Below are 55,111 nucleotides of genomic sequence, written 5' to 3' on the forward strand. Positions count from 1 at the left end.
TGGCATCGCGCTCATTCTTTCTTTCCTCGTTCGCGTCGCGGCCATCGCAGCCTTGATCCGTGACCTCTCACCGCTCGCTGTCGCCACCTGCCTCATCGCAGCAGCCAGTCTCAGCCGCGCGCTGATGGTCTGGCACTGGCAGGCACTGCCATCGGCCAGAACAAGCGGTGTTGCTGCATCGGTAGGCCAGCCCGGAGACGATGAGCGAAACATCGCACTCGGCAGCGGCGCGCTCCTCGCCCTCGCCTTTACCCTGCCTGTCTTCTCAACAGCGCCGCTGCTGGTCGCACTCGCGGCGCCTTTCGTCACGGCCTATCTGTTTGGCCGTTTGTGCACGCGCAAAATTGATGGCCATACCGGCGATACCATCGGCGCAACGCAGCAAATCACAGAGATCGTGATCCTTGCGGCCCTTGCTCTCATTGCGTGAAATGCAGATATAAAAGCCATGGAAACGCCCTGCATCAACATCTGCTCGCTTGACCCCCTCAATGGCTATTGCACGGGGTGTTATCGAACCATCGACGAAATTACCGGCTGGTCGAACTACTCGCAGTCCCAGCGCCAGACCATCATGGACAAGCTTCCGCATCGATCTGCACGGCACGCTTCGGGACATATTGAGGAGACTTTGAGCGTATGAACAGGCTGACCCTGATTTTACTCGTTCTCGGCATCGGTCTTGTGCTGCTCATCGTCAATAATGACAGCGGTTATACCTTCGGCATTCGCAACGAGCAGTTCGGGCAAGCGCTTTATCTCGTGCCCTTCGCGGCTTTGCTGTCTATGGGCATAGTGGCAGGCAATCGGGGCGGTCTGCCCACGGTGCTGCGCCAGCTTGCCATCTGGCTGGTCATCATCCTCGGTCTCGTTTCGATATATCTCTATCGCTACGATTTCCAGCGGTTCGGAGATCGTGTGCTGGCTGGCCTTATGCCGGGCACAGCCATCGTCGCCACCACGCGGGAGGGCGAACAGGAAGTCATTCTCAGCAAATCGATGAGCGGACATTTCGAAACGGATGCGTCGGTGAATGGCGCAGCCGTGCATATGCTGGTCGATACGGGCGCAAGCTCGGTGGTTCTTTCAAGGGCAGACGCCGAGGCTGTCGGCATCAACCCGGCAAACCTCGCCTATACCGTCACCGTCATGACCGCCAATGGTCGCACATCGGCGGCTCCGGTTCGCCTGTCTGAAATCGCCATTGGCCCAATCGTGCGGCGCAACGTGCCCGCCCTTGTCGCGCAGGATGGTCAGCTGGACCAGAGCCTGCTGGGCATGACCTTCCTGTCCACTCTCGGTTCGCTGCAAATGCAAACCGATGAGCTGAGACTGAGGGACAGGTAAACCCGATCAGATTTCGCTGAACTGACCAGCGCGCGGACCGGCAAGAATGACTTCCCACGCCGCTTTGTTGTTGAACTTCTGGCGTGCCAGATAGGTGTAACCAGTGCGATCCCAGGATTTGATCGAGCTGGTCATGTTGTCCAGCACATAGTCACCATCCGAGAGGCGCACCATCAGCACGGCGTGATTGCCGCCGCTGCGGTCCAGCACGACGGATATGGACATCTTGTTGGCAGGGAAACCCGCATCCATCAGAGCCTTGGTCTTTGCCATGGCATAATCTTCGCAGTCACCACGGCCATCCTTTGGCAGCGACCAGAAATTGCTGCGTCCGTAAACGACACTATCTTCCGCAGGACGGATTGCCGCGTTGACCTGACGATTGACCTTGTTGAGAAGCTCGAGGGCATCAGCGTCCCCCATTTTCACACCAGCCTTGGTCGCACATAACCAGCTGTAACGCTGACAGGCAGACGTAAAACCTTCCGGTGCCGTGATGGAGCGCGTGGCCTGTAGCTGGCCGGCGGAGACATTTGAGCATAGCGTTGCCGCGCCCAGAAGAGCGGATATTAAAACAAAAATCTTCATGATTATGCCAGTTCCTTCAAGATAGCCTGGTGATCCAAGGGCCCGGCTATTTGCAGCCGCCCGATTCACGCAAAAACAAATTAGGCATTAACACTGAAGGTGAACCGACCTCTCGCCGTACTCGAACCAAAAACACCTTTAAAAACGCGCCTAGGCCCACCTCATTGCATGATTAGCCCGAAATATCAAAAAAAAATTAACGTAGCCCCTTAGGGCGTGTGCCAAATCGGGAAAAATATTAAACGCAACAAATATCTAGGGGCAGGTTTCACCAGTCACGCCAATCTAAAAAATAGTAAATAATTGGAAAAAACGTCTCAAAACGAAATAGTACTTTTGAGCAATGCCGAGGCGAATCTAGCTATAAGTAATTACTGTCAAGACATTAACACGAAATAATCACAGTATATCAGCATATTGTGGATAACATTTCCTTAATATAGCCTCCACAACGCGGTCATAAACTGCCATCCAATGGAGGATTCCCATGAGCAGTAAGATAACAACTGTGTTTTCGTGTATTGCAATCTTGCTGTCGAGCACGACACTGGCGACGGCACAAACGCGTGTAGAGCGGTGCGAACGGCTGAATCCAAGAACTCTTGAATACATGCTGTTATGCAAGCCTACGGCTTCGATCCCGGTGGTCGCCGATAATCAGGGCGACAACGACAGAAACGACAACCCAGGCACCACAGACCCAGGCTCACCAGGTAACCCTGGCAATCCTGGCAATCCTGGCGGCGGCGGTCATCACGGCGGTGGCGGTCACCACGGCGGCGGAGGCCACGGTGGTGGCGGGCATGGCGGTGGCGGTCATGGCGGCGGCCACGGTGGTGGTGACCACGGCGGCGGTGATGGCGGCTGGGGCGGCGGCGGTGGAGGCCACGGAGGTGGTCACGGCGGCGGCCACGGTGGTGGCGATCACGGCGGCGGTGATGGCGGTTGGGGTGGCGGTGGCGGAGGCCACGGTGGCGGTCATGGCGGCGGCCACGGTGGTGGCGATCACGGCGGCGGTGATGGCGGCTGGGGTGGCGGTGGCGGAGGCCACGGTGGCGGTCATGGCGGCGGCCAAGGTGGCGGAGGCCATGGCGACGGCGGTGGCAACGGCAACGGTGGTGGCAACGGTGGCGGCAACGGCAACGGTGGCGGCAACGGCAACGGTGGCGGTAACGGCAACGGTGGTGGCAACGGCAACGGTGGTGGCAACGGCAACGGTGGCGGTAACGGCAACGGTGGCGGTAACGGCAACGGTGGCGGTAACGGCAACGGTGGTGGCAACGGCAACGGTGGTGGCAACGGCAACGGTGGTGGCAACGGCAACGGTGGTGGCAACGGCAACGGTGGTGGCAACGGCAACGGTGGTGGCAACGGCAACGGTGGTGGCAACGGCAACGGTGGTGGCAACGGCAACGGTGGCGGCCATGGTGGCCACGGCGGCTTCGACCCAACCTAACCACTCTACAAACAAAAAACTGGCAGCGCTCGCGCTGCCAGTTTTTTTATGTCCTCCGAATGCAGTGGTTCCGGCTGTCAGTTTCTCAGCTTGTAGCCGGTCTTGAACATCCAGCTCACCACGCCAAGGCAAACGGCCAGAAAGACTGTGACCATGACGAGGCTGATAATCGGGTTCACATCCGCGATTTCGTAAAAGCTCCAGCGAAAACCACTGATCAAATACAGCACCGGATTAAAGTGGCTGACCGTTTGCCAAAACGGCGGCAGCATGTTGATGGAGTAAAAACTGCCACCGAGAAATGTCAGTGGCGGAATGACGAGCATTGGAATGAGATTGAGCTGCTCGAAATTCGTCGCCCATATGCCGATGATGAAGCCGAACAGGCTGAAGCTGATTGCCGTCAGCACAAAAAACAGCAGCATCATGAACGGGTGGGCAATGGATATATCCACGAAGAACGATGCGGTAATGAGAATGATCGTCCCGATCATCAACCCCTTGGTGGCCGCCGCCCCCACATACCCCGCAACAATCTCCGTCATCGCCACGGGTGCGGACAGAATTTCATAAACCGTGCCGGTGAATTTCGGGAAGTAGATACCGAAAGAACCGTTGCTGATGCACTGTGTCAGCAGGGTCAACATAATGAGACCTGGTGTGATGAAGGCACCGTAAGAAACGCCTTCAACCTCCTGAATCCGCGAACCAATTGCCGTTCCGAAAACGATGAAATACAGAGATGTGGAAATGACTGGCGACACCACGCTCTGCAACAGAGTGCGGCGCGTGCGCGCCATTTCGAACAGGTAGATGGATTTGACTGCCTCGAAGTTCATTTTTGACCTCCCACCAGCGCCACGAAAATGTCCTCGAGGGAACTCTGCCGCGTCGAAATATCCTTGAAGTGAATGCCCGCCCCAGACAGCGCCGACAGCAGATCGGCAATCCGGCCCTGCTCGCCATTGCGATCATATTCATAGGTCACGTTGGACCCATCCGGCGAAAGAGCGAGGTGAAATTCGGCAAGACTGTCCGGCAAGGTCTGCACCGGCTCTGCAAGTTCAAGCGAAAGCTGTTTGCGGCCGAGCTTGCTCATCAGCGCGGTCTTATCCTCAACCAGCAACAATTCGCCGCCGTTGATAACGCCCACGCGGTCGGCTATTTCTTCCGCTTCTTCGATATAATGGGTGGTGAGAATGATGGTCACGCCGGTTGCGCGAAGTTCCTCCACCACCTCCCACATATCGCGGCGCAAGGTCACATCGACGCCCGCCGTGGGTTCATCCAGAAACAGGATCTTCGGTTCATGCGCCAGTGCCTTGGCAATCAGCACACGCCGCTTCATGCCGCCGGAAAGCTCCCGCAACATGTTGTCCTTCTTGCTCCACAGAGAGAGGGACTTGAGGATTTTCTCGATGAGTTGCGGGTTCTTCTTCTGCCCATGCAGGCCACGAGAGAAGGACACCGTGTTCCAAACCGTCTCGAACTGGTCGGTCGTCAGTTCCTGCGGAACAAGGCCGATGAGCGCGCGTGTTTTGCGAAACTCGCTGACGACATCATGCCCGCCGACAAATACCTTGCCCTCTCCGGGATTGACCAGCCCGCAGATGATGGAGATCAGCGTGGTTTTACCAGCACCATTCGGTCCCAGCAGCGCAAGGATTTCGCCCTCATAGATATCGAGTGTGATGCCTTTCAGCGCCTGAAAACCGTTTGCGTAGGATTTCGTCAGGTTCTGGATGGAAACTATAGATTTTGCAGGGGAATTCATGAGTTATCTTTCAACAGACGCCTGTGTGAAAGCATATAGGTTCATGGGCGTTGAAAAGCCATCCCTACCGCAATATCATCAACTTGTTATAAATGCGATTTCATCATGCGAACTCAATCGCAGTGACGATAACCGGACTTGCGGGTGCGAAGATCGAAATGGAAGTGGTTCCAGTGGTTTGGATCGCTTCCCGGCCCAAGAACCGTCGAGAAATATTTGCAGCTATCGTTCCGCACGGCCTTCAAAAGCGCATTTTCGCGGAAAGCAAAAAAGCTCTTTTTCCGGACATCGATTTCCTTGCCGTTTTTCAGGGTAATCGTGCCGATATCGATGGCGTTGCCACGCGCATGCTCAGACCACGGATTGCTCGAACGCGAATTCATCTTGCGGCAGGAATAACCGCCCATCGGCGTGATCCGCCCAACACCCGAAAGATAACGAAAGCGGGAGGATGGCACGAGTTCGAACTTCACCCACTTGGCAAACGCGACCGTAACCTGGCAATTCAGCTTCACCGCAGGCCGCACATCGACACCGCTGGCAAGGCCACTGAGTTCGATGGGGTAATCGATGCCGCATGTCGGGCCATCCGCTATGCGCGCAACATCGCGAAACGAAACGCCAAGCCGGCGCAGTTCCGAGCGGCAGGCGATTTCCGATTGCGGCATCATGCCCGGAGGCGCAGACGAGCGGTTTTCCTGCATCGGATTTTGCGGCATCAGCATCGCCACATCCTGCACAGGCTGACGTTGCCGCTGGCCTTCGCCCGGTGGCGGAATGAGGCGGGACTGGTTGAGTGGTCGGCTTTGGCGCGGTGGTGCAGCCATCGTCGGATCGGACCCGCCAGCACCGGCAATATCCATGTCCTCCTCTTCGGCCAGCCCACGCACGGGCGCAACGCCAAGCTCGTTATCCATGTTCACGCCGCCCTGCCCCTCGGCCATGGCCGTATCGGACATCGCCGCATCGGACATCGGCTGTTGGCCACCCAGACGCTGCTGTTGAGCGTCCAGCGTGGAGAATTGCTGGCCGGGTGCCGCTTGCAACAAAGGATCGCGAGAAGGCGCATGGTCCGGCATCGGCTGAGACAAAGCGGAATAATCGCTGGCCGGTTGGCTTTGCATATCGCCTGCTGGTGGCACGCTGTAATTTTGCTGGTTGGAAGAGCGGATGGAACTGACCCGCGTGGCACCATCCACTTCGGCGGGAGGCACAAGCCCCTCCGCCGAGCACGATACGATCACCGTGGACATTAACAGCAACGTCACAAAACGACGCGGAAGGGAAACATACGCCATACCAGAAACCTGTACCTTCAGCGGCCGCAACGCGCGGCAATCAAACTAAATCTTAAACAAATTTGGTAAACGAACCCTTTTTGCGGACGCAGAGAAACTGACAGGCAAATGATTGGGGATGTCATGTTGGATCAAGTGCACGCTGTCGACACATCGCCTCGACTAGCAGCCAGTCTAAAAACTCCGCCGTCCTGTTCGTGCAAATATATGCACAAGAATATTGATTTGACTCAGGAAATCGTGCATATAATTGCACATATTTTAGGGAGTTGCGATGGAAACACATACTGCAAAAATTATAAGGCGGTTGAAAGATGAGGGTTGGACCTTCGACAGACATGGCGCCGCGCACGATATCTATCGCCATCCTGAGAAGGGCGTCGTGCAAGTGCCAAGGCACCGCAATGTAAGCCCCGGAGTTGCTGGGTCCATCGCGAAGAAAGCGGGATGGGGCGCTTAGCCCTTCCCAAATTCCCGATCAAACATCCAAAGAACAAAAACAACAAAAACAACAATAAAACAACATCCACACATCACGGGAAGCAAACCATGACACTTAGATACCCAGCCCTGATAGACGGAGAAAAAGGCGCTTACGGCGTTGTCTTTCCTGATCTTGATGGCGTCGTTGCAATGGGGGAGACCATTGACGAGGCGCTGATCAACGCAGAAGAATCCTTACGTGACTACGCGATCGAGACGGAACGCGATGGTGCGACTTTGATCGAGCCCAGCGCCCTTGAGAATGTTACGGTACCTTCGGGTGCAACGCTGGTCAGCGTTCCGCTCATACGCGTTGCCGGCAAACCCGTCCGCGCCAATATGATGCTCGACGCCGATGTGCTTGATTTCATCGACACCGAGGCTGCCCGCCGTAAAATGACACGCACCACATACGTCAACTGGATGACGCGTCGCGTGGCGCAAATGGGCGGCTGAACAAAGTTTCAAAACAGAAACGGGCGCCGCAGTGCAGCGCCCGTTCGAATAGCCTGAGAAGGTGGGTTAAGCAGCGCGGGACATGGATTGTCCTGTGCCTTCCAGCTGGAAGCGGGACAGCAGCGAGCGGAGTTGGCGGCTTTCTTCTGCCAGTGTCTGGCTGGCTGCCGTCGTTTCTTCCACCATGGCCGCGTTCTGCTGCGTCATCTGGTCCATGTGGTTGACGGAGGTGTTGATCTCCTGAAGACCGGTTGCCTGCTCGCGTGCGGTGGTGGCAATGGTGTTGACGTGACCATCGACGCGGTTGACCAGAGCAACGATCTCATCCAGCGCATCACCGGTGGAGCGAACCAGAGACACACCACCGCTAACCTGATCGGCAGAGCTGTTGATGAGTGTCTTGATTTCCTTCGCCGCATTGGCGGAACGTTGCGCAAGCTCACGCACTTCCTGCGCCACAACCGCAAAACCGCGACCGGCTTCGCCTGCACGCGCGGCTTCAACACCGGCGTTCAGCGCAAGCAGATTGGTCTGGAACGCGATCTCGTCGATGACGACGATGATCTGGCCGATCTTCTTGGACGAGTCCTCGATGCGGTTCATGGCGTCCACAGCGTTGCGAACGATATCACCGGAGCGGCCAGCGCTCGTCTTCGTTTCGATCACCATCTGGCGCGCTTCATTGGCGCGTTCAGAAGCCGTGCGCACCGTTGCGGTAATCTCGTCCAGCGCCGCGGCTGTTTCTTCCAGTGCCGCAGCCTGCTGTTCGGTGCGGCGGGAAAGATTGCCCGTGGCCTGGCTGATGTCCGAAGCACTGTCATTCACGACATGGCTGGTGCGGGCAATGGCCGAGATGACGTTGTGCAACTCCCCAACGGCGTCGTTGAAGTCGTTGCGCAGCTTTTCATATTCAACGCCGATATTGCCAACCTGAACGGTCAGATCGCCACGCGCCAGATTTTCCAGCGCATGGGCCAGTTCAGCCATGGCATGGGCCTGCTGATCAGAGGCAGACCGCAGAGCTTCCTCGTTTCCACGGCGTGTTTCTTCGATAGAACGCTGCTGTTCGGCTTCTCGTACCTGCATCTGGGCGCGCTCGTTGACCGAGTTGCGCAGAATGAGAAGAGCTTTTGCCATGCCGCCGATTTCATTGCGGTTGTCCGTAAATGGAACCTCGGCATTGCCATTGCCATCGGCAATGCTGCTCATGCTGGCTTTGAGGCGTCCAATCGGGCGCGTGACACCACCAACGACGAAGGCCGCAACAGCAAGCACGACGATGGCGCTGACGCCACAGACGCCTGCAATCCACAGCGCTTCGCGCCAGAATGTGGCTTTCAGGTCGTCAACGTATACGCCCGTGCCGACAATCCAGCCCCAAGGTTCAAATCCGGCAACGTGAGAAAACTTTTCGACAGGATCGGGTGAGCCTGGTTTCGGCCAATAATAATCGACAAACCCCTTGCCGCCCGCTTTGACTGTGTTGACGAACTCAACGAACAGGTGCTTGCCGTTCGGATCTTTGTTGGCACTGAGATCGGTTCCGTTCAGCTCGGGCTTAATGGGGTGCATGACCATTTTTGGACCCATATCGTTGATCCAGAAATAGCCGCTGCCATTTTCATAACGCATGGCACCAATCGCCGCCTTGGCCTGCTGCTGCGCTACCTCCCTCGTCAAAGTACCGTTTTGCTCCATGCGATAATATTGACCAAGAATACCGACGCCGGTTTGCGTCATCGATTCAAGTCCTGCTTTGCGCTCCCGCTCCATCCCCTGGTAACTGCCAAACAGACTGGACGTAAGAGCGGCCGCCATTATCACAAGAAACAACGCGACAAGCGCATAAAGGCGCATGGAAATCGTAAGATGTTTCATTCTGGTGACCACTTCAATTGTTACAACACAAGAGAATGGTAATTGAGAAATATTTATTATAAATAAACTACAATTAGGAACATCTAAAATTTAATACTACATTGAATATTTACTTCATGAACAATCAAATACAAAATTAAATCAGTGTAAATCACGAGATAAGCGATATTATTCGATAGTATAAATTATAATTCGCACAACAAAAAGAAAATTTCATGGGGAATTATTGAATGCCGGATAATGCAGTATCGCGATAAAGAAGCGTTAAGCATCGCCGCGTATCATTATGGGCCACATCTCATAATAAAGAGGCTCATCATGGCAACGCCAAGCTTCCGCTTTACCCATTACAACCTGAAGGAATTGCGCGCAGGCGCGATCATCGAGGTATCGTTGAACGCCGTGAACAACGTGCGGCTCATGACACCAGGCAATTACCAGCGTTTTACGGAAATGCTGGATTTCAAATATCTCGGCGGCGTCGCCAAGAAATCACCGATCAGGCTCGCAATTCCCGAGACGTCCCATTGGCACCTCATCGTGGATTGCGAAGGCCATCATGCGCTGGCGGAATCATCGGTAAAGATGCTGCCCGCCCATGCCGCGCCGGTCTTGCGCAAGGCGTCCTGAGTTATTGGCCGTTTCGCTCGCGGCGCAACTTGGCCCACCAGTCCAGCCGTTTGCGAATATCCCGCTCAAAGCCGCGATCCGGCGGATCATAAAATTTGGTTCGCCCCATTTTCTCCGGGAAATAATCCTGCCCTGAAAACGCGTCCGGCTCATCATGATCGTAACGATAGCCATCGCCGTAAGCTTCGCTTTTCATCAGCTTGGTCGGGGCATTGAGAATATGCTTTGGTGGCAGCAAAGAACCATTTTCCTTCGCCGCCCGCATCGCGCCTTTGAAGGCGGTGTAAACAGCGTTGGATTTGGGTGCGGTCGCCAGATAAACGCAGGCCTGTGCCAGCGCCAGTTCACCCTCCGGTGAACCGAGATAATCATAAGCATCCTTGGCGGCATTGCAGATGACCAGTGCCTGCGGATCTGCAAGGCCAATGTCTTCCACCGCCATCCGCACCAGCCGCCGCCCCAGATAAAGAGGGTCTTCGCCAGCATCGAACATGCGCGCCAGATAATACAGCGCGGCATCCGGGTCAGACCCGCGCACCGATTTATGCAGCGCCGAAATCAGGTTATAATGGCCGTCCTGCGCCTTGTCATAGACAGGCGCACGGCGCTGCACGATGTGCGTCAGTCCTTCGGTGTCGAAAGTCTCATCCTTGCGCGCTGCGCGCCAAACCTCTTCGGCCAGCGTCAGCACGGCGCGCCCATCACCATCCGCCATACGGATCAGCGAGGCCCGCGCATCATCGATCAACGGCAGTGGCTTGCCTTCAACATCCTCGGCGCGCTTTAAAAGCTCTTCGAGACTGTCTTCATCATGGGATTTGAACGTCAGCACCCGCGCACGCGACAAAAGAGCGGCGTTGAGTTCGAAGGATGGATTTTCCGTCGTGGCGCCGACGAGGATGATCGTGCCATCTTCCATGACAGGCAGAAAACTGTCCTGTTGTGCGCGGTTGAAACGGTGGATTTCGTCCACGAACAGCAAGGTCTGCCGCCCGTTCATACGGCGGGCACGTGCACTTTCGAACACTTTTTTCAGATCGGCCACACCGGAGAAAATGGCGGAGATTTGCTCGAAAGCCAGCCCCGCCTCGCCGGAAAGCAACCGTGCAACGGTCGTTTTTCCCGTGCCGGGCGGACCCCAGAATATCATCGACCCGAGAGAGCCGCTCTCGATCATGCGGCGCAGAACGCCCTCCTCGCCCGTCAGATGTGGCTGGCCCGTCACCTCTGCAAGTGTTGTCGGGCGCAGCCGGTCTGCCAGAGGTCGCCGGCTGGCGACCTCTGCTGGAATTTGCGGGGCGAAGAGATCGCCGCTCATCGCAGGAACTGCCGCAGGCGCTGGCCATCGCGAATGACTTCCACGCGCCAAAAGCCCGGATTGTCTTCCAGCGCATGTTGCACATCTGCTGTTTTGCCCATGTCGACACCATTCAGGGTGACGATGATGTCCTTTGGCTGGAAACCAACGCGGGACGCGGGCGAATTGCGTTTCACATCAACAATAACGACGCCCGTGATGCCTTGCGGCATCCGCAACTCGTCGGACAGTTTTGGCGAGAGATTGGCAACCGTGGCGCCTGCAAACGGATTGCGGCCTTCCAGCAGGCGCTCGTCACGCGGCGCTGTTTCCGGCGCGGTATCCAGCGCGATGGTGACGTTTTTCTCCTGCCCTTTGTCGATCAGCGTGATCTTGGCAGATTTGCCAATGCCCGCTGTGGTCAGGCGATACCCCAGCGCGTCGGGGTGCTCGACCTCGATGCCATTCACCGCCGTCACCACCTGCCCCGGCTCAATGCCAGCCTTCTCGGCAGGCCCATCCTTCACCACACTGACGACCAGCGCGCCACGCGCCCGCTTGAGGCCAAGCGCTTCGGCCACTTCGGATGTCACGGGGTCAAACGTTGCGCCAACATAAGGACGCTGGAAACTCGTATCGCCCTTTTCGGCAGCAGCAAGGAACACCCGCACCAGATTGGCAGGAATGGCAAAACCGATGCCGTTCGATCCGCCACCGCGGGAGAAGATGGCCGTGTTGATGCCGATCAGCTCACCCGCCATGTTCATCAGCGCACCACCGGAGTTGCCGGGGTTGATGGAGGCATCCGTCTGAATGAAGAAACCGAAATCGCCCTGCGTCACCTGATTGCGCGCCAGTGCCGACACGATACCGCTCGTCACCGTCTGGCCGACACCGAAGGGGTTGCCAATGGCGAGAACGAGATCACCCACCTCGGTCTTATCGGAATCACCCAGTTGCAGAACCGGGAACTGCTCCTTCGCGTCGATCTGCAAGACGGCCAGATCAAGCCGGTCATCTTTCAGCAGAACCTTGGAGGAAAACTCACGGCCATCCGCCAGTGCCACCTTGATATCGTCCGCGCCATCGATGACGTGATTGTTCGTCACCACCAGCCCGCCGGCCGTGGCGATAACGCCGGAGCCGAGAGAAGATTGCTTTTCCGTGCGGTTGGGCAATTGCTGCCCGAAAAACTGCTCGAAGAACGGATCGCCCGCAAAAGGCGAGGCCCGTTTTTGCACGACGCGTTCCGCGTAAACATTCACAACGGCACCCGCAGTGCGTTTGACGAGCGGCGCAAAGGACAGCTGCATGTCCGCCGTGCTGGAAGGTACGGCTTTGCTGTCCTGCGCGCGCGCCGTTACCGGCATCAAAAGCAGGGCGCTCAGAAAGCCGGTGGTCAGATACTTCGACATGCTTGGCATGTGATTCCTCATCTTCATCAGTATGATGGAGTTATAACGCTTAAGCCTATAAATCAAAGCGCGGCAAGATCATGACGAACTGTGCGCCGAATATAACAATGGAACAAGTTGCGGTTCTCCGGACTTTAAGCGCATGTCGTTACCGCAAAACCGCTGCACACTTTTGCGCGACATGCTTTAGACGGCATATAAAGTCCGGTTCTGAAAAGAGATCCACATGCATTTGAAGAAACATATCCTTGCCGCCCTGATTGTTATCGCATCCTATTCTCACGGCTCGCCTGTTGGCGCGGCCAGCTTTGATTGCACCAAGACAGACCTTGCGGCAGACGAAAAGACGATCTGTGAAAATCGCGCCCTGAATGATCAGGATGTGCGGATGGCAACCACCTTCGACATTCTCACCCAACTGATGGCCATGGGCGCCCGAGACACGCTGCGCACCGAACAAAGCGAATGGCTCAAACACCGCCAGACCTGCGCCGCCGATGCCGCCTGCCTGACCAAAGCCTATGATGAGCGCATGGTGAAGCTGGGCGAAGCGTTCCAGAACATCAACAGGCCGCTTTAAGCCGCGCTGATGATGTCCGACATCAACCCGTGCAGTTGATCCCGATAGCCGGTGCGCGCCGATGGCGCGTCCTCTCGGGAGGTCATGACCACGGAAAGCTTTTTGGACGGCACGATGTACAGCATTTGGCCGCCATACCCCCAGGCATAATAGACCTTCTCTCCCGCCATATCCTTGATGAACCAGCAATACCCGTATCCATCGCCATTAAAGACGGAATTGGTGCGCTGGACCCAGGACTGGTCGATCCACGTCTGGGACAACAGCCTATCGCCATCGGGCGTCACGCCACCACGGCGGTAGAGCTCACCGAAGGCCAGCAAGGAGCGCGCCGTCATCGCCATCTGGTTTCCACCCAGATAAATCCCCTGCGGATCACGTTCCCACGCGCCGATGGAAAAACCGTCGAGCGGTGAAAACCAGTCTCGCGCCAATGCCAGCGTGGAACGGCCCGATGCTTTCGTGAGGATTGCCGACAGCAGATGCGTGGAGCCGGTGGAATAGAGCATCCCGCCACCCGGCTCTCCCGCGAAACCGGAACCCAGCGCCATGCGTACCCAATTTCGGCTGGAAACCCAGCGCCCATAATTGGGACCGGACATGCGCTCCAGACCGGATTTCATGGACAGCAGATTGCCAATCGTCACCCGCTCCAATCGCGGATCGGGACCAGACGGAAAATCCGTGCGCAGCACAGACGCGATAGGCTGATCGGTGCCATCCAATATCTTGCGATCGATCGCCATGCCCACCAGCGCCGAAACGATGGATTTCGATGCGGATTTGATGTTGGTCGAGCCGCTCAGCGACGCGCCATGATAGGCGCGGCTGGCGACCTCCCTGCCATCGACGCTGACGATAACCGCCTTCAAACTGTCCAGTGCATCGGCTTTCTCGAGCAATGGCTGAAAACCCTCTGTCGATTGGGCGCGGACAAGGGAGGCGAATGGCAATGTAGCCATGAGAGCAAGTGCGGTGCGACGTTTCATGCCGTTTCATTTAGTGGGCCTGGCAGCGGTAAAAAGAACCGCGATACGGTCTTCACTCCATTGTGACTTTCGGCGCTCTATAGTCAAAAGATGGAAAACCCAACGACATCAGAAGTTTGAACCATTTTTCGGATTCAACATCCGAGCGCCTTGAATCAGTTTCTCACCAAGGCGGCTGATTACTCCTCGTAGATCATCTTCTTCGTCATGCCGCCGTCCAGAACCATCACCTGCCCCGTCATAAAGCCCGCTCCGGCAAGATAAACGACGGCGTCGGCAATATCCTGCGGCTTTCCCACGCGCCCTACCAAATGCTGCGCATGGTCCTTCTTTCGCAAATCCGTGTCGTTGGTAATCCAGCCGGGCGCGATGGCGTTGACGCGAATGTTCGGTCCGAGGCTGACGGCAAGCGCGTGGGTCAGCGCCACCAACCCGCCTTTGGACGCGGCATAGGCTTCGGTGTCCGGTTCCGACATAAACGCGCGGGTGGATACCATATTGACGATACCAGCCCCCTCGCCCATCAAAGGCACGGCAGAGCGCACCATCAAGAACGCACCCGTCAAATGGCTGTCCGTTACCTTGCGCCAGTCTGATAATGACAGTTTGTGGATAGGCCCATTCACCGGCCCGGCAATGCCCGCATTGTTGACAAGAAGCTCCAACCCCTTCCATCCCAATTGCTCGAAGGCCGCCGCGACCGAGCTTTCATCGCCAACATCGCAATACACATGCCGCGCTTTGGTCGTCCCTTCCTTCACATCGAATGACGCAACGGTCCAACCTTCCGTCAGCAATGCCTCAATAACACCAGTACCGATCAGACCAGCACCCCCGGTCACGATTGCGCGTTTCATTGATTTTAATCCTCGTTTTGTTGGTGCCATCGAACGTTTTGAAGAGAAGCCAGTTCCGGTTCAAACAAAAAAGCCGCCCGGCATAACCGGACGGCTTCAATATCCAATATCCGCAGAACTTATTCCGGCAGAATACGCACCGCACCCTTATCGGCGCTGGAGGCAAACGCGGCGTAGGCTTTGAGAGCCGTCGTCACGTTGCGCTTGCGCTTGTCCGCAGGCTTCCAGCCAAGCTGGTCCTGTTCGGCGCGGCGCGCAGCCAGTTCGGCGTCCGAAACCTTGAGGTTGATCGTGCGGTTGGGGATATCGATCTCAATAGGATCACCCTGACGCACGAGGCCGATGGCGCCACCTTGCGCTGCTTCTGGCGACGCATGGCCGATGGACAGGCCAGAAGTGCCACCAGAGAAGCGACCGTCGGTGATGAGTGCGCAGGCTTTGCCCAGCCCCTTCGACTTCAGATAGCTGGTTGGGTAAAGCATTTCCTGCATACCCGGACCGCCCTTCGGACCTTCGTAGCGGATGACGACGACATCGCCTTCCGTCACTTCGTTGGACAGAATGCCCTTAACGGCCGCATCCTGGCTCTCATAAACCACGGCAACGCCGTTGAATTTCAGGATCGACTCGTCAACGCCTGCCGTCTTCACGATGCAGCCATCCAGCGCGATGTTGCCGTAAAGAACTGCCAGACCGCCATCCTTGGAGAACGGCTTTTCAACGGAGCGGATAACACCGTTCTCGCTGTCGGTGTCCAGCTCATCCCAACGCGAGGACTGGCTGAACGCAACCTGCGTCGGCACGCCACCGGGCGCCGCCTTGAAGAACTGGCGCACGGTTTCGCTGTTGGTGCGGGTAATGTCCCAACGGTCGATGGCGTGGCCGAGCGTGGGTTCATGCACCGTGTAGCAATCGCGGTTGATAAGACCGCCACGGTCCAGCTCGCCCAGAATACGCATGATGCCGCCTGCGCGGTGAACGTCTTCCATATGCACGTCCTGCTTGGCAGGCGCGACTTTGGACAGGCACGGCACCTTGCGCGACATGCGATCAATGTCTTCCATGGTGAAATCGACATCACCTTCATGCGCTGCGGCCAGAATGTGCAGCACGGTGTTGGTGGAGCCGCCCATGGCGATATCCAGCGCAATGGCGTTCTCGAATGCCGCCTTGGTGGCAATCGAGCGTGGCAGAACGGTATAATCATCCTGCTCGTAATGGCGGCGTGCCAGATCAACGATCAGATGGCCAGCCTCGACAAACAGGCGCTTGCGATCCGAGTGGGTGGCGAGCGTAGAACCGTTGCCGGGCAAAGCCAGACCCAGCGCTTCCGTCAGGCAGTTCATGGAATTGGCCGTGAACATCCCGGAGCAAGAACCGCAGGTCGGACAGGCGGCACGTTCGATGGTGTCGACTTCTTCATCCGTCATCTTGTCATCGGCAGCAGCAACCATCGCGTCGACAAGATCAAGCGCCACGGTCTTGCCGTGCAGCACGGCCTTGCCCGCTTCCATCGGTCCACCGGACACGAAAACGGCAGGAATATTGAGGCGCATGGCGGCGCTCAACATGCCGGGGGTGATCTTGTCGCAGTTGGAAATGCACACCATCGCATCGGCGCAGTGGGCATTGACCATGTACTCGACACTATCGGAAATGATTTCGCGCGATGGCAGCGAATACAACATCCCGTCATGGCCCATGGCGATGCCATCATCCACGGCGATGGTGTTGAATTCCTTGGCAACGCCACCGGCGGCCTCGATTTCACGCGCCACGAGCTGACCGAGATCCTTCAGGTGGACATGGCCCGGCACGAACTGCGTGAAAGAGTTGACGACAGCGATAATCGGCTTGCCGAAATCGCCATCCTTCATTCCGGTTGCGCGCCAAAGGCCGCGGGCACCGGCCATGTTGCGGCCATGGGTTGTCGTTCTGGAGCGATAGACTGGCATGTGCTTATTCCTCGATTTGTCTCACGCGAAAGGCTTCCTCCAAAGGCACCATAGACGCCTTCCCTTCGCTGTTAAGAGCGTTCTACTCCAAACGCGCTGACGTGTCACTGTCACCTTCCGGCAAAACAGTACGGTTCGGTACGGTACGCCAATTCACATACCCCAATATTTCAGGGATTATTGTCACGAATACGCGATCGCGCACATTAACCGCTTTTTTTTGTTTAAAAGCTGAAACATATCTTATGATGCCAACGTAGTAGGTACGAACAGCGACACCGCTCCCTTGGCTCCCTCAGGAGGTTTCCATGCCCGCCTACCGCCCACCCCATATTCCTTCCACCGACATCACACCACGCGACATCTATCTGTCCAGACGAAACTTTCTCGGCACGGCTGCCGGTTTCGCCGCGCTGGGGCTTGCGGGGCAAGATGCGATGGCAGCGCCCCTGTCTGCCGCCCCCGGCGCTTACAAACTGGATGAAAAGCTGACGCCGCTCGATGCCGTCACCAGCTACAATAATTTCTATGAATTCGGCACGGGCAAGACTGATCCCAAAGAGAACGCCGGTGATTTCAAGCCAACGCCGTGGACCGTGAAGGTCGATGGGCTGGTCGGCAAACCGCAGGAATTCAACATAGAAGACCTGTTGAAATACCAGCTGGAAGAACGCACCTACCGGATGCGCTGCGTAGAGGGCTGGTCCATGGCCATTCCGTGGATTGGCTTTCCGCTGTCCGCATTGCTGGACAAGGTCGAGCCGCTGGGCAGCGCCAAATTCGTATCTTTTGAAACGGTGGTTCGGCCAGAGGAAATGCCGGGACAACGCGGCCTCTTCCAGCCGCTGGATTGGCCCTATGTCGAAGGTCTTCGTCTGGACGAAGCCCGCCATCCGCTGACCATTCTGGCCGTCGGTCTTTACGGAGAAACGCTGCCGAACCAGAACGGCGCGCCCATTCGTCTTGTCGTGCCGTGGAAATACGGTTTCAAGGGCATCAAATCCATCGTTCGCATTTCGCTGGTGGAAAAACAGCCGGAAACGACATGGAAAAATTCCAACGCCCGTGAATACGGCTTCTTTTCCAACGTCAATCCGAATGTCGACCATCCGCGCTGGAGCCAGGCACATGAACAACGTATCGGCGAAGGCGGCGTTTTCAGCACGCAGAACCGCCCGACATTGATGTTCAATGGATATGAAGAGGTTGCCAGCCTTTACACCGGCATGGATTTGAAAGCGAATTACTGAGCATGGCAATCGCGCTTTCACTCCCCTCGCTGCCGAAGCGATATCAGCCCGCCGCCATCTGGGCGGTGTATATTGTCGGTCTCTGTCCCGGCCTGTGGTATTTCTATCTCGCGGCCACAGGCGGGCTGGGATTCAATCCGGTCAAAGAATTCGAGCATCTGCTGGGCATCTGGGCGCTGCGCTTTCTCTGCATCGGCCTTTGCGTGACGCCGCTGCGCGATCTGTTCAACACCAACCTCATCGCCTACCGGCGTGCGCTTGGGCTGGTGGCCTTTTATTACGTGCTGTCGCATCTCGCCGTCTATATCATTCTGGATCGCGGGCTGATCTTCAGCTCCATCCTCGGCGATGTGCTGAAACGGCCTTACATCATGTTCGGCATGGCGGGCTTTCTCATGCTCATCCCGCTCGCCCTCACCTCCAACCGTTGGTCTATCCGCACCCTCGGCAGCCGCTGGAACACGCTGCACAAGCTCGTCTATCTGGTGCTGATCGTCGGCGTCCTGCACTTCGTGCTGGCCCGCAAATCCCTGACGCTGGAGCCGGTGTTCTATATTTCGGTGATGGTGCTGCTGCTCGGATACCGTCTTGCACGGCCAACGATCATGAGGATTAAAAGACAGCGCAAATCGTCAAAACAAAATCTGCCTGAAAAAAAAGAGAGAACTTTCTCCACGCGTCCATAAACGGATTTATCCTCTTCCATCCGATTGAAGATGGAGATGGATGACGGAACCAACGCCTATTACAACCGGCCGTACAGACCTAACGCGTCGCGATAAGCGCCGCCAGACCTATACCCACAAGATAACAGGCAATATTCCACAGCGAAAACACGCGCCCGAGCAGCAGCGCCCCAGCCGTTGTTGCTCGGAACGCATCCAGCGCCGGGAAATGTATAAGCCGGATGAACTCCACCACGATCGCCACTGAACATGCCAGGGGAACGGCAAGCCGCCTTGGCGTTGTCGCCGCCACCAGCAGATAGACCATCGATCCCCACAGCACCGACCCGCCGTATTTCACGATGATAAACGGCAGGCCGATCGTGTAACCGTAACGCCGCAAAGCCAGTCCGGCCAAAATCACCACACAAGCTGCAAACAGCAGCGCAATTCTCCGGCAAAATTTCTGTTCGATCATCATGTCGCTTTATTCCCGTTTTGCTATAGACATGCAATCGTACCGAGCAACGAGGATTACCGGCTTTGACGACCGAGACCGCCATCCCTTCCAGCCGCCTGTCCTCACTCGACGCATTTCTGTGCGATACCCAGCCTTGGGGTGAGTTGAAAGGTGCAAAACGCTTCATCGTCGAATTTCTCTATTTCGGCATCAAGCAAGCGCGTGCCTGTTTGTTCGTCGGCTTGTTTTTCCTGGCGATTTTTCTGGTGCCGCGCGCCGGCGTCTTCGGCCTGCCGCGTTATGACGTGCTGCTCGTCATCGCGCTTGCCATCCAGTTCTTCATGATCTGGAGCAAGCTGGAAACGCTGGATGAGGCAAAGGCCATTCTGCTGTTTCACGTTGTCGGCTTTGCGCTGGAAGTCTTCAAGACGTCCAGCAGCATCCAGTCATGGTCTTACCCGGATTTCGCCTATACGAAAGTGCTTGGGGTGCCGCTGTTTTCCGGCTTTATGTACGCCGCCATCGGCAGCTACATCATTCAGGCATGGCGCCTGCTGGATGTCCGGATCAAACATCATCCCAGCTACTGGATGGCCACGTTGATCGGCATCGCCGTCTACGTCAATTTTTTCACCCACCACTTCATCGGAGATTACCGCTGGTACATTGCCGCCTGCGCCGTGGGCCTCTACGCCCGCGCCACCGTCATCTACCGCCCCTATGACCGCGACCGCACAATGCCCATGCTGCTGTCCTTCATCCTCATCGGCTTTTTCATCTGGCTCGCAGAGAACATCGCGACAATATTCGGCATCTGGCGCTACCCCAACCAACTCGGCGCGTGGTCTGTGGTGCACATCGGCAAATGGAGTTCATGGTCACTTCTCGTCATCATGACCTTCACCATCGTCGCGCATCTGAAGCACATCAAACGACGGATTTCCGTGCCGGAGTAAGCTGGAACGACACTCATGAAAATAGCGGCAGCCCAAAGCATCGTCACAAACGACATCGCTGAAAATGGACGGACGATACGTGTACTTATCGAGGAAGCGGCAAAACAAGGCGCGCGTCTCGTCAATTTCTGCGAGGGTGCATTATCAGGCTATTCCAAAGCACAAATCGCCTCACCTGAAGACTGGCACCAGCTGGATTGGAAAAGCCACTCTGCGGAATTGGAAGCGATTGCGCAAACCTGCAAAAAGCACGGTATATTTGCAGTGGTGGGTTCTGCCCATCCGTTCAACTCCCCTCACCCACCGCACAACAGCCAGTATATTGTCAGTGACAGCGGAGATTTGGTGGCGAGATACGACAAGCGGTATCTCTCAAATTCCGAGCTGTCTGGCTGGTTCACGCCCGGCAAACAGCCTGTAACACTCGAGATAGACGGCTACCGTTTCGGCTGCCTTACCTGCATCGAGGTCCAATTTCCGGAACTGTTCATGGAATATGAGCGGCTGGATGTCGATGCGATCCTGTTCTCCTCATACGGTATTAGAAACTTCTTCCAGATCGCCCTTCGCGCCCATGCAGGTTTCAACTGCCTGTGGATCAGCGGCGCGACACCCGCTCAAACCGCGCCCGAAGGCCCAGCCGGAATTATCGGCCCCGATGGCAAGATCATTTCCCATTGCCCTGCCGAGCCGCGAAATGCATTGGCCTTTGCGCTAATTGACCGCGATAACCCGGCCTATGACGGGGCGCTCAACAAAGCCCGCCCATGGCGCCGGGCGGCACGGGATGGTGACATTTATAGAGATGCGCAAAACGAAGCATAATCGCACACCTAAGACCGACGTGGCTTGCGACAAAACAGCAAAAAGCCGGGTGATCGCTCACCCGGCTTTTTTATGATCCGACGCTCGAGAGCGCCTGAATATTATGCGGCTTCTGCGGCTTCCGCTTCAGCAGCAACGCGAGCCTTGTCGGCTGCGCCCTTGGCGTCGACGTCGCGCTCAACAAACTCGATAACAGCCAAAGCGGCATTGTCGCCCTGACGGTAGCCAGCCTTCATGATACGCAGGTAGCCGCCGTTGCGGGTTGCGTAACGTGTCGCAATCGCGTCGAACAGCTTGCGAACGGCGTCCTGATCCTTGATCTGGGACACGGCCTGACGACGAGCGTGCAGGTCGCCGCGCTTGCCGAGCGTTACAAGACGTTCTACGATCGGGCGAATTTCCTTCGCCTTTGGCAGAGTTGTTACGATCTGCTCATGCGTGATGAGCGAAGCAGCCATGTTGGCAAACATTGCCTTGCGGTGGCTGGCGGTTCTATTGAGCTTGCGGCCTGAATTTCCGTGGCGCATTGCTATTCTCCTTTAGCGCAGGATCCCTATCCGGGCCTGCCGTTTCCTGGCACATGCAGGCAACCTGTCTCTCTGACCGGGCCTGCTGTTTGACGGGGAAAGGCAGTCTTTAACGGGTCTGCCTTCTTATCTGGTTTCGTGTTGATGCAGCATGGTGTTGGAAAACCGGTTCACGGTCTCCCTCATGCCACTCAGTATTGGTCTTCGTAACGCTTCGCGAGATCTTCGATGTTCTCTGGCGGCCATGCTGGCACTTCCATGCCGAGGTGCAGACCCATGGAAGCGAGAACTTCCTTGATTTCGTTGAGCGACTTGCGACCGAAATTCGGCGTGCGAAGCATTTCGGCTTCTGTCTTCTGAATGAGATCACCGATGTAAACGATGTTGTCGTTCTTCAGGCAGTTTGCCGAACGAACGGACAGTTCCAACTCGTCAACCTTCTTGAGAAGTGCCGGGTTGAATGCCAGTTCGGTAACCGATTCTTCTTCTGCTTCCTTCTGTGGCTCGTCAAAGTTGACGAAGACACCCAGTTGGTCCTGAAGAATGCGAGCAGCAAAGGCAACGGCGTCTTCGCCGGAAACAGAGCCATTCGTATCGATCGTCATGATCAGCTTGTCGTAGTCGAGAACCTGGCCTTCACGGGTGTTTTCCACCTTGTAGGACACTTTCTTGACCGGAGAGTAGAGGCTGTCCACCGGAATAAGGCCGATAGGCGCATCTTCTGCACGGTTGCGATCTGCTGGCACGTAACCCTTGCCGTTGTTGACGGTGAATTCCATGCGGATTTCAGCGCCATCGTCGAGCGTGCAGATCACGTGGTCAGGGTTGAGGATTTCGATGTCGCCAACCGTCTGGATATCACCAGCCGTCACGGCACCTGGACCCTGCTTGCGCACAACCATGCGCTTGGAATCGTCACCATCCATCTTGATGGCGATTTCCTTGATGTTGAGTACGATATCCGTCACATCTTCCCGAACGCCGGGGATGGAGGAGAACTCATGCAAAACGCCATCGATCTGCACGGCAGTCACAGCTGCACCACGCAGAGACGACATGAGAACGCGACGAAGCGCGTTGCCAAGTGTCAGGCCAAAACCACGTTCCAACGGCTCGGCAACAAGGGTAACCTTGGTGCGGCTGGAAGACGTGAACTCGACCTTGTTCGGCTTGATCAGTTCCTGCCAATTCTTTTGAATCATCTTTAAACCTTCCGTTCGCCGCCACCATTCAATCGTGGCGGACCGAGCATGATCACCGAGAGGAACCTCAAAGGTTCATCGGAGGGTTTGAAAGCGGCGGCACACCGGCCACGCCGACAAACCACACGCCGATTACGCGAAAATTCCGCCTGACCGAAGCGAGGCGGAATTTCCAGACAGAAACGCGTTAGACGCGACGCTTCTTGCGCGGACGGCAACCGTTGTGCGGGATCGGTGTCACGTCGCGGATGGAGGTGATCATGAAACCGGCAGCCTGGAGAGCGCGAAGTGCAGACTCACGACCCGAACCCGGACCGCAAACCTCTACCTCAAGCGTCTTCATGCCGTGTTCCTGAGCCTTCTTCGCAGCATCTTCAGCAGCGATCTGGGCAGCAAATGGAGTCGACTTACGCGAACCCTTGAAGCCCTTGGCACCAGCAGACGACCAGGCAATAGCATTGCCCTGCGCGTCGGTGATGGTGATCATCGTGTTGTTGAAGGTCGAGTTGACGTGCGCAACACCCGACGTGATATTTTTACGTTCGCGACGTTTAACGCGAGTGGCTTCCTTGGCCATGGTATACCTTTCATTGATCTCTTCACCGCCGTAACACCAGCGGCTACACCGGCAATCCGCTTCCTAAGAAGCATCTCGCCAAACTCAGAAAGGCTGGTGCGGCTTGCACCAGCCTCCCCTTTCCGGAGAACCGGAAAATTACTTCTTCTTACCAGCGATCGCCTTCGCCGGACCCTTACGGGTACGTGCGTTGGTGTGCGTGCGCTGACCGCGGACTGGAAGACCACGGCGATGACGCAGGCCGCGGTAGCAGCCGAGGTCCATCAGACGCTTGATGTTCATCGAGTTTTCGCGACGAAGATCACCCTCGACGCGATAGTCGCGGTCGATTGCTTCGCGGATCTGAAGGACTTCTGCGTCCGTCAGCTGATGAACGCGCTTGTCAGCCGGAAGACCGACCTTGTCCATGATTTCCTGCGCGAATTTCGAACCAATCCCGTGAATATAGGTCAAGGCGATAACAACGCGCTTAGCCGTCGGGATGTTGACGCCAGCGATACGTGCCACGTCTATTCTCCTTGCGTTCCAGTTGCCATCCGGCAAGTGGTGCTTTCATTTGAGCGGCATAAACCAGCCGCCAGTTCAATTTCCTGTTCGTCACAAGTCAAAAACGACCGAACTCGGATTTTCCTTCCCTAAAGGAAAATCCGCGCCAGTCGCTTGGGTTGTCGCGAGTTGGCGCGGTGTTTAACGGAATCAGTTCAAAAAAGCAACCGGCCCCGCCAAGATTCTTTAGATGCGCGCAGCAGAAGCCGCAGCATTGGCGTCTTTTTCAAGAACAGCTTCGATTGCAACGGTCACTGCATCGACATGTGCCATGCCGTCCAGAACCACAAGTTCCCCCTGTCCCTCATAGTATTGGGACAAAGGAGCCGTCTTTTCACGATACTCGGAAAGACGCTTGCGGAACGAATCAGGGTTGTCGTCTGAGCGAACAGTGCCACCGGCAGCAATCGTTTCAGCAACGCGGTTTTCGATTCGGCGCACCAGCGCTTCCTCGTCGACCTTCAGTTCGATCACGGCGTCGAGCACCAGATCTTTCTGTCGCATGTTTTCCGCAAGCGCCTTGGCCTGCGGAACCGTGCGCGGATAACCATCGAGGATAAACCCCTTGGCACAGTCCGCTTCCTGGATACGTTCAGACACGATCTGGTTGACGATATCATCCGATACGAGACCGCCAGCATCCATCACTGCCTTGGCGCGCTTGCCGATCTCTGTGCCTGCCGTAACGGCCGCACGCAGCATGTCGCCTGTAGAAAGTTGTGGAATGCCATATTTATCGGTCAAGCGCTTGGCCTGAGTTCCCTTGCCAGCACCCGGCGGTCCCAAAAATATCAGTCTCATCGTCCCCTCTTTCCTCCACGCAGTTTCGATTTCTTGATCAGCCCCTCATATTGCTGAGCAATTAGGTGACCCTGAATCTGTGCAACAGTATCAAGCGTTACACTGACTACGATCAAAAGCGAAGTACCACCAAGGGCTAATGGGATACCAGTCCGCGCAATAAGCGTCTCAGGCAAGATACAGACGAACACCAGATAAACAGCGCCAACCAGCGTGATGCGTGTCAGAACGTAATCGATGTATTCAGCCGTACGTTCGCCGGGACGAATGCCGGGAATAAAGCCACCGTGCTTCTTCAGATTGTCGGCGGTGTCTTTCGGATTGAAGACAATCGCCGTGTAGAAGAACGCGAAGAACGCAATCAACAGGCCGTAGAGCAGCATGAACAGTGGCTGTCCGTGCTGAAGCGACGCGATGATCGATGTCGCCCAAGGCGGCAGATTGGTGCTGTTGGTAAAGCCAGCAGCCGTTGCAGGCAGAAGCAGCAGCGACGATGCAAAGATCGCAGGAATGACGCCAGCCGTGTTCAGCTTCAGCGGCAGATGCGATGTATCGCCCTGGAACATGCGGTTGCCGACCTGTCGCTTCGGATACTGGATCAGAAGACGACGCTGCGCGCGTTCCACGAAGACGATCAGGGCAATCACGCCGATAGCGACGACGACGACCATGAGAATCAGCGTGGTGGACAATGCGCCGGTGCGACCCAGCTCCAGCGTGCCGGCCAGTGCCTTTGGCAGACCAGCAGCAATACCCGCGAAGATGATCAGCGAAATACCGTTGCCGATACCGCGCGACGTGATCTGCTCACCGAGCCACATCAGGAACATCGTGCCGCCCAGCAGCGTGATGACGGTGGACACACGGAAGAACCAGCCTGGATCGATGACGAGCCCTGCCCCGCTCTCGAGACCTGCGGCAATGCCGTAAGCTTGAAGCGTGCCGAGCAGCACCGTGCCGTAACGTGTGTACTGGTTGATGATCTTGCGGCCTGCTTCGCCTTCCTTTTTCAAGGCTTCGAGCGAAGGCACAACCGATGTCATCAGCTGCACGATAATAGATGCGGAAATGTAGGGCATGATGCCGAGCGCGAAGATCGCCATGCGCTCCACTGCACCGCCCGCAAACATGTTGAAGAGGCCAAGAATGCCGTTGGCCTGCCCTTTAAACGCCTGTGCATAGGCTTCCGGGTTCAGACCAGGAAGCGGAATATGTGTTCCGAGGCGATAAACGAGAAGTGCGGCAAGGGTAAACCAGAGGCGCTTTTTCAGATCTTCGGCTTTAGCGAAGGTCGAAAAATTCAGGTTTGAGGCCAGTTGTTCCGCTGCTGAAGCCATAAATTTCTCCGCATGACCCTTGTCCAGCGGCACGGAAACCGGCAATTCCGGAAAAGGTCTAAAAGATACTGGTTCAAAAACCGGGCTTCGGACGGATCAAGGCTTTTTAGCCAAAATCATGCCTCACCCTTGTTTTCGTTAGTCCGTCAGCATTCCCATGAACGCTTCAGAACTGTGAGGCTCTCCCCGAAACGCTTTCGCGCAACTTGAGAGTTTTCGCATAATCTTCGTTTAATCGATTAGGATTCAAAGGCTTATGCGACTATGAGCGCGAACGCCCGGAGTGAAACACCCCGGGCGTTCAAAGTCTTATATTACTCTGCGGCTTCCGCTGCAACAACCAGAAGCTTGATGGAACCACCAGACTTCTCGATCTTTTCAACAGCAGACTTGGACGCACCAGCAACTTCGAAGGAAACCTTCGTCGTCAGCTCGCCATCAGCAAGAATGCGAACGCCGTCCTTGAGGCGACGAATAACGCCAGCCGCCTTGAGAGCAGCAGCATCAACCGTTGTCTTGGCGTCGAGCTTGCCAGCATCGATAGCAGCCTGAACGCGGCCGATCGAAACTTCAGCATACTCGGATGCGAAGATGTTGGTGAAGCCACGCTTTGGCAGACGACGGTAGATTGGCATCTGGCCGCCTTCGAAACCGTTGATAGCAACGCCCGAACGAGCCTTCTGACCCTTGACGCCGCGGCCACCAGTCTTGCCCTTGCCGGAACCGATACCGCGACCTACGCGGATACGATCCTTGGAAGAACCTTCGTTGTCTTTAATTTCATTGAGTTTCATGATGACTTCCTCCGTCTCACTTCTCGTCTACGACGCGAACGAGATGCTGGACAGCACGGATCATGCCGCGAACAGCTGGAGTATCTTCCAGAGTGCGCTGACGGTGCATCTTGTTGAGACCCAGGCCGATCAGCGTCTGGCGCTGAACCGCAGGGCGGCGAATTGGGCTGCCGATCTGTTCGACTGTAACAGTCGTCTTGGCTTCAGTAGTCTTCTTGGCCATGATACTGCTCCTTATTCTTCAGCAGCGTTGCCGGAAGCGGCGCGGCGGGACTGAAGGGTCGCATACTTAAGACCGCGCTGTGCAGCAACGTCCTTAGGATGAACCTGGTGCTTGAGAGCGTCGAACGTTGCGCGAACCATGTTGTAAGGGTTCGAAGAACCCGTCGACTTGGCAACAACGTCATGAACGCCGAGCGTTTCGAAAACAGCGCGCATTGGACCACCGGCGATGATACCGGTACCAGCCTTTGCAGAGCGCAGCAGAACCTTGCCAGCGCCGTGACGGCCGTTTACGTCGTGATGCAGCGTACGACCATCGCGCAGAGGAACGAAGATCAGATCGCGCTTTGCGCTTTCAGTTGCCTTGCGGATAGCTTCAGGAACTTCACGAGCCTTGCCGTGACCAAAGCCAACGCGGCCCTTCTGGTCGCCAACAACGACGAGAGCAGCAAAACCGAAACGACGGCCGCCCTTGACAACTTTGGCAACGCGGTTGATCGCTACCAGCTTGTCAACGAACTCGCTGTCGCGCTCTTCACGGTTCTGGCGGTCGTCGCGAGAACCTCTTTTTTCTTGTGCCATTGTCCTTTTCCTTTTTCTTTTACGGGTGGAACGGCAAACGAAAAGACCATCGGCATCATCGCTGATACCCGCATGGTCCGGTGAAATCCGCCCAGGACGTTGCCCAGGCGGAAAATTTTTAGCGGCACATAATTCCTATCTTCTGACCGCAAGCGATCAGAAGGGTTATGCGCACATTAGAAGTTCAGACCGCCTTCGCGGGCAGCTTCAGCCAAAGCCTTGATGCGGCCGTGGTAAATGAAGGCGCCGCGGTCGAATACGACATCCTTAACGCCAGCCTTGCCAGCGCGTTCGGCAACCAGCTTGCCAACAACGGCAGCTGCTGCAACGTCCGCACCCGTCTTCAAAGACGAGCGCAGATCTGCCTCGAGTGTGGAGGCAGACGCAAGCGTCTTACCGGCCACATCATCGATAACCTGAACGTAGATGTTCTTCGACGAGCGATGAACCGACAGGCGCGGGCGACCGTTAGCAACCGCCTTGATCTGGCGGCGCACGCGGTTGGCGCGACGTGCAAGTGCTTCTTTCCTGCTAGCCATTTCGCTTGATCCTTACTTCTTCTTGCCTTCTTTGCGGATGATCCGTTCTTCAGCGTACTTGACGCCTTTGCCCTTGTAGGGCTCGGGACCACGGTATTCGCGGATTTCCGCGGCAACCTGACCGACCTGCTGCTTGTTAATGCCGGAAACGATGATTTCCGTTGGCTTTGGCACGGCAATGGTGATGCCGACCGGAGGCTCATAAACCACGTCGTGGGAGAAACCGAGTGCCAGTTGCAGGTTCTTGCCCTGCAAAGACGCACGATAACCAACGCCGTTGATTTCGAGCTTGCGTTCGTAGCCGTCCTTCACACCCTTGAAGATGTTCTCGACCATCGTGCGGGACATGCCCCACTTGGAACGAGCTTCCTTGGTGTTGTTGGCTGGCTGTACCGAAACAGCGTTTTCTTCAAGCTTGACCTGGATTTCGTCGTTTGCGACGAAGAACAGTTCACCCTTCGGGCCCTTGGCAGTAATCGTCTGGCCTTCAACAGTGGCCGTCACACCTGCAGGAACCTGAACGGGCTTTTTACCGATACGAGACATATTTCTATCCTGTCTGTCCGTTAAGGAAATTCCTGCTCAATCTTAGAAGACTGAGCAAAGAACCTCGCCACCAACGTTCTGTTCGCGAGCCTGGTGATCGGCCATCACACCCTTCGGAGTCGAAAGGATCGTGATGCCGAGGCCGTTCGCGACCTGCGGGATGGACTTGACCGAGACATAAACCCGGCGGCCCGGCTTGGACACGCGGCCGATCTCACGGATCACCGACGCGCCTTCGTAGTATTTCAGTTCGATCGTGAGTTCGGACTTGCCGTTCTCAAAATCAACCTTGGAATAACCGCGAATGTAACCTTCGGCCTGAAGCACGTCGAGAACGCGTGCGCGCAGGCTGGAGGCAGGTGTGTTGACCGACGACTTGCGACGAGCAGCACCATTGCGGATTCGGGTGAGCATATCACCCAACGGATCAGTCATTGTCATGTGCCCGTCTCCTTACCAGCTCGACTTGACAATACCCGGCACCTTGCCGGAATTGCCCAACTCGCGAAGCGCAATACGCGACATTCCGAGTTTGCGGTAGAACGCGCGCGGACGGCCCGTTACTTCGCAGCGGTTGCGGATACGCGTCTTCGAGCCGTCACGCGGCAGCGAAGCGAGCTTCAGAGTTGCCTGGAACCGCTCTTCGATCGGAAGGGACTGGTTCATGACAATTGCCTTCAGTGCGGCGCGCTTGCCAGCCTGGGAAGCAACTGTCTTGCGGCGGCGCTTGTTCTTTTCAACTGCGCTTGTTTTCGCCATATCGTAGTTCCTTTTCTACGCTCGTCGTTACGGTTATTGACGGAACGGGAAGTTGAACTCTGTCAAAAGAGCCCGCGCTTCGTCGTCCGACGTCGCCGTCGTGCAAACGATGATGTCCATGCCCCACATCTGATCAACCTTATCGTAGTTGATCTCTGGGAACACAATGTGTTCCTTGATGCCCATGGCGAAGTTGCCACGGCCGTCAAAGCTTTTCGGGTTCAAGCCCCGGAAGTCGCGAACGCGCGGCAGCGCGATGTTGACCAGACGATCAAGGAATTCGTACATGCGTGCGCCACGAAGGGTAACCTTCGCACCGATTGGCATATGTTCGCGAACCTTGAAGCCCGCGATCGAATTGCGAGCCTTGGTGATGACAGGCTTCTGACCGGCAATTGCCGCCAGATCGCCAGCAGCAACCGTTGGCTTCTTCGAATCGGCAGTTGCTTCACCAACGCCCATGTTGATGACGATCTTGTCCAGCTTGGGGATCATCATAACGTTTGCGTAGGAGAACTTCTCCTGCATTGCGCCGCGAATACGCGAAACGTATTCGGCCTTGAGACGCGGCTCGTACTTGGACTCAGCCATCGATCACTTCTCCCGAACGCTTGGCCACGCGGACCTTCTTGCCATCGATAACCTGGAAGCCAACGCGAGTAGGCTTGCCATCCTTATCGGCGATGGCGAGGTTCGAAATGTGCAAGGACGCTTCTTTGCTGATGATGCCGGCTTCCTGGCCCTGGGTCTGGCGCTGGTGACGTTTCACCAAATTTACGCCACTCACAAAAGCCCGATCTTCTTTCGGCAAAACCTGTGTTACTTCGCCGGTACGGCCCTTGTCCTTACCGGTCAATACGACAACTTTGTCGCCTTTACGAATTTTCTGCATCGCTATTGCTCCTTACAGTACTTCTGGAGCCAGCGAGATGATCTTCATGTGGTTCTTGGCGCGAAGTTCGCGTGGAACCGGTCCGAAGATACGGGTGCCGATAGGCTCTTTCTTGTTGTCGATAAGAACGGCTGCGTTGTTATCGAAACGGATGACGCTGCCGTCAGCGCGGCGGATGTCTTTCGCGGTACGCACAACAACCGCTTTCATCACGTCGCCCTTTTTGACGCGGCCGCGCGGAATGGCTTCCTTGATAGAAACGACAATAATGTCGCCAACGGAAGCATACTTACGCTTCGAGCCGCCCAGCACCTTGATGCACATGACACGACGTGCGCCGGAATTATCCGCCACGTCGAGGTTTGTTTGCATCTGAATCATGTCAGGTCGCCTTCTTGTTGTTACCGGACCGGTTGGGCAAAAGAGGCCCCCTGTTCCAGCTTATGAACTGTCTCTGTTTTCGCGCGGAATAATCTTTACAGGGTGGTTTCCTAACGGACCTTCCGTGCGCATCAAAGCAAAAGAACGCCCGTGAACGAGCGTCCTTGAGCTGCTTCATACAGACTTCCGCGCATATAGCAAGGTGCCGCGCGAAAATCTGTTGAAATTATGCCTGGGCGGCCACGACCGTCCAGCGCTTATCCTTGGAAATCGGTGCGCATTCCTCGATGGAAACGACATCGCCGATCTTGTATTGATTGTTTTCGTCGTGCGCCTTGTACTTCTTCGAACGGCGAACGGTCTTCTGAAGCAGCGGGTGAGCGAATCGGCGCTCAACACGGACTACAACAGTCTTCTCGTTCTTGTCGGACACTACGACGCCCTGCAGAATGCGTTTAGGCATATTATTTTTCCTTTAGGCCTTGGCTTCTGCCGCCTTCTGGCGGGCAATGGTTTTCACGCGGGCGATGTCCTTGCGAACTTCGTTGATGCGCGAGGACTTTTCCAGCTGACCGGTTGCCTTCTGGAAGCGCAGGTTGAACTGCTCTTTCTTCAGGTCGGCTAGCTTGTCCTTGAGCTGATCGGCGCTGAGGCCGCGAACGTCTTCGGCTTTCATGGTGCCTGCTCCTTACTCTGCGATGCGCTGAACGAAGCGCGTCTTAACCGAGAGCTTGGCAGCGCCGAGACGAAGCGCCTCGCGGGCGATCTCCTCGGAAACACCGTCGATCTCGAACATCATACGACCGGGCTTGACCTTGCATGCCCAGTATTCAACAGAACCCTTGCCCTTACCCATACGAACTTCGGTCGGCTTCGCCGTAACCGGAGTGTCTGGGAATACGCGGATCCACACACGACCAGCGCGCTTCATGTAACGTGTGATCGCGCGGCGAGCCGCTTCGATCTCACGTGCATTAACGCGGTTCGGTTCCTGCGACTTCAAGCCGAATTCACCGAATGCCAGGTCAAAGCCGCCCTTCGCGACGCCCTTGATGCGTCCCTTGAACTGCTTGCGGTACTTAGTACGCTTTGGCTGCAACATTTTATTACTTCTCCGAGCTTATCTTTCGCCAGCGTTTATCAAGCGTTGTCGCGGCGACGGTCGCCACGATCGCCGCGCTCACGGCTTGCTGGACCCTGGGCATCGCCTTCGAGCGCACGACGCTCGGAAGCCATTGGATCGTGTTCAAGGATTTCGCCCTTGAAGATCCAAACCTTGATGCCGCAGATACCGAATGCCGTTGTGGCTTCCGCCACACCGTAGTCGATGTCCGCACGCAGCGTGTGCAACGGAACGCGACCTTCGCGGTACCATTCGGTACGAGCGATTTCAGCGCCGCCAAGACGGCCACCGCAGGTGATCTTGATGCCTTCGGCGCCAAGACGCAGAGCGGACTGAACAGCACGCTTCATCGCGCGGCGGAAAGCCACGCGGCGTTCAAGCTGCTGGGCAATCGACTGAGCAACGAGTGTTGCGTCGACTTCCGGCTTGCGCACTTCAACGATGTTGAGGTGCGTTTCCGAAGAGGTCATCTCGGAAATCTTCTTGCGAAGCTTCTCGATGTCTGCACCCTTCTTGCCGATGATCAGACCCGGACGAGCCGAGTGAATGGTCACGCGGCACTTCTTGTGCGGACGTTCGATGACAACCTTAGCGATACCAGCCTGCTTCAATTCCTTGATCAGGTAGGCGCGGATCTTGAGGTCTTCGTGCAGAAGCTTGCCGTATTCGGCAGTGTCTGCATACCAGCGGCTATCCCAAGTGCGGTTGATACCGAGGCGGAAGCCGATTGGATTGATTTTCTGACCCATTATGCGGCCTCCCCTTTTTCACCAGCTTCACGAACCACGATCGTCAAGTGAGCGAACGGCTTTTCGATACGCGATGCGCGGCCACGGCCACGAGCGTGGAAACGCTTCATGGTGATGGACTTGCCAACGTAGGCCTCGGCGACGACGAGAGCGTCGACGTCGAGGTCATGGTTGTTTTCTGCGTTCGCGATAGCCGATTCCAAAGTCTTCTTGACAGTGGCAGCAATGCGCTTGCGGGAGAATTCGAGCTCGGCGAGAGCGCGATCAACCTTCTTGCCACGGATAAGAGCGGCAACCAGGTTCAGTTTCTGGGGGCTGACGCGGAGCGTACGGGCAATGGCCTGAGCCTCATTGTCCTTCAGCCGGCGTTCGGTCTTAGCCTTCGCCATGATTACTTCCTCTTTGCCTTCTTGTCCGCGCCATGACCGTAATAGGTCCGGGTCGGAGAGAATTCACCGAACTTGTGTCCGACCATGTCTTCGTTGACCGAGACGGGCACATGTTTGCTGCCGTTGTAGACGCCGAATGTCAGACCAACGAACTGCGGCAAGATCGTGGAGCGACGGCTCCAGATCTTGATCACTTCATTACGTCCGCTTTCACGTACCTTCTCAGCCTTAGTGAGAAGATAGCCGTCAACAAACGGACCTTTCCATACTGAACGAGCCATTTGAGAGTTCCTCTCTTACTTCTTGCGCTGATGGCGCGAACGCATGATGAACTTGTCGGTCGACTTGTTGGAGCGAGTCCGCTTGCCCTTTGTGGGTTTACCCCACGGAGTCACCGGATGGCGACCACCAGACGTACGACCTTCACCACCACCATGAGGGTGATCGACAGGGTTCATCACGACACCGCGAACGTGAGGCTTCTTGCCGCGCCAGCGTGAACGACCGGCTTTGCCGTCGTTGATGTTGCCATGATCGGCATTCGAGACAGCACCGATCGATGCAAGGCAAGAGCCATGCACCAGACGCTGCTCACCGGAGTTCAAGCGAAGGATCGCCATCCCTGCATCGCGACCAACGAGCTGAACATACGTACCGGCGGAGCGAGCGATTTGACCGCCCTTGCCTGGCTTCATCTCGACGTTGTGGATGATCGAGCCGACTGGGATGTACTGAAGAGGCATAGTATTGCCTGGCTTCACGTCCACCTGCTTGTCGGAGGCGATCACCTTGTCACCGGCAGCGAGACGCTGTGGCGCGAGAATGTAAGCCTGTTGGCCGTCCGTGTATGTCACGAGCGCGATGAATGCGGTGCGGTTAGGGTCATATTCCAGACGCTCGACCGTACCTTCAACGTCGAACTTACGACGCTTGAAGTCTACCAGACGGTAGGTCCGCTTGTGACCGCCGCCCTGAAAACGAACGGTGATCCGGCCCTGATTGTTACGGCCACCCTTCGAGCTGAGGCCCTCTGTAAGAGCCTTTACCGGCTTGCCCTTGTAAAGCGAAGACCGGTCCACGATAACCAGCTGGCGCTGGCTTGGCGTGGTTGGATTGAAACTTTTCAATGCCATTGTATTGTTCCCTTTTGGGTTTTTGCCCGCTTGGGCCTAACCTTTAGAGTCCTGTGGACACGTCGATGGATTGACCTGCAGCGAGCGTAACGATGGCTTTTTTGACATCCTTGCGCTTACCAGCGAATCCACGGAAACGACGGGTCTTACCCTTGCGGATAAGCGTGTTCACTGCCGTGACCTTGACGCCGAAGAGTGCTTCGATGGCAGCCTTGATTTCAGGCTTCGAAGCGTCTTTGGCGACGTTGAATACGACCTGGTTCTGTTCGGAGACCAGCGTCGACTTTTCGGTGATCGAAGGAGATACGATCACATCGTAGTGGCGAAGATCCGTCATTTGAACCGCTCCTCAAGGGCTTCAACCGCAGCCTTGGAAAGCACCAGCTTGCCACGACGCAGGATGTCGTAAACATTGATGCCCTGAACCGGCAGAACGTCCACATTAGGAATGTTCTGAGCTGCGAGCTTGAAGTTGCCATCAAGTTCTGCGCCGCCGATAACGAGAGCGTTGGTCAGGCCAAGCGTAGCGAAGTTGCCCAGCAGAGCCTTTGTCTTTGCATCGCTGGCGACGAGCTGATCGACGATGATCAGGTCTTCAGCCTTCAGCTTTGCAGACAGTGCGTGACGCAAAGCAAGCGCGCGAACCTTCTTAGGAAGGTCGTGAGCATGGCTACGAACGACTGGGCCATGGGCCTTGCCGCCGCCGCGGAACTGCGGAGCGCGAGCCGAATGGTGACGAGCGCGGCCCGTACCCTTCTGCTTGTACATCTTTGCACCCGTACGGGAAACTTCCGAACGGTTCTTGGTCTTGTGCGTTCCCTGCTGCTTCTTAGCGAGCTGGTAACGAACCATGCGGGCCAGGATGTCCTGGCGTGGATCGAGGCCGAAAATTTCGTCCGACAGAGAAACCTTGCCGGCGTCTTTTCCCTCGAGGGTTTTGACGTTCAATTCCATGATGAGGCTCCCTTACTTCGCTGCCGACTTAACGGCGTCGCGGACGATGATCCAGGAACCCTTGGAACCGGGAACGGCGCCCTTCACGAGGATCAAACCGCGACCCTCATCGGTCGAAACCACTTCCAGATTCTGGGTGGTGACGCGTGTGTGGCCCATGTGACCAGCCATACGCTTGCCCTTCCAGACCTTGCCCGGATCCTGGTTAGAACCAGTAGAACCGTGTGCACGGTGAGAAACCGAGTTACCGTGAGAAGCGCGACCACCACCGAAGTTGTGACGCTTCATCGAACCGGCAAAACCTTTACCGATCGTTGTGCCGGTAACGTCTACCAGTTGTCCTGCCTGAAAATGATCTGCGGTCAGTGCTGCACCAACGTCGATAAGATTTTCGGGAGAAACCCGGAATTCTACGAGCTTTGCTTTTGGCTCAACGCTAGCAGCAGCGAAATGGCCGCGAAGCGCTTTCGACGTGTTCTTGACCTTGGACTGGCCGGCACCGAGCTGAACTGCGGTGTAGCCATTCTTGTCTTCTGTACGCTGGGAAACGACTTGTACGTTATCCAAACGCAATACTGTTACTGGGACATGTTCCCCGGCGTCGTTGTAGACGCGAGTCATGCCCACTTTCTGTGCAATCACACCTGAACGCATTTGGTTCAATCCTCTTGCGAGCCTTGAAGGGAAAACCCTTATCGGCCTTTGTTAAGGAGTTCCCTTCGACGCCTCACGACGTTTCCGGTCTCCGGATTAGAAGTCGTTGGATTACTCCACGTACCTTCCTTGTTATACGGCCTCACATTCGTAAGGTCAGGCCGGGTCTTAGAGCTTGATTTCGACGTCGACGCCGGCAGCAAGGTCGAGCTTCATCAAAGCATCAACAGTCTGCGGTGTAGGGTCAACGATATCGAGAAGGCGCTTGTGCGTCCGCATTTCGAACTGCTCACGGCTCTTCTTGTCAACGTGTGGAGAACGGTTGACAGTAAACTTTTCGATGCGTGTAGGCAGTGGAACCGGGCCGCGAACGCTTGCACCGGTGCGCTTGGCGGTCGACACGATTTCACGGGTAGAGGCATCGAGGATCCGGTGATCAAACGCCTTGAGGCGGATACGGATATTCTGGCCGGTCATTCGTCTTGTCCTTGTTCTTTGTTATAGATTTCCGCACGCGGAAATACATGAACCTAGTTGATCGTGGCGCCGCAGATTTTCAAAAATCGAGAGGAATGCGTGTGGCATCCCAATCATTTCAGTAGTCTGTAATGCTTAACTCACCGGGCTTCGCGAAGGCTTGCGAATCCCACTGGTGATCGTGAGTGCGCGTTTACGCGCTTTCACCGGATTTTTCAAGCACTAAAAATGCAACGCCATAATGCTTTTTTATCAAACGTTCGATGGCGGCGCGTGAAGCACCGCCATCGTCCTCAGTATGATAGCGAGTAAAATTACTCGACGATGCTTGCGACGATGCCAGCGCCGACGGTACGGCCGCCTTCGCGGATCGCGAAGCGCAGCTTTTCTTCCATCGCGATCGGAACGATCAGCTCGACTTCAACAGTGACGTTGTCGCCTGGCATAACCATTTCCGTGCCTTCTGGAAGCGAAACGATACCGGTCACGTCCGTTGTACGGAAGTAGAACTGTGGACGGTAGTTCGTGAAGAACGGTGTATGACGACCGCCTTCTTCCTTCGTCAGAATGTAGGCTTCGGCGATGAACTTCTTGTGTGGCTTGACAGAACCTGGCTTGCACAGGATCTGACCACGCTCAACGCCGTCACGCTGTACGCCACGGATCAGCGCGCCAACGTTGTCGCCAGCCTGGCCCTGATCGAGCAGCTTGCGGAACATTTCAACGCCGGTCACAGTCGTCTTGGTCGTGGCGCGAATGCCGACGATTTCAACTTCTTCACCAACCTTGACGATACCGCGCTCAACGCGACCCGTGACAACCGTACCACGGCCAGAGATCGAGAACACGTCTTCGATCGGCAGCAGGAATGGCAGATTGATTGGACGCTCTGGTGTCGGGATGTAGGCGTCAACAGCAGCCATCAGTTCACGAATTGCGTCTTCGCCGATCTTCTTGTCAGAATCTTCAAGCGCAGCAAGAGCCGAACCCTTGACGATTGGAATATCGTCGCCTGGGAAGTCGTAGGACGACAGAAGTTCGCGAACTTCCAGTTCTACCAGTTCCAGCAGTTCTGCGTCGTCAACCTGGTCAACCTTGTTGAGGAACACGACGATGGCAGGAACGCCAACCTGACGAGCAAGCAGGATGTGCTCGCGGGTCTGTGGCATTGGGCCGTCAGCTGCGGAGCAAACCAGGATCGCGCCGTCCATCTGCGCAGCACCGGTGATCATGTTCTTCACGTAGTCGGCGTGGCCGGGGCAGTCAACGTGCGCATAGTGACGAGCAGCCGTCTCATACTCAACGTGGGCTGTCGAAATCGTGATACCGCGCGCCTTTTCTTCCGGTGCAGCGTCGATTTGGTCATACGCCTTGAACTCGCCGAAATACTTCGTGATCGCAGCAGTCAACGACGTCTTGCCGTGGTCAACGTGACCGATCGTGCCAATGTTGACGTGCGGCTTATTGCGCTCAAACTTGCTCTTTGCCATTAGTGGCTCTCCATTCTTGTCCCATGAAGGGAATAAACTTTAAATTCGTTTGGGGCGTACCCCGATCACTTCTGACCGGAATACTTTGCCTGGATGTCCGCAGCAACGTTGCTTGGAACCGGCGAATAGTGATCGAAGGTCATCGAGTACTGCGCACGGCCCTGAGACATGGAGCGCAGGTTGTCGACGTACTTGAACATGTTGGCCAATGGCACATGCGCGTTGATCACAACGGCAATACCACGGCTTTCCTGACCCTGGATCTGACCGCGACGCGAGTTCAGATCGCCGATTACGTCACCGACGTAGTCTTCAGGCGTAACAACTTCCACCTTCATCATCGGCTCAAGAAGCTGTGCACCAGCCTTCTTTGCTGCTTCACGGAAGCAGGCACGCGATGCGATTTCGAACGCCAGAACCGAGGAGTCAACGTCGTGGTATGCGCCGTCGATCAGGGTTGCCTTGACGCCGAGCATCGGGAAGCCAGCCAGAGGACCGGAAGACAGAACGCTTTCGATACCCTTCTGAACGCCTGGGATGTATTCCTTCGGAACCGCACCACCAACGATCTTGGATTCGAACTTGAAGTCTTCGCCATCTGGGTTCGGTTCGAAGACGATCTTGACACGAGCGAACTGACCGGTACCACCGGACTGCTTCTTGTGTGTGTAATCTTCTTCGTGCTGACGCGTGATGGTTTCTCGGTAAGCAACCTGCGGCGCACCGACGGTGGCTTCAACCTTGAACTCGCGACGCATACGGTCAACGAGAATGTCGAGGTGAAGTTCGCCCATGCCAGCGATGATCGTCTGACCGGATTCTTCATCCGTCTTGACGCGGAACGAAGGATCTTCAGCAGCCAGGCGGTTGAGCGCGAGGCCCATCTTTTCCTGGTCGCCCTTGGTCTTAGGTTCGATCGCGATCTGGATAACCGGCTCAGGGAATTCCATACGCTCAAGGATAACCGGCTTCAGAGGATCGCAAAGCGTATCGCCTGTTGTGGTTTCCTTAAGGCCGGCCAGAGCAACGATGTCGCCAGAGAAGGCTTCTTCGATGTCTTCACGCGAGTTGGAGTGCATCTGAAGCATACGGCCGACGCGCTCGCGCTTGTCCTTGACCGTGTTCAGGACAGATGTACCCTTTTCGAGCTTGCCGGAGTAGATGCGAGCAAAGGTGAGCGAACCAACGAATGGGTCGTTCATGATTTTGAACGCAAGCATGGAAAGCGGCTCGGAGTCGTCTGGATGACGCTCGATTTCAGCTTCGGTCTTGAAGTCGATACCCTTGATCGCAGGAATGTCCAGCGGCGAAGGAAGGTATTCGACAACGGCGTCGAGAAGTGGCTGAACGCCCTTGTTCTTGAACGCAGTACCGCAGAACATCGGGTGGAACTTCACGTCGATGGTGCCGCGACGAACGAGTTCGCGAATCTTGTCGTTGTCAGGCATTTCGCCGTTCAGGTAGGCTTCCATCGCTTCTTCATCGATGTCGACGACCTGTTCGATCATCTTCTCGCGATATTCAGCAGCCTTTTCCTTCATGTCTTCCGGGATTTCAACGACATCCCACTGAGCGCCGAGCGATTCGTCGCGCCAGATGAGTGCGTTCATCTCGATCAGATCGATGACGCCCTTGAATTCGGTTTCTGCACCGATCGGGAGCTGCATAACAACTGCGATAGCGCCGAGACGGGTCTTGATCATTTCTACCGAGCGGTAGAAGTCAGCACCAGTCTTGTCCATCTTGTTGCAGAAGATCATACGCGGAACGTTGTACTTTTCAGCCTGACGCCAGACGGTTTCCGTCTGTGGCTCTACACCGGCGTTGGCGTCGAGAAGCGCAATAGCACCGTCGAGAACACGCAGCGAACGCTCGACTTCAATCGTGAAGTCAACGTGGCCGGGGGTGTCGATGATGTTGAAACGGCGCATCTTGCCATCGCGACCCTTCCAGAAGGTCGTCGTCGCAGCGGAAGTGATGGTGATACCACGTTCCTGTTCCTGCTCCATCCAGTCCATCGTGGCTGCGCCATCATGAACTTCGCCGATCTTGTGCGACTTACCGGTGTAGTAAAGAATACGCTCGGTGGTCGTCGTCTTGCCGGCGTCAATATGCGCCATGATACCGAAATTGCGGTAGTCTTCGATTTTATATTCGCGAGCCATAACGGACTGCCTTTCGGATCGGTTAGATTACCAGCGGTAATGCGAGAATGCACGGTTGGCGTCGGCCATCTTGTGCGTGTCTTCGCGCTTCTTGACGGCAGAACCACGGTTGTTCGCAGCATCCATGAGTTCGCCGGAAAGGCGATCAACCATGGTTGTTTCGTTGCGCTTGCGCGCAGCAGCGATCAGCCAGCGGATCGCGAGAGCCTGACGGCGCTCTGGGCGAACATCGACCGGAACCTGGTATGTTGCACCACCAACGCGGCGCGAACGCACTTCAACGTGCGGAGCAACGTTATCGAGGGCCGAATGGAAGATGCCGAGTGGCTCTGCCTTTGCCTTGCCCTGAACGACGTCGAACGCGCCGTAAACGATGCTTTCTGCGACCGACTTCTTGCCGTGAAGCATGATGGCGTTCATGAACTTGGTAACGATCAGATCACCGAACTTTGGATCCGGGTTGATCTCACGCTTTTCTGCACTATGGCGACGGGACATATTCTTGTCTCTCAACTGTTATTGACGCTTTACCACGCGGAGAACCTCGCGCAGCGCCGGAATTTGTTTGAACCCGAATTACTTCGGACGCTTCGCACCATACTTGGAGCGGCGCTGCTTGCGGTTCTTGACGCCCTGGGTATCGAGAACACCACGGATGACGTGGTAACGAACGCCCGGCAAGTCCTTTACGCGACCGCCACGGATCATGACAACGGAGTGTTCCTGAAGGTTGTGACCTTCGCCTGGAATGTAGCCGATGACTTCAAAGCCGTTGGTCAGGCGGATCTTGGCAACCTTACGAAGAGCCGAGTTAGGCTTCTTAGGGGTTGTCGTATAAACGCGTGTGCAAACGCCGCGCTTCTGTGGGTTTTCCTGCAAAGCAGGAACCTTATTACGCTTTACCTGTGCCTGACGTGGCTTACGGATCAGCTGGTTTACGGTAGGCATATAACCATCCCTTGTAAAAACTACTTTAGCCACCCTCACGGATGGCGGTTATACCGTTTCCGGCAACGATGCACGCATAGCCTCATGCGCAAATTGTGGCCCGATCCGGTTTCCACGGATGGACCACCAAGAGCAGAGGACGTAAACCTTACGTCTTGCGTGCAACATTCGTTCTCGTACGTGTTTTTGGACCCTTGTTTGAGGTGATCTCCAGAACGAGTCGTTCCAGACGGCCATACCTCACATTGGCTCCGATGGCGGGCGTACTACTGTTTTAACCCAGTTTCGTCAAGGGTGAATCCGAATTTAGTCCCCGCGCGGCGGGCGCCCGACCCTTTGACGGGCAGGATATCGAACGGCTTTTATCATAATGCCCCTCCCCGCGCATCGTTTTCGTATTCCGGCCTTTGGCTTTTCACAAAACCCGTCTATTGATTCCCTCAACGACATCGCAAGAGGTATAAGCCTCCAACCGATCTCTCAAATCTCCGCGCAACCATAACCAAAAAAGGAATCGCGTCATGATAACTGAACCCGACAACGACAACGGACGCGACGAACCCATGATCTTCATCGTCATCGGCAAGGCCTATGAGCGTGAAGGCGACGAAGGTATCGACATCCACATCATCCTGCGCGCACCCGACGATGACACAGCCGTGCGCGAAGCCCTCAACGCCCTGTCCGAAGAAGGCTTCCTCGAAGCCGACCTCGACCAGATCGGCATGCTGAACGACGTCCCCGACGAAGAACCCCACGCATCGGCCTATCAGGGCGCGCTGGAGGGCGAAGTCGCGATTATCAAGTTTGCATAATCGGCTATGGCTGTCCGGCGTATCGTGGCCAATATAGCCTCACAGGACATGGATAAGGCAAGGATATTCTACTCGGATATTCTTGGTCTGTCGCTTGTTATGGATCACGGCTGGATTGTTACTTTCGCCAGCGCACACACAAGCACCGCGCAGATCAGTATAGCGACAGAAGGCGGGTCCGGTACGCAAGTGCCGGACCTTTCTATTGAAGTCGATAATTTCGATGAGATTGTGGATAGGCTCAGTAACGCTGGCTTAAAACCGGAATACGGCCCCACGTCGGAGCCATGGGGCGTGCGCCGGTTCTATATTCGAGATCCATTCGACAAGCTTGTGAATATACTCACGCACGACGATGCTTGAAGCTGAGATATGGCTGAGCGCCCTTAAGCAAGCCCAACAAAAACCGCAAGTGATCTCGTAACAGACAGCATTGCATCGTCATCGAGACGACCAAAGGTTTGACCAACCTTCTCGCGCATTACCGTCATGGGCTTATCCACCATGACCTGAGATGACTTCTGTAAACCGTTTTGAGGTGAAGGCTGCACTGTAAAGCGAATGAATGGGGCATCGACCAGCGTACTGGACATCAGAAGGACTGTCACAGTCGCAGTTTCCGGGAAATAATCAGATTGGATAACGAGGGCCGGACGCGGTTTTCCAAAGTCGCCAGAAACGGCAACCGTTACCAGATCGCCTCGCCTCACAGATCGACCTCTTCATCCAGATCGATCAAAGCTGCATTGGCGAAACCAGCAAAGTCGAGATCAGCGGCATCCGCCGCTGCAACCAGCCGAGATTGCCGGCGGCACTCCTCTGCAAACCCTTCCCTGCGCGTATCTGGAACCCAGATTTGCACAGGGCGCAGACCGGACGCACGTAAAGCTTCCCGTCTCTTTTGGACTCTGCGATTGACTGGCGTAACCATGGTTGCCTCGATTTTGTTACATGTAACAATATAGATTGAGGCGCAGGTTTGTAAAGCCGCTTAACTCCAACAATCAGACTGCCAAAGACCCAAACGCAAAAACGCCCGGATCACTCCTGGCATTTTTGTTTTGCACCAAGCGAAGCCTCTTGCGGGGCACTTGCCCTGCGGTCATGAGCTTGTCTGTTCAAGCTCAAGCACGTTTCCCTCGGGATCACGTGCGTAGGCGATCAGGTATGGCTTATCTGGCGTCCCGAAATCGGTAATCTGGCCGATCTGCTGCCCACCAGCGTGTATGATTTTCGAAAGTACGTTGTTGATGTCGTCCATCTGGAAAGAAAGGTGCCCGAAGCCAGGCTCGTTGACCCTCGGCTGATCACGCGAATGAGTAGTCTTATGCTGATGTATTTCGAGAAAAGGGCGTTCAAGAGCGGGAAATTTTAGCCAAATCGTCAATATCTCAGAGTCCGGAAGCCCGTTACCTAGAGAGACTTTTTCTCCAGACAACACCTTGGGAGCACGAAGCAGCTCGCATTTCAAAACATCTATGTAAAACGCTGCCAGTGCTTCAGCATCGCGAGCTACCAAGTTGATGTGAACAAGTTTCATAGCGTTCCGCCTGTCGTTTCCCAGCAACCATAGCAATTGCTCAAAGGCGACGAAAGAAGTTCACGAAGGGCAGAATGCTGAAACCCCTCAAGCAATACCGCCGCATCAACACACGACATACATAGCCACCAACGCAAAAACGCCCGGATCACTCCGGGCGTTTTTTGTTTTGCACCAAGCGGAGCCTCTTGCGAGGCCCCTGCCCTGACTGCCGTTATTCGGCAGCTGGAGCCTTGGTCATGTCCTGCAACATCTGGTTTGCGGAAGCCGAGCCTGTGCTCTTCTTGCGCTCTTCGATGATGAGTTCGTCGCGGCTTGTGGCGATGCGACGGATCTGCGTCATGGTGCCGCCTGTACCCGCTGGGATGAGGCGACCGACGATGACGTTTTCTTTCAGACCCTGCAACGTGTCCGTCTTGCCGGCGATTGCAGCTTCCGTGAGAACCTTTGTGGTTTCCTGGAACGAAGCAGCCGAGATGAAGGACGGCGTTTGCAGCGATGCCTTGGTGATACCCAGAAGAACCGGGTCGCCATAGGCAGGCTTCTTGCCTTCATCGATCAGACGGTCGTTGTTGTCTTCCATCTCGATGCGATCAACGCTGTCGCCAACGATGTAATGCGAGTCACCTGCATCGGTGATTTCCACCTTTTGCAGCATCTGACGCACGATCACTTCGATGTGCTTGTCGTTGATGACAACGCCCTGCAAGCGGTAGACTTCCTGGATTTCGTTCACGAGGTAGGAAGCCAAAGCTTCCACGCCCTTGATCGCCAGAATGTCGTGCGGTGCCGGGTTACCATCGAGAATGTATTCGCCCTTCTCGATGTAGTCGCCTTCCTGAAGGTGGAAGGGCTTGCTCTTCGGGATCAGGTACTCGACTGGCTCGACACCATCTTCAGCAGGCTCGATCTGAACGCGACGCTTGTTCTTGTAGTCGCGGCCCAGACGGATCGTACCATCGATTTCGGCGATGATAGCGTGATCCTTTGGACGACGCGCTTCGAAGAGTTCGGCAACACGCGGCAGACCACCGGTGATGTCCTTGGTCTTGGCGCTTTCCAATGGCGAACGTGCAAGCACGTCACCCTGGAAGACCTTCATGCCAGGCTCAACCGACAGAATGGCGTCAACCGACAGGTGGAAGCGCGCTTCGCTACCACGAGCCAGCTTGGCCACGTTGCCAGCAGCGTCCTTGATGACGATTGCAGGCTTGAGGTCCGAACCGCGCGGTGTCGAACGCCAGTCAATAACCTGACGCTTGGTGATACCGGTGGATTCGTCGGTTGCTTCCAGAACGGAAAGACCGTCGACCAGATCTTCGAAGTGAACCGTACCTTCCACTTCCGTCATCATTGGACGTGTGTAAGGGTCCCACTCTGCCAGACGCTGGCCGCGCTTGACCTTGTCGCCATCGTCCACGAACAGCTTGGAGCCGTAGGCCACACGCTGCGAGGAACGCTCGACGCCACGCTCATCAAGAATGGTGACGGACATGTTACGGCCCATCGCGATGAGAATGTTTTCAGAGTTGCGCAGGCTGTTGCGGTTCTTGATCTGAATCGTACCTTCATACGATGCTTCCAGGAACGACTGGTCGACCACGTTGGCCGTGCCACCAAGGTGGAACGTACGCATGGTAAGCTGCGTGCCCGGTTCACCGATGGACTGCGCGGCGATAACACCAACCGCTTCGCCCATGTTGACCGGAGTACCGCGTGCAAGGTCACGACCGTAGCAAACGCCGCAAACGCCAACCTGAATTTCGCAGGTCAGAGCCGAACGGATGCGAACGGACTGGATGCCAGACTTTTCGATGATCGCGATATCAGCTTCATCCATCAGCTTGCCAGCCTTGACGATGTTCTCGCCAGTGACCGGGTTGTCGATGTCATCAAGCGCCGTGCGTCCAAGAATACGGGCGCCGATGGAAGCAACGACCTGACCGGCATCAACGATGGCAGTCATGGTGAGGCCCTTGTCGGTGCCGCAATCCGTGGAGTTGACGATGCAGTCCTGCGCCACGTCAACGAGACGACGTGTGAGGTAACCGGAGTTCGCCGTCTTCAAGGCCGTGTCTGCAAGACCCTTACGGGCACCGTGCGTCGAGTTGAAGTACTCGTTAACGGTCAGACCTTCCTTAAAGTTGGAGATGATCGGTGTTTCGATGATCTCACCCGACGGCTTGGCCATAAGGCCGCGCATACCACCCAGCTGACGCATCTGGTTCGGTGAACCACGCGCACCGGAGTGGCTCATCATGTAGATGGCGTTCATCGGCTTCTGGCGACCCGTTTCAGGATCGAACTCAACGGCCTTAATGCGGGCCATCATGTCTTCAGCGACCTTTTCGGTTGCCTTGCCCCAAGCGTCGACGACCTTGTTGTACTTTTCGCCCTGAGTGATCAGACCGTCATTGTACTGCTGTTCGTATTCCTTCACCAAAGTCTCGGTATCACCGACGATCTTCACCTTGGTTTCAGGAATGATCATGTCGTCCTTGCCGAACGAAATGCCGGCGCGGCAAGCATGGGTAAAGCCGAGCTGCATGATACGGTCGCAGAAGATGACCGTGTCTTTCTGGCCGCAATGACGGTAGACCGTGTCGATCATCTTGGAGATGTTCTTCTTGGTCATTTCCTGGTTGCAGGTTTCGAAAGGCACGTTGACGTTCTTCGGCAGAAGTTCACCGATGATCATGCGACCAGGCGTGGTTTCGTAGATCTTCGACACCAGTTTGCCATCGGCATCCATCGTCTTGAAGCGACCGCGAATCTTCGAATGAAGCGTCACGATCTTGTTTTCAAGCGCATGGTGCAATTCGCCCATGTCGGAGAATGCCATGCCTTGGCCTGGCTCGTTCTCGTTCACGATCGAAAGGTAATACAGGCCGAGAACCATGTCCTGCGAAGGAACGATGATCGGCTGACCGTTGGCAGGGTGCAGAATGTTGTTGGTCGACATCATCAGCACGCGGGCTTCCAACTGCGCTTCAAGCGACAGCGGAACGTGCACAGCCATCTGGTCACCGTCGAAGTCGGCGTTGAAAGCCGTGCAGACGAGCGGGTGCAGCTGGATTGCCTTGCCTTCGACCAGCATAGGTTCGAAAGCCTGAATGCCCAGACGGTGAAGCGTTGGCGCGCGGTTCAGAAGAACAGGGTGCTCGCGGATAACTTCGTCGAGGATATCCCAAACTTCCGGCTTTTCTTTTTCGACCAGCTTCTTGGCCTGCTTGACGGTGGAGGAGTAACCCTTCGCGTCAAGGCGGGCATAGATGAACGGCTTGAACAGCTCGAGCGCCATCTTCTTTGGAAGACCGCACTGGTGCAGTTTCAGCTCCGGACCCGTCACGATAACCGAACGACCGGAATAGTCGACGCGCTTGCCGAGAAGGTTCTGGCGGAAACGGCCCTGCTTGCCCTTGAGCATGTCGGACAGCGACTTCAGCGGACGCTTGTTGGCACCCGTGATGACGCGACCGCGACGGCCGTTGTCGAACAGCGCATCGACGGATTCCTGCAACATACGCTTTTCGTTGCGGATGATGATGCCAGGCGCACGAAGCTCGATCAGGCGCTTCAAACGGTTGTTACGGTTGATGACGCGGCGATAGAGATCGTTCAGGTCAGACGTCGCAAAGCGACCGCCATCCAGCGGAACCAGCGGACGCAAATCCGGCGGGATCACTGGAACGACCTTCATGATCATCCATTCCGGGCGGTTGCCGGACTCCATGAAGTTCTCAACGATCTTGAGGCGCTTCATGTATTTCTTCTGCTTGAGATCCGATGTGGTCTCGGCAAGATCGGTGCGCAGGTCGCCCGCGATCTTTTCGAGGTTCATCGAAGCCAGCATCTCGTAGATGGCCTCAGCGCCGATCATGGCGGTGAACTGATCTTCGCCGAACTCGTCGACGGCAATCATGTACTCTTCTTCGTTCAGAAGCTGGTTCTGCTTCATCGAAGTCAGACCGGGTTCCGTCACGATGTAGTTTTCGAAGTACAGAACGCGTTCGACATCTTTCAGCGTCATGTCGAGCAATGTCGAGATACGCGAAGGAAGCGACTTCAGGAACCAGATGTGGGCAACGGGCGCGGCCAGTTCGATATGGCCCATGCGCTCACGGCGAACGCGCGACAGCGTGACTTCAACGCCGCACTTTTCGCAGATGATGCCCTTGTACTTCATGCGCTTGTACTTGCCGCACAGGCACTCATAGTCCTTGATAGGTCCGAAAATGCGCGCGCAGAAAAGACCATCTCGTTCAGGCTTGAACGTACGATAGTTGATGGTTTCCGGCTTCTTGATCTCACCGTAGGACCACGAAAGAATCTTCTCCGGGCTTGCAATCGAAATCCGGATGGAATCGAAGTGCTGCGCCGGTACCGACGGGTTGAAAAGGTTCATGACCTCTTGGTTCATGCCTGTCTCCTTGAGGGGTTTGGCCCCTTGCTTGCATCTGACACGGTGTTGTCCGAGATCACCGGTCAATGCCTAAAACATGATTAACCGCAAAATGCGGCGGAAGTTTCTACCTTTGGGCCGCGACCCTCAGGGCGAAACAGGCAGGCGCCGTATAAGGCGCCTGCCCTCTTGTTTCTTATTCCGCTGCGTCAGGCAGTTGACCCGCTGCGTTGGCTTCGTCGAGCTTGGAATTTTCCAGCTCAACAGAAAGACCCAGCGACCGCATTTCCTTCACGAGAACGTTGAAGCTCTCCGGAATACCGGCTTCGAAGGTATCGTCGCCACGGACGATTGCTTCGTAAACCTTGGTGCGGCCCGCCACGTCATCCGACTTGACGGTGAGCATTTCCTGCAACGTGTAAGCTGCGCCGTAAGCTTCCAGCGCCCAGACTTCCATTTCCCCGAAGCGCTGACCGCCGAACTGCGCCTTACCACCCAGCGGCTGCTGGGTAACGAGCGAGTAAGGACCGATCGAACGCGCGTGAATCTTGTCGTCGACAAGGTGGTTCAGCTTGATCATGTACATGTAGCCGACGGTCACCTTACGGTCGAAGGTTTCACCGGTACGACCATCGTACAGAACAGACTGACCCGATTCATGCAGACCGGCTCTGGTCAGCATTTCAGCAACGTCAGGCTCATGCGCGCCGTCGAAGACCGGCGTAGCAATCGAAACGCCCTTGCGGGACTGCTCGGCAAGCTTGATCAGCGACTCGTCGTCGAAGTGGGCAACCTCGTCCTTGGCTTCGGAGGCGTAAACTTCCGTCAGCTCACGCTTCAGGTCGGTGATATCCAGCGACTTGTGATACTCGTCCAGCATATCCCCGATTTTCTTGCCCATACCGGCGCAAGCCCATGCAAGGTGCGTTTCGAGAATCTGACCGACGTTCATGCGCGAAGGCACGCCCAGCGGGTTCAAGCAGATGTCGACATGTGTACCATCTTCCAGGAACGGCATGTCTTCAACAGGCACGATACGCGAGACAACGCCCTTGTTACCGTGACGGCCAGCCATCTTGTCGCCTGGCTGAATCTTGCGCTTCACAGCAACAAAGACCTTGACCATCTTCATGACGCCCGGAGGCATTTCGTCGCCGCGCTGAACCTTTTCGACCTTGTCCATGAAGCGCTGTTCAAGGCGCGACTTGGATTCGTCGTACTGACCACGCAGGGCTTCGAGTTCGGCCTGAGCCTTCTCGTCTTCCACTGCGAACATCCACCACTGCGAGCGAGGATATTCAGAAACGACGGCGTTCGAAAGTTCGACGCCCTTCTTGAAGCCCTTCGGACCGGCAATGGAAACCTGGCCGCGCAGCATGTCGACCAGACGGCCGTAAACGTTGCGGTCAAGAATTGCCTGTTCGTCGTCACGGTCCTTGGCAAGACGTTCGATCTCTTCGCGCTCGATAGCCATCGCACGTTCGTCTTTTTCGACGCCGTGACGGTTGAACACGCGAACTTCAACGATCGTACCGAACGTGCCCGGAGGCATACGCATGGACGTGTCGCGAACGTCGGAAGCCTTTTCACCGAAGATGGCGCGCAGAAGCTTTTCTTCCGGCGTCATCGGGCTTTCGCCCTTCGGTGTGATCTTACCGACGAGAATATCGCCCGGCTGAACTTCCGCACCGATGTAAACGATACCGGCTTCGTCGAGGTTCTTCAGCGCTTCTTCCGACACGTTCGGAATATCACGCGTGATTTCTTCAGGACCAAGCTTGGTGTCGCGGGCCATCACTTCGAATTCTTCGATGTGAATGGATGTGAACACGTCGTCGGAGACGATGCGCTCGGACATCAGGATGGAGTCTTCGTAGTTGTAACCGTTCCAAGGCATGAACGCGACGAGCGCATTGCGGCCAAGTGCCAGGTCACCGAGGTCGGTCGAAGGACCGTCAGCGATGATGTCGCCCTTGTTCAGAATATCGCCAACGGCGACCAGCGGACGCTGGTTGACGCAGGTGTTCTGGTTGGAGCGCTGGAACTTCTGGAGACGATAGATATCAACGCCGGACTTGCCAGCATCGAGATCTTCCGTCGCACGGATAACGATACGGGTCGCATCCACCTGATCGACCACACCACTACGGCGTGCAGCAATGGCAGCACCGGAGTCGCGCGCAACGATCGGCTCCATGCCGGTTCCGACGAACGGAGCCTCGGCACGCAGAAGTGGAACGGCCTGACGCTGCATGTTCGAGCCCATGAGAGCGCGGTTGGCGTCGTCGTTTTCCAGGAACGGAATGAGAGCCGCAGCGACCGAAACCAGCTGCTTCGGCGAAACGTCCATCAGGTTGATGTTGTCACGCGGAGCCAGCATAACTTCGCCGGAGTGACGGCAAACAACGAACTCTTCCGTGAACGCGCCTTCGCTATCCAGTCCGGCATTGGCCTGTGCAACGTAGTATTTCGCCTCTTCCATAGCGGAGAGGTAAATAACTTCCTTCGTCACCTTGCCGTCGATGATCTTGCGGTACGGGCTTTCGATAAAGCCGTACTTGTTGACGCGGGCAAAGGTTGCGAGCGAGTTGATCAGACCGATGTTCGGGCCTTCCGGCGTTTCAATCGGGCAAATACGGCCGTAGTGGGTCGGGTGAACGTCGCGGACTTCAAAGCCTGCGCGCTCGCGGGTCAAACCGCCCGGTCCAAGAGCCGAAAGACGGCGCTTGTGGGTGATTTCCGAAAGCGGGTTCACCTGGTCCATGAACTGCGACAGCTGCGAAGACCCGAAGAACTCGCGAACAGCAGCAGCAGCAGGCTTGGCGTTGATCAGATCCTGCGGCATCACGGTGTCGATTTCGATCGAGGACATACGTTCCTTGATCGCACGTTCCATGCGCAGCAGACCCAGACGATACTGGTTCTCCATCAATTCGCCGACGGAGCGAACGCGACGGTTGCCGAGGTTGTCGATATCGTCGATTTCGCCCTTGCCGTCACGCAGTTCGACCAGCATCTTCACGACAGCCAGAATGTCTTCCTTGCGCAGCGTGCGCACGGTGTCTTCTGCGTCGAGATCAAGGCGCATGTTCATCTTCACGCGGCCAACCGCGGACAGATCGTAACGCTCGCTATCGAAGAACAGCGAGTTGAACATGGCTTCGGCCGAATCCATGGTCGGTGGCTCACCTGGACGCATCACGCGGTAGATGTCGAACAGAGCTTCCTGACGGTTCTCGTTCTTGTCTGCTGCAAGCGTGTTGCGGATGTAGGCACCAACATTGACGTGGTCGATGTTGAGGACAGGGATTTCGTTGAAACCGGAGTCGAGAATGAGCTTCAGCGTCTTCTCATCGATTTCATCGCCTGCTTCGAGATAGATTTCACCCGTTGCATAGTTGACGATGTCTTCGGCGAGGTAGTTGCCATAAAGCTCTTCGTCGGAAGCCTTGAGAGACTTCAAGCCCTTATCGGACAGCTGACGGATCAGACGTGGTGTGAGCTTCTTGCCGCCTTCGACAACAACTTCACCCGTGTCCGCATCGACCAGCTCGGTGATGACCTTGGCGCCCTTGAGGACGTCAGGCTGGAACGGATAACGCCAGCCTTCACCATCACGCTCATAGGTCGCTTTGGTGTAGAAGGTCGACAGGATTTCTTCGCCGTCCATGCCGAGTGCCATGAGCAGCGATGTCGCCGGCAGCTTGCGGCGACGGTCGATACGCGCGTAAACGACATCCTTGGCGTCGAATTCGATATCGAGCCAGGAACCACGGTACGGGATGACGCGGGCAGCAAACAGAAGCTTGCCGGAAGAGTGGCTCTTGCCCTTGTCGTGGTCGAAGAACACGCCCGGCGAACGGTGCATCTGAGACACGATAACGCGCTCGGTACCGTTGACGATGAACGTACCGTTGTTGGTCATGAGCGGCATATCGCCCATGTAAACGGACTGTTCCTTGATGTCCTTGATGGACTTCGCGCCTGTATCTTCGTCAATATCGAACACGATAAGGCGCAGCGTCACTTTGAGCGGCGCTGCGTAGGTCAGATCGCGCTGACGGCATTCTTCTGTGTCGAACTTCGGCGGTTCGAATTCGTACGACACGAATTCAAGCATGGATGCGCCCGAAAAATCAGTGATCGGGAATACCGATTTGAATACGGCGTTCAATCCCTCGTCAGGACGACCACCCTTGGGTTCGTCAACCATGAGAAACTGGTCATACGAAGCCTTCTGAACCTCAATGAGGTTCGGCATTTCCGCTACTTCTGGAATTTTGCCGAAAAACTTGCGTACGCGCCTGCGACCGTTAAACGAAAGGGTCTGAGCCATCGTCGCTCCTTTAAAATTGCATCCGGGCCTGCAACGGACGGGAACCGCTGGCCAGTCGATCCCGTCAATCAAATGAGTGTCTTCAATCTCGTTTCACATCCCGAACGATAAGGCCGGATTGCCTGTATAGCGCGGTTCGAAACTATTCTCTTGAAGAACCCATTACCCAAAAGCCATTTTCACGCGGCGTTTGGGTAATAAGTTCGTAGAAATGGAAACAGAAGGCGGTGCCAAAGCACCGCCCCCCGAATAGTCCAGGATTACTTAACGTCAACCTTGGCGCCTGCGTCTTCAAGCTTCTTCTTGAGGTCAGCAGCTTCAGCCTTGGAAACAGCTTCCTTAACAGCCTTAGGAGCGCCTTCAACGAGGTCCTTAGCTTCCTTCAGGCCGAGACCTGTGATAGCGCGGACTTCCTTGATGACGTTGATCTTGTTGGCGCCAGCGTCAACGAGAACGACGTCGAATTCAGTCTTTTCTTCTTCAGCAGCAGCAGCAGGGCCGGCAGCAGCAGCAGCAGCAACTGGTGCAGCAGCAGAAACGCCCCACTTTTCTTCGAGAAGCTTGGAAAGCTCAGCAGCTTCCAGAACTGTCAGAGCGGAGAGGTCGTCAACGATCTTTGCGAGATCAGCCATGTTATAGTTCCTTTAATTCGGTTCGAACCGGTTTGAATATTTACAGCGAAAAACCGCCTTAAGCGGCTTCGTCCTTCTTGGAGTAAGCCGAGAACACGCGAGCAAGCTGGCTTGCTGGTGCTGCGACAACCGTTGCGATGCGCGATGCAGGGGCATTGAGTAGACCCAGCAACTTGCCACGCAGCTCGTCCAGCGAAGGCAGGGTCGCAAGCGACTTTACTGCTTCGGCGTTGAGCGTGGTTGCGCCCATGGCACCGCCCAGAACAACGACTTTATCGTTGGTCTTTGCGAAGTCCATGACGACTTTCGGAGCAATCATAGGGTCGACGCTGTATGCAATCAGCGTCTGTCCCTTGAAGAGATCGATGATCCCTTCCGACTCCGTACCCTGAAGAGCGATCTTGGCCAGGCGGTTCTTCGCGACCTTGACGGTGCCGCCAGCAGCGCGCATTTTAGAACGAAAATCGTTCATCTGCGCAACTGTGACACCAGCATAGTGGGCCACGACAACTGAACCAGAAGCCTTGAAGACTTCATTCAGCTCCGTGACGAATTCGCGTTTTTCCGCTCTTTCCACTGTCTGTCTCCAGTAGATGAGGTCACATTGAACTGTGAACCCATCGGGTTTGCCTTTGCCTCAAGGAATTTTGTTGCCAAAATCCCAAGCGACGCTTGAGGATCCTGTCCCCCGCTCTGTCGCCGCAAACGGCTTCAGGCACAGGCACATCAGGTTCGAACCGGATTATTAAGCATCCTTGGATGCGAAAATCCGGGCCTTACCCGTCTCATCTAGGCTGAATGATTAAGGCCAAAATCCCGAGGGAAATAAGCCACCTAAAATCTCGGACAGGAATTTCAGGTTTCCCTGAAAATTTCCGGCTCTTGCGAACCGGAAATCGAGGTTGCCGCGCCCCTTGCGAGGCACGACGAATGATTATGCAGTCACCGACGAAGGCTCGATGCGAACGCCTGGACCCATGGTCGAAGAGATCGCTACGCGCTTGACGTAGTTACCCTTGGCGCCAGCTGGCTTTGCCTTGATGACGGCGTCAGCGAAAGCCTTGATGTTTTCTTCGAGTGCCTTGGCATCGAAGGAAGCCTTGCCAATACCAGCGTGTACGATACCGGCCTTTTCGACGCGGAATTCAACAGCGCCGCCCTTGGAAGCCTTAACAGCTCCAGCAACGTCCATCGTAACCGTACCAACCTTAGGGTTAGGCATCATGCCGCGTGGGCCGAGAACCTTACCGAGACGGCCAACCAGCGGCATCATGTCAGGCGTGGCGATAACGCGATCGAAGTCGATCTTGCCGCCCTGAACGATTTCCAGCAGGTCTTCTGCACCAACGATGTCTGCACCAGCAGCCTTGGCTTCGTCAGCCTTGGCACCACGGGCAAAAACAGCAACGCGAACGTCGCGGCCTGTGCCGTTTGGCAGGTTTACCACGCCGCGAACCATCTGGTCTGCGTGACGTGGATCAACGCCGAGGTTCATCGAAACTTCAACAGTTTCGTCGAACTTGGCGACAGCCCGTTCCTTCACCATCGAAATGGCGTCGGTCAGGACGTAAAGGGTCTTTGGATCAACGCCTTCGCGGATCTTCTGTACGCGCTTTGCAAGCTTAGCCATGATCAACCTACCACTTCCAGGCCCATGGCGCGGGCAGAGCCCTCAACCATAGCCATTGCGCCTTCGATATTGGCGGCATTCAGATCCTTCATCTTGGCTTCGGCAATTGTCTTGACCTGAGCCTTGGTGATGGAACCGACCTTGGCACCCTTACCAGGTGTCTTGGAACCGGCAGTGATCTTTGCTTCCTTCTTCAGCCAATAGGTCATTGGCGGCTGCTTCATGACGAAGGTGAAGGACTTGTCCTGGTAATAGGTGATGACGACCGGAATCGGCATACCCTTTTCCATTTCCTGCGTAGCAGCGTTGAACGCCTTGCAGAATTCCATAATGTTAACGCCACGCTGACCAAGCGCCGGGCCGATTGGCGGGGACGGGTTTGCCGATCCTGCCTTGACCTGAAGCTTGAGCTGGCCTGCAACTTTCTTAGCCATATCTCTCTGCCTTTCAAATCGAACCGGTTTCCCGGCTCATATGCCGGTTAAACCGGCGGCTGCGGTTGCGTGGTGCGACATCTGGCCCGGCTAGAACCAGAAAGTCTTCCACGCGGTTTTGCGGACTAGCCGCTTCACATCAGATTATAAAACAGGCCATTGCCCGCTTTTCCTGACGTGAAATATGAAGGGCACCAAGGCACCCTCCAAAACTTGATCAGACTTTTTCGACCTGAGCGTATTCAAGCTCGACAGGTGTTGCGCGACCGAAGATCGACACTTCCACCTTCAAGCGCGAACGCTCTTCATCAACGTCCTGAACCACACCGTTGAACGATGCGAACGGACCGTCGGAAACGCGAACCTGCTCGCCGAT

Annotated in this window: 66 protein-coding genes (2 of these 66 cut by a window edge); 13 read left to right on the plus strand and 53 right to left on the minus strand. The window is 55.9% G+C overall.

The genetic code is table 11. The annotated features are described in order from the left end of the window. The 3 genes in view from RMR16_RS07615 to RMR16_RS07625 are tightly spaced (at most 18 nt apart) and all read left to right on the plus strand, a layout consistent with a single transcriptional unit that may run on beyond the window. On the plus strand, positions 1-430 hold the 3' portion of the coding sequence (locus RMR16_RS07615; RefSeq protein WP_320201660.1) for an adenosylcobinamide-GDP ribazoletransferase. It extends 353 nt beyond the left edge of the window; 430 of the gene's 783 nt are visible here — the last part of the coding sequence; the start codon falls outside the window, past its left edge; its stop codon occupies positions 428-430. Positions 431-448: 18 nt separating this feature from the next. Next, positions 449-643 (plus strand): DUF1289 domain-containing protein, encoded by a 195-nt coding sequence (locus tag RMR16_RS07620; RefSeq protein ID WP_320201659.1) that lies wholly within the window; start codon positions 449-451, stop codon positions 641-643. After that, entirely contained in the window at positions 640-1,347 is a 708-nt protein-coding gene (locus tag RMR16_RS07625) for a TIGR02281 family clan AA aspartic protease (RefSeq protein ID WP_320201658.1), read from the plus strand. Before RMR16_RS07620 ends, RMR16_RS07625 begins: the two co-directional genes overlap by 4 nt. 6 nt (positions 1,348-1,353) lie before the next feature. Here the strand turns inward: RMR16_RS07625 and RMR16_RS07630 are convergent, their stop codons facing one another. From RMR16_RS07630 to RMR16_RS07650, 5 genes are all read right to left on the minus strand, one after another. Beyond that, the gene (locus RMR16_RS07630) at positions 1,354-1,935 is read right to left on the minus strand and encodes a transglutaminase-like cysteine peptidase (protein WP_320201657.1); all 582 of its coding nucleotides are present in this window, start codon (positions 1,933-1,935) and stop codon (positions 1,354-1,356) included. 706 nt (positions 1,936-2,641) lie between these two features. Continuing rightward, positions 2,642-3,370, minus strand: coding sequence for a hypothetical protein (locus tag RMR16_RS07635; RefSeq protein WP_432354582.1), 729 nt, complete (start codon positions 3,368-3,370; stop codon positions 2,642-2,644). A gap of 98 nt (positions 3,371-3,468) precedes the next feature. After that, on the minus strand, positions 3,469-4,230 hold the full coding sequence (locus RMR16_RS07640) for an ABC transporter permease (protein WP_320202134.1): 762 nt from the start codon (positions 4,228-4,230) through the stop codon (positions 3,469-3,471). After that, positions 4,227-5,165 (minus strand): ABC transporter ATP-binding protein, encoded by a 939-nt coding sequence (locus tag RMR16_RS07645; protein ID WP_320202135.1) that lies wholly within the window; start codon positions 5,163-5,165, stop codon positions 4,227-4,229. The genes RMR16_RS07640 and RMR16_RS07645 overlap by 4 nt, the downstream gene beginning before the upstream one ends. A gap of 113 nt (positions 5,166-5,278) precedes the next feature. After that, the gene (locus RMR16_RS07650) at positions 5,279-6,463 is read right to left on the minus strand and encodes an extensin-like domain-containing protein (protein WP_320202136.1); all 1,185 of its coding nucleotides are present in this window, start codon (positions 6,461-6,463) and stop codon (positions 5,279-5,281) included. Between the two features lie 274 nt (positions 6,464-6,737). On the opposite strand from RMR16_RS07650, the gene RMR16_RS07655 reads away from it, so the two are divergent. Then, entirely contained in the window at positions 6,738-6,923 is a 186-nt protein-coding gene (locus RMR16_RS07655) for a type II toxin-antitoxin system HicA family toxin (RefSeq protein ID WP_413786057.1), read from the plus strand. After that, on the plus strand, positions 6,911-7,402 hold the full coding sequence (locus tag RMR16_RS07660) for a type II toxin-antitoxin system HicB family antitoxin (protein WP_320202137.1): 492 nt from the start codon (positions 6,911-6,913) through the stop codon (positions 7,400-7,402). The genes RMR16_RS07655 and RMR16_RS07660 overlap by 13 nt, the downstream gene beginning before the upstream one ends. A gap of 66 nt (positions 7,403-7,468) precedes the next feature. On the opposite strand, the gene RMR16_RS07665 is transcribed toward RMR16_RS07660, so the two are convergent. After that, on the minus strand, positions 7,469-9,280 hold the full coding sequence (locus RMR16_RS07665) for a methyl-accepting chemotaxis protein (protein WP_320202138.1): 1,812 nt from the start codon (positions 9,278-9,280) through the stop codon (positions 7,469-7,471). A 318-nt stretch (positions 9,281-9,598) separates the two neighbouring features. Between RMR16_RS07665 and RMR16_RS07670 the strand changes: the two genes are divergently transcribed. Then, on the plus strand, positions 9,599-9,910 hold the full coding sequence (locus RMR16_RS07670; RefSeq protein WP_320202139.1) for a DUF1883 domain-containing protein: 312 nt from the start codon (positions 9,599-9,601) through the stop codon (positions 9,908-9,910). 1 nt (position 9,911) lies between these two features. Here RMR16_RS07670 and RMR16_RS07675 read toward each other — a convergent pair whose 3' ends face one another. Together RMR16_RS07675 and RMR16_RS07680 are read right to left on the minus strand one after the other, a co-directional pair. Then, positions 9,912-11,228, minus strand: coding sequence for a replication-associated recombination protein A (locus tag RMR16_RS07675; RefSeq protein WP_320202140.1), 1,317 nt, complete (start codon positions 11,226-11,228; stop codon positions 9,912-9,914). Further along, positions 11,225-12,631 (minus strand): DegQ family serine endoprotease, encoded by a 1,407-nt coding sequence (locus RMR16_RS07680; RefSeq protein WP_320202141.1) that lies wholly within the window; start codon positions 12,629-12,631, stop codon positions 11,225-11,227. Before RMR16_RS07680 ends, RMR16_RS07675 begins: the two co-directional genes overlap by 4 nt. Before the next feature lie 217 nt (positions 12,632-12,848). Between RMR16_RS07680 and RMR16_RS07685 the strand changes: the two genes are divergently transcribed. Beyond that, entirely contained in the window at positions 12,849-13,202 is a 354-nt protein-coding gene (locus tag RMR16_RS07685) for a lysozyme inhibitor LprI family protein (RefSeq protein ID WP_320202142.1), read from the plus strand. Here the strand turns inward: RMR16_RS07685 and RMR16_RS07690 are convergent. The 3 genes from RMR16_RS07690 to ilvD all read right to left on the minus strand — a co-directional run bounded on the left by RMR16_RS07690 (position 13,199) and on the right by ilvD (position 17,003). Next, positions 13,199-14,191 (minus strand): serine hydrolase domain-containing protein, encoded by a 993-nt coding sequence (locus tag RMR16_RS07690; RefSeq protein ID WP_320202143.1) that lies wholly within the window; start codon positions 14,189-14,191, stop codon positions 13,199-13,201. The genes RMR16_RS07685 and RMR16_RS07690 overlap by 4 nt on opposite strands. 179 nt (positions 14,192-14,370) lie before the next feature. After that, entirely contained in the window at positions 14,371-15,048 is a 678-nt protein-coding gene (locus RMR16_RS07695) for an SDR family oxidoreductase (RefSeq protein WP_320202144.1), read from the minus strand. Between the two features lie 119 nt (positions 15,049-15,167). Then, on the minus strand, positions 15,168-17,003 hold the full coding sequence (gene ilvD, locus RMR16_RS07700) for a dihydroxy-acid dehydratase (protein WP_320202145.1): 1,836 nt from the start codon (positions 17,001-17,003) through the stop codon (positions 15,168-15,170). 308 nt (positions 17,004-17,311) lie between these two features. Between ilvD and msrP the strand changes: the two genes are divergently transcribed. Further along, positions 17,312-18,253: a protein-methionine-sulfoxide reductase catalytic subunit MsrP gene (msrP, locus tag RMR16_RS07705; protein WP_320202146.1), complete on the plus strand. Its 942-nt coding sequence runs from the start codon at positions 17,312-17,314 to the stop codon at positions 18,251-18,253. A 2-nt stretch (positions 18,254-18,255) separates the two neighbouring features. Next, on the plus strand, positions 18,256-18,939 hold the full coding sequence (msrQ, locus tag RMR16_RS07710) for a protein-methionine-sulfoxide reductase heme-binding subunit MsrQ (protein WP_320202147.1): 684 nt from the start codon (positions 18,256-18,258) through the stop codon (positions 18,937-18,939). Between the two features lie 79 nt (positions 18,940-19,018). On the opposite strand, the gene RMR16_RS07715 is transcribed toward msrQ, so the two are convergent. Next, a complete protein-coding gene (locus RMR16_RS07715) occupies positions 19,019-19,399 on the minus strand; it encodes a DUF2809 domain-containing protein (protein WP_413786058.1) in 381 nt (126 codons plus the stop codon). 62 nt (positions 19,400-19,461) lie between these two features. Between RMR16_RS07715 and RMR16_RS07720 the strand changes: the two genes are divergently transcribed. Together RMR16_RS07720 and RMR16_RS07725 are read left to right on the plus strand one after the other, a co-directional pair. Continuing rightward, positions 19,462-20,334, plus strand: coding sequence for a DUF817 domain-containing protein (locus tag RMR16_RS07720; protein ID WP_320202148.1), 873 nt, complete (start codon positions 19,462-19,464; stop codon positions 20,332-20,334). A gap of 15 nt (positions 20,335-20,349) precedes the next feature. Further along, on the plus strand, positions 20,350-21,159 hold the full coding sequence (locus RMR16_RS07725) for a carbon-nitrogen hydrolase family protein (protein ID WP_320202149.1): 810 nt from the start codon (positions 20,350-20,352) through the stop codon (positions 21,157-21,159). A gap of 101 nt (positions 21,160-21,260) precedes the next feature. Here RMR16_RS07725 and rplQ read toward each other — a convergent pair whose 3' ends face one another. The 31 genes from rplQ to rpsL all read right to left on the minus strand — a co-directional run bounded on the left by rplQ (position 21,261) and on the right by rpsL (position 40,946). Beyond that, entirely contained in the window at positions 21,261-21,686 is a 426-nt protein-coding gene (gene rplQ / locus RMR16_RS07730; protein ID WP_320202150.1) for a 50S ribosomal protein L17, read from the minus strand. 191 nt (positions 21,687-21,877) lie between these two features. Beyond that, positions 21,878-22,888 (minus strand): DNA-directed RNA polymerase subunit alpha, encoded by a 1,011-nt coding sequence (locus RMR16_RS07735; RefSeq protein ID WP_320202151.1) that lies wholly within the window; start codon positions 22,886-22,888, stop codon positions 21,878-21,880. 187 nt (positions 22,889-23,075) lie between these two features. After that, positions 23,076-23,465 carry a 30S ribosomal protein S11 gene (gene rpsK, locus RMR16_RS07740; RefSeq protein WP_320202152.1) on the minus strand — a complete coding sequence of 130 codons (390 nt, stop codon included), beginning with the start codon at positions 23,463-23,465 and terminating at the stop codon, positions 23,076-23,078. Between the two features lie 138 nt (positions 23,466-23,603). Next, on the minus strand, positions 23,604-23,972 hold the full coding sequence (gene rpsM / locus RMR16_RS07745; protein WP_320202153.1) for a 30S ribosomal protein S13: 369 nt from the start codon (positions 23,970-23,972) through the stop codon (positions 23,604-23,606). 225 nt (positions 23,973-24,197) lie between these two features. Then, positions 24,198-24,812, minus strand: a complete 615-nt coding sequence (locus RMR16_RS07750; RefSeq protein WP_320202154.1) for an adenylate kinase — start codon at positions 24,810-24,812, stop codon at positions 24,198-24,200. Then, on the minus strand, positions 24,809-26,149 hold the full coding sequence (gene secY, locus RMR16_RS07755; RefSeq protein ID WP_320202155.1) for a preprotein translocase subunit SecY: 1,341 nt from the start codon (positions 26,147-26,149) through the stop codon (positions 24,809-24,811). The genes RMR16_RS07750 and secY overlap by 4 nt, the downstream gene beginning before the upstream one ends. Positions 26,150-26,463: 314 nt before the next feature. Next, a complete protein-coding gene (gene rplO, locus RMR16_RS07760; protein ID WP_320202156.1) occupies positions 26,464-26,943 on the minus strand; it encodes a 50S ribosomal protein L15 in 480 nt (159 codons plus the stop codon). A 16-nt stretch (positions 26,944-26,959) separates the two neighbouring features. After that, entirely contained in the window at positions 26,960-27,166 is a 207-nt protein-coding gene (gene rpmD / locus RMR16_RS07765) for a 50S ribosomal protein L30 (protein WP_045230765.1), read from the minus strand. 11 nt (positions 27,167-27,177) lie between these two features. Then, on the minus strand, positions 27,178-27,747 hold the full coding sequence (gene rpsE / locus RMR16_RS07770; protein ID WP_045230766.1) for a 30S ribosomal protein S5: 570 nt from the start codon (positions 27,745-27,747) through the stop codon (positions 27,178-27,180). Positions 27,748-27,923: 176 nt separating this feature from the next. Further along, on the minus strand, positions 27,924-28,286 hold the full coding sequence (rplR, locus tag RMR16_RS07775; protein ID WP_320202157.1) for a 50S ribosomal protein L18: 363 nt from the start codon (positions 28,284-28,286) through the stop codon (positions 27,924-27,926). Positions 28,287-28,298: 12 nt separating this feature from the next. Further along, positions 28,299-28,832: a 50S ribosomal protein L6 gene (rplF, locus tag RMR16_RS07780; RefSeq protein WP_320202158.1), complete on the minus strand. Its 534-nt coding sequence runs from the start codon at positions 28,830-28,832 to the stop codon at positions 28,299-28,301. 42 nt (positions 28,833-28,874) lie between these two features. Further along, positions 28,875-29,273, minus strand: a complete 399-nt coding sequence (rpsH, locus tag RMR16_RS07785; RefSeq protein WP_042618522.1) for a 30S ribosomal protein S8 — start codon at positions 29,271-29,273, stop codon at positions 28,875-28,877. Between the two features lie 12 nt (positions 29,274-29,285). Beyond that, positions 29,286-29,591 (minus strand): 30S ribosomal protein S14, encoded by a 306-nt coding sequence (rpsN, locus tag RMR16_RS07790; RefSeq protein ID WP_042618523.1) that lies wholly within the window; start codon positions 29,589-29,591, stop codon positions 29,286-29,288. 33 nt (positions 29,592-29,624) lie between these two features. Beyond that, positions 29,625-30,182 (minus strand): 50S ribosomal protein L5, encoded by a 558-nt coding sequence (gene rplE, locus RMR16_RS07795; RefSeq protein WP_111838912.1) that lies wholly within the window; start codon positions 30,180-30,182, stop codon positions 29,625-29,627. Continuing rightward, on the minus strand, positions 30,175-30,483 hold the full coding sequence (gene rplX, locus RMR16_RS07800; RefSeq protein WP_320202159.1) for a 50S ribosomal protein L24: 309 nt from the start codon (positions 30,481-30,483) through the stop codon (positions 30,175-30,177). Before rplX ends, rplE begins: the two co-directional genes overlap by 8 nt. 12 nt (positions 30,484-30,495) lie before the next feature. Then, positions 30,496-30,864, minus strand: coding sequence for a 50S ribosomal protein L14 (gene rplN, locus RMR16_RS07805; protein WP_003495199.1), 369 nt, complete (start codon positions 30,862-30,864; stop codon positions 30,496-30,498). Between the two features lie 226 nt (positions 30,865-31,090). Then, the gene (rpsQ, locus tag RMR16_RS07810; RefSeq protein WP_320202160.1) at positions 31,091-31,327 is read right to left on the minus strand and encodes a 30S ribosomal protein S17; all 237 of its coding nucleotides are present in this window, start codon (positions 31,325-31,327) and stop codon (positions 31,091-31,093) included. 12 nt (positions 31,328-31,339) lie between these two features. Further along, entirely contained in the window at positions 31,340-31,540 is a 201-nt protein-coding gene (gene rpmC / locus RMR16_RS07815) for a 50S ribosomal protein L29 (RefSeq protein ID WP_138790874.1), read from the minus strand. 12 nt (positions 31,541-31,552) lie between these two features. Then, on the minus strand, positions 31,553-31,966 hold the full coding sequence (rplP, locus tag RMR16_RS07820; RefSeq protein ID WP_042618528.1) for a 50S ribosomal protein L16: 414 nt from the start codon (positions 31,964-31,966) through the stop codon (positions 31,553-31,555). 38 nt (positions 31,967-32,004) lie between these two features. Next, the gene (gene rpsC / locus RMR16_RS07825; protein WP_320202161.1) at positions 32,005-32,736 is read right to left on the minus strand and encodes a 30S ribosomal protein S3; all 732 of its coding nucleotides are present in this window, start codon (positions 32,734-32,736) and stop codon (positions 32,005-32,007) included. After that, the gene (gene rplV, locus RMR16_RS07830; RefSeq protein WP_320202162.1) at positions 32,736-33,125 is read right to left on the minus strand and encodes a 50S ribosomal protein L22; all 390 of its coding nucleotides are present in this window, start codon (positions 33,123-33,125) and stop codon (positions 32,736-32,738) included. The genes rpsC and rplV overlap by 1 nt, the downstream gene beginning before the upstream one ends. A 2-nt stretch (positions 33,126-33,127) precedes the next feature. After that, positions 33,128-33,406, minus strand: a complete 279-nt coding sequence (gene rpsS / locus RMR16_RS07835; protein ID WP_003507772.1) for a 30S ribosomal protein S19 — start codon at positions 33,404-33,406, stop codon at positions 33,128-33,130. A 15-nt stretch (positions 33,407-33,421) separates the two neighbouring features. Next, entirely contained in the window at positions 33,422-34,258 is an 837-nt protein-coding gene (rplB, locus tag RMR16_RS07840; RefSeq protein ID WP_320202163.1) for a 50S ribosomal protein L2, read from the minus strand. A 43-nt stretch (positions 34,259-34,301) separates the two neighbouring features. Continuing rightward, a complete protein-coding gene (locus RMR16_RS07845) occupies positions 34,302-34,595 on the minus strand; it encodes a 50S ribosomal protein L23 (RefSeq protein WP_320202164.1) in 294 nt (97 codons plus the stop codon). After that, positions 34,592-35,212, minus strand: coding sequence for a 50S ribosomal protein L4 (gene rplD / locus RMR16_RS07850; RefSeq protein ID WP_320202165.1), 621 nt, complete (start codon positions 35,210-35,212; stop codon positions 34,592-34,594). The genes RMR16_RS07845 and rplD overlap by 4 nt, the downstream gene beginning before the upstream one ends. A 12-nt stretch (positions 35,213-35,224) precedes the next feature. Next, entirely contained in the window at positions 35,225-35,866 is a 642-nt protein-coding gene (rplC, locus tag RMR16_RS07855; protein ID WP_320202166.1) for a 50S ribosomal protein L3, read from the minus strand. 168 nt (positions 35,867-36,034) lie between these two features. Continuing rightward, positions 36,035-36,343 (minus strand): 30S ribosomal protein S10, encoded by a 309-nt coding sequence (gene rpsJ / locus RMR16_RS07860; RefSeq protein WP_003495158.1) that lies wholly within the window; start codon positions 36,341-36,343, stop codon positions 36,035-36,037. Positions 36,344-36,657: 314 nt separating this feature from the next. After that, positions 36,658-37,833: an elongation factor Tu gene (gene tuf, locus RMR16_RS07865; RefSeq protein WP_432353361.1), complete on the minus strand. Its 1,176-nt coding sequence runs from the start codon at positions 37,831-37,833 to the stop codon at positions 36,658-36,660. Positions 37,834-37,898: 65 nt separating this feature from the next. Further along, positions 37,899-39,998, minus strand: coding sequence for an elongation factor G (fusA, locus tag RMR16_RS07870; protein ID WP_320202229.1), 2,100 nt, complete (start codon positions 39,996-39,998; stop codon positions 37,899-37,901). 27 nt (positions 39,999-40,025) lie between these two features. Beyond that, positions 40,026-40,496, minus strand: a complete 471-nt coding sequence (gene rpsG, locus RMR16_RS07875; RefSeq protein ID WP_067643726.1) for a 30S ribosomal protein S7 — start codon at positions 40,494-40,496, stop codon at positions 40,026-40,028. A 78-nt stretch (positions 40,497-40,574) separates the two neighbouring features. Then, positions 40,575-40,946, minus strand: coding sequence for a 30S ribosomal protein S12 (gene rpsL / locus RMR16_RS07880; protein WP_042618537.1), 372 nt, complete (start codon positions 40,944-40,946; stop codon positions 40,575-40,577). A gap of 521 nt (positions 40,947-41,467) precedes the next feature. Between rpsL and RMR16_RS07885 the strand changes: the two genes are divergently transcribed. Both RMR16_RS07885 and RMR16_RS07890 read left to right on the plus strand, forming a co-directional pair. Then, on the plus strand, positions 41,468-41,761 hold the full coding sequence (locus tag RMR16_RS07885; protein ID WP_320202228.1) for a transcriptional regulator: 294 nt from the start codon (positions 41,468-41,470) through the stop codon (positions 41,759-41,761). A 6-nt stretch (positions 41,762-41,767) separates the two neighbouring features. Next, positions 41,768-42,124 carry a VOC family protein gene (locus tag RMR16_RS07890; RefSeq protein ID WP_320202227.1) on the plus strand — a complete coding sequence of 119 codons (357 nt, stop codon included), beginning with the start codon at positions 41,768-41,770 and terminating at the stop codon, positions 42,122-42,124. 23 nt (positions 42,125-42,147) lie between these two features. On the opposite strand, the gene RMR16_RS07895 is transcribed toward RMR16_RS07890, so the two are convergent. From RMR16_RS07895 to nusG, 10 genes are all read right to left on the minus strand, one after another. Then, the gene (locus RMR16_RS07895) at positions 42,148-42,471 is read right to left on the minus strand and encodes a type II toxin-antitoxin system PemK/MazF family toxin (RefSeq protein ID WP_320202226.1); all 324 of its coding nucleotides are present in this window, start codon (positions 42,469-42,471) and stop codon (positions 42,148-42,150) included. Continuing rightward, complete coding sequence (locus tag RMR16_RS07900; protein WP_320202225.1) at positions 42,468-42,692, minus strand: antitoxin MazE family protein; 225 nt, start codon at positions 42,690-42,692, stop codon at positions 42,468-42,470. The genes RMR16_RS07895 and RMR16_RS07900 overlap by 4 nt, the downstream gene beginning before the upstream one ends. A 171-nt stretch (positions 42,693-42,863) precedes the next feature. After that, entirely contained in the window at positions 42,864-43,301 is a 438-nt protein-coding gene (locus RMR16_RS07905; RefSeq protein ID WP_320202224.1) for a VOC family protein, read from the minus strand. Positions 43,302-43,515: 214 nt separating this feature from the next. Continuing rightward, positions 43,516-47,721: a DNA-directed RNA polymerase subunit beta' gene (rpoC, locus tag RMR16_RS07910; RefSeq protein WP_320202223.1), complete on the minus strand. Its 4,206-nt coding sequence runs from the start codon at positions 47,719-47,721 to the stop codon at positions 43,516-43,518. A gap of 178 nt (positions 47,722-47,899) precedes the next feature. Then, positions 47,900-52,039, minus strand: a complete 4,140-nt coding sequence (gene rpoB, locus RMR16_RS07915; RefSeq protein WP_320202222.1) for a DNA-directed RNA polymerase subunit beta — start codon at positions 52,037-52,039, stop codon at positions 47,900-47,902. A gap of 260 nt (positions 52,040-52,299) precedes the next feature. Continuing rightward, entirely contained in the window at positions 52,300-52,671 is a 372-nt protein-coding gene (gene rplL, locus RMR16_RS07920) for a 50S ribosomal protein L7/L12 (RefSeq protein ID WP_320202221.1), read from the minus strand. Between the two features lie 58 nt (positions 52,672-52,729). Next, positions 52,730-53,248, minus strand: a complete 519-nt coding sequence (gene rplJ / locus RMR16_RS07925; RefSeq protein WP_320202220.1) for a 50S ribosomal protein L10 — start codon at positions 53,246-53,248, stop codon at positions 52,730-52,732. A gap of 357 nt (positions 53,249-53,605) precedes the next feature. Then, entirely contained in the window at positions 53,606-54,301 is a 696-nt protein-coding gene (gene rplA, locus RMR16_RS07930; RefSeq protein WP_111841239.1) for a 50S ribosomal protein L1, read from the minus strand. Positions 54,302-54,303: 2 nt separating this feature from the next. Beyond that, positions 54,304-54,735: a 50S ribosomal protein L11 gene (gene rplK / locus RMR16_RS07935; RefSeq protein WP_067643756.1), complete on the minus strand. Its 432-nt coding sequence runs from the start codon at positions 54,733-54,735 to the stop codon at positions 54,304-54,306. A 217-nt stretch (positions 54,736-54,952) separates the two neighbouring features. Further along, a protein-coding gene (nusG, locus tag RMR16_RS07940; RefSeq protein ID WP_320202219.1) for a transcription termination/antitermination protein NusG crosses the window boundary here: on the minus strand, positions 54,953-55,111 show its end. Its footprint extends 372 nt past the window's final position; 159 of the gene's 531 nt are visible here — the last part of the coding sequence; the start codon falls outside the window, past its right edge — the gene reads right to left on this strand; the stop codon is at positions 54,953-54,955.

This window comes from Agrobacterium sp. rho-13.3 (assembly GCF_033957765.2).
GTDB lineage: Bacteria > Pseudomonadota > Alphaproteobacteria > Rhizobiales > Rhizobiaceae > Agrobacterium.

Excerpts from the sequence above, each read along its gene's own strand:
- RMR16_RS07715 (WP_413786058.1), bottom strand. The coding sequence starts at position 19,399 with ATGATGATCGAACAGAAATTTTGCCGGAGAATTGCGCTGCTGTTTGCA.
- RMR16_RS07890 (WP_320202227.1), top strand. The coding sequence starts at position 41,768 with ATGGCTGTCCGGCGTATCGTGGCCAATATAGCCTCACAGGACATGGAT.
- rplO (WP_320202156.1), bottom strand. The coding sequence starts at position 26,943 with ATGAAACTCAATGAAATTAAAGACAACGAAGGTTCTTCCAAGGATCGT.
- secY (WP_320202155.1), bottom strand. The coding sequence starts at position 26,149 with ATGGCTTCAGCAGCGGAACAACTGGCCTCAAACCTGAATTTTTCGACC.
- RMR16_RS07695 (WP_320202144.1), bottom strand. The coding sequence starts at position 15,048 with ATGAAACGCGCAATCGTGACCGGGGGTGCTGGTCTGATCGGTACTGGT.
- rpsL (WP_042618537.1), bottom strand. The coding sequence starts at position 40,946 with ATGCCTACCGTAAACCAGCTGATCCGTAAGCCACGTCAGGCACAGGTA.
- RMR16_RS07670 (WP_320202139.1), top strand. The coding sequence starts at position 9,599 with ATGGCAACGCCAAGCTTCCGCTTTACCCATTACAACCTGAAGGAATTG.
- RMR16_RS07675 (WP_320202140.1), bottom strand. The coding sequence starts at position 11,228 with ATGAGCGGCGATCTCTTCGCCCCGCAAATTCCAGCAGAGGTCGCCAGC.
- rplX (WP_320202159.1), bottom strand. The coding sequence starts at position 30,483 with ATGCAGAAAATTCGTAAAGGCGACAAAGTTGTCGTATTGACCGGTAAG.
- rplF (WP_320202158.1), bottom strand. The coding sequence starts at position 28,832 with ATGTCTCGTATCGGTAAAAAGCCCGTTCAGGTTCCTGCAGGTGTGACG.
- rplD (WP_320202165.1), bottom strand. The coding sequence starts at position 35,212 with ATGGAATTGAACGTCAAAACCCTCGAGGGAAAAGACGCCGGCAAGGTT.
- RMR16_RS07650 (WP_320202136.1), bottom strand. The coding sequence starts at position 6,463 with ATGGCGTATGTTTCCCTTCCGCGTCGTTTTGTGACGTTGCTGTTAATG.
- rpsG (WP_067643726.1), bottom strand. The coding sequence starts at position 40,496 with ATGTCCCGTCGCCATAGTGCAGAAAAGCGTGAGATCAACCCGGATCCA.
- rplL (WP_320202221.1), bottom strand. The coding sequence starts at position 52,671 with ATGGCTGATCTCGCAAAGATCGTTGACGACCTCTCCGCTCTGACAGTT.
- rpsH (WP_042618522.1), bottom strand. The coding sequence starts at position 29,273 with ATGACAATGACTGATCCGTTGGGTGATATGCTCACCCGAATCCGCAAT.
- tuf (WP_432353361.1), bottom strand. The coding sequence starts at position 37,833 with ATGGCAAAGAGCAAGTTTGAGCGCAATAAGCCGCACGTCAACATTGGC.
- rplA (WP_111841239.1), bottom strand. The coding sequence starts at position 54,301 with ATGGCTAAGCTTGCAAAGCGCGTACAGAAGATCCGCGAAGGCGTTGAT.
- RMR16_RS07725 (WP_320202149.1), top strand. The coding sequence starts at position 20,350 with ATGAAAATAGCGGCAGCCCAAAGCATCGTCACAAACGACATCGCTGAA.
- fusA (WP_320202229.1), bottom strand. The coding sequence starts at position 39,998 with ATGGCTCGCGAATATAAAATCGAAGACTACCGCAATTTCGGTATCATG.
- RMR16_RS07620 (WP_320201659.1), top strand. The coding sequence starts at position 449 with ATGGAAACGCCCTGCATCAACATCTGCTCGCTTGACCCCCTCAATGGC.
- RMR16_RS07885 (WP_320202228.1), top strand. The coding sequence starts at position 41,468 with ATGATAACTGAACCCGACAACGACAACGGACGCGACGAACCCATGATC.
- rpmD (WP_045230765.1), bottom strand. The coding sequence starts at position 27,166 with ATGGCCAAGAAGACTACTGAAGCCAAGACGACTGTTACAGTCGAACAG.
- rpsE (WP_045230766.1), bottom strand. The coding sequence starts at position 27,747 with ATGGCACAAGAAAAAAGAGGTTCTCGCGACGACCGCCAGAACCGTGAA.
- rpsN (WP_042618523.1), bottom strand. The coding sequence starts at position 29,591 with ATGGCGAAAACAAGCGCAGTTGAAAAGAACAAGCGCCGCCGCAAGACA.
- rplV (WP_320202162.1), bottom strand. The coding sequence starts at position 33,125 with ATGGCGAAGGCTAAGACCGAACGCCGGCTGAAGGACAATGAGGCTCAG.
- RMR16_RS07625 (WP_320201658.1), top strand. The coding sequence starts at position 640 with ATGAACAGGCTGACCCTGATTTTACTCGTTCTCGGCATCGGTCTTGTG.
- rpsS (WP_003507772.1), bottom strand. The coding sequence starts at position 33,406 with ATGGCTCGTTCAGTATGGAAAGGTCCGTTTGTTGACGGCTATCTTCTC.
- msrQ (WP_320202147.1), top strand. The coding sequence starts at position 18,256 with ATGGCAATCGCGCTTTCACTCCCCTCGCTGCCGAAGCGATATCAGCCC.
- RMR16_RS07630 (WP_320201657.1), bottom strand. The coding sequence starts at position 1,935 with ATGAAGATTTTTGTTTTAATATCCGCTCTTCTGGGCGCGGCAACGCTA.
- rplC (WP_320202166.1), bottom strand. The coding sequence starts at position 35,866 with ATGCGTTCAGGTGTGATTGCACAGAAAGTGGGCATGACTCGCGTCTAC.
- RMR16_RS07845 (WP_320202164.1), bottom strand. The coding sequence starts at position 34,595 with ATGACGGATCTTCGCCACTACGATGTGATCGTATCTCCTTCGATCACC.
- rplB (WP_320202163.1), bottom strand. The coding sequence starts at position 34,258 with ATGGCATTGAAAAGTTTCAATCCAACCACGCCAAGCCAGCGCCAGCTG.
- rplP (WP_042618528.1), bottom strand. The coding sequence starts at position 31,966 with ATGTTGCAGCCAAAGCGTACTAAGTACCGCAAGCAGTTCAAGGGACGC.
- rpmC (WP_138790874.1), bottom strand. The coding sequence starts at position 31,540 with ATGAAAGCCGAAGACGTTCGCGGCCTCAGCGCCGATCAGCTCAAGGAC.
- RMR16_RS07900 (WP_320202225.1), bottom strand. The coding sequence starts at position 42,692 with ATGGTTACGCCAGTCAATCGCAGAGTCCAAAAGAGACGGGAAGCTTTA.
- rpoB (WP_320202222.1), bottom strand. The coding sequence starts at position 52,039 with ATGGCTCAGACCCTTTCGTTTAACGGTCGCAGGCGCGTACGCAAGTTT.
- rpsJ (WP_003495158.1), bottom strand. The coding sequence starts at position 36,343 with ATGACCGGCCAGAATATCCGTATCCGCCTCAAGGCGTTTGATCACCGG.
- RMR16_RS07665 (WP_320202138.1), bottom strand. The coding sequence starts at position 9,280 with ATGAAACATCTTACGATTTCCATGCGCCTTTATGCGCTTGTCGCGTTG.
- rplR (WP_320202157.1), bottom strand. The coding sequence starts at position 28,286 with ATGGCTAGCAGGAAAGAAGCACTTGCACGTCGCGCCAACCGCGTGCGC.
- ilvD (WP_320202145.1), bottom strand. The coding sequence starts at position 17,003 with ATGCCAGTCTATCGCTCCAGAACGACAACCCATGGCCGCAACATGGCC.
- RMR16_RS07640 (WP_320202134.1), bottom strand. The coding sequence starts at position 4,230 with ATGAACTTCGAGGCAGTCAAATCCATCTACCTGTTCGAAATGGCGCGC.
- rplN (WP_003495199.1), bottom strand. The coding sequence starts at position 30,864 with ATGATTCAGATGCAAACAAACCTCGACGTGGCGGATAATTCCGGCGCA.
- rplE (WP_111838912.1), bottom strand. The coding sequence starts at position 30,182 with ATGGCTGAGTCCAAGTACGAGCCGCGTCTCAAGGCCGAATACGTTTCG.
- rplK (WP_067643756.1), bottom strand. The coding sequence starts at position 54,735 with ATGGCTAAGAAAGTTGCAGGCCAGCTCAAGCTTCAGGTCAAGGCAGGA.
- rpoC (WP_320202223.1), bottom strand. The coding sequence starts at position 47,721 with ATGAACCAAGAGGTCATGAACCTTTTCAACCCGTCGGTACCGGCGCAG.
- RMR16_RS07690 (WP_320202143.1), bottom strand. The coding sequence starts at position 14,191 with ATGAAACGTCGCACCGCACTTGCTCTCATGGCTACATTGCCATTCGCC.
- RMR16_RS07750 (WP_320202154.1), bottom strand. The coding sequence starts at position 24,812 with ATGAGACTGATATTTTTGGGACCGCCGGGTGCTGGCAAGGGAACTCAG.
- rplQ (WP_320202150.1), bottom strand. The coding sequence starts at position 21,686 with ATGCGCCACGGAAATTCAGGCCGCAAGCTCAATAGAACCGCCAGCCAC.
- RMR16_RS07735 (WP_320202151.1), bottom strand. The coding sequence starts at position 22,888 with ATGATTCAAAAGAATTGGCAGGAACTGATCAAGCCGAACAAGGTCGAG.
- RMR16_RS07680 (WP_320202141.1), bottom strand. The coding sequence starts at position 12,631 with ATGCCAAGCATGTCGAAGTATCTGACCACCGGCTTTCTGAGCGCCCTG.
- rpsC (WP_320202161.1), bottom strand. The coding sequence starts at position 32,736 with ATGGGTCAGAAAATCAATCCAATCGGCTTCCGCCTCGGTATCAACCGC.
- rpsQ (WP_320202160.1), bottom strand. The coding sequence starts at position 31,327 with ATGCCTAAACGCATTCTGCAGGGCGTCGTAGTGTCCGACAAGAACGAG.
- rpsK (WP_320202152.1), bottom strand. The coding sequence starts at position 23,465 with ATGGCCAAGGAAGCCACTCGCGTTAAACGTCGCGAACGTAAAAATATC.
- RMR16_RS07660 (WP_320202137.1), top strand. The coding sequence starts at position 6,911 with ATGGGGCGCTTAGCCCTTCCCAAATTCCCGATCAAACATCCAAAGAAC.
- msrP (WP_320202146.1), top strand. The coding sequence starts at position 17,312 with ATGCCCGCCTACCGCCCACCCCATATTCCTTCCACCGACATCACACCA.
- RMR16_RS07685 (WP_320202142.1), top strand. The coding sequence starts at position 12,849 with ATGCATTTGAAGAAACATATCCTTGCCGCCCTGATTGTTATCGCATCC.
- RMR16_RS07905 (WP_320202224.1), bottom strand. The coding sequence starts at position 43,301 with ATGAAACTTGTTCACATCAACTTGGTAGCTCGCGATGCTGAAGCACTG.
- RMR16_RS07645 (WP_320202135.1), bottom strand. The coding sequence starts at position 5,165 with ATGAATTCCCCTGCAAAATCTATAGTTTCCATCCAGAACCTGACGAAA.
- RMR16_RS07655 (WP_413786057.1), top strand. The coding sequence starts at position 6,738 with ATGGAAACACATACTGCAAAAATTATAAGGCGGTTGAAAGATGAGGGT.